Annotated in this window: 47 protein-coding genes and 2 riboswitches; of the genes, 20 read left to right on the plus strand and 27 right to left on the minus strand. The window is 70.7% G+C overall.

Going from position 1 to position 51,669, the window contains the following annotated elements; translation table 11 throughout:
* Positions 1 to 207: 207 nt before the first annotated feature.
* The 3 genes from thiE to GT354_RS30855 form a co-directional block, all read right to left on the minus strand.
* Positions 208 to 852: a thiamine phosphate synthase gene (gene thiE, locus GT354_RS30845; protein ID WP_161359663.1), complete on the minus strand. Its 645-nt coding sequence runs from the start codon at positions 850 to 852 to the stop codon at positions 208 to 210.
* 10 nt (positions 853 to 862) lie between these two features.
* Entirely contained in the window at positions 863 to 1,228 is a 366-nt protein-coding gene (locus tag GT354_RS30850; protein WP_161359664.1) for an Rv2175c family DNA-binding protein, read from the minus strand.
* 175 nt (positions 1,229 to 1,403) lie between these two features.
* Positions 1,404 to 2,588 carry an FAD-dependent oxidoreductase gene (locus GT354_RS30855; RefSeq protein ID WP_161359665.1) on the minus strand — a complete coding sequence of 395 codons (1,185 nt, stop codon included), beginning with the start codon at positions 2,586 to 2,588 and terminating at the stop codon, positions 1,404 to 1,406.
* Positions 2,589 to 2,693: 105 nt separating this feature from the next.
* Positions 2,694 to 2,805: riboswitch (TPP riboswitch) on the plus strand.
* Here GT354_RS30855 and thiO point away from each other — a divergent pair.
* The 4 genes from thiO (at position 2,801) to pknB (ending at position 7,128) form a co-directional block, all read left to right on the plus strand.
* A complete protein-coding gene (gene thiO, locus GT354_RS30860) occupies positions 2,801 to 3,967 on the plus strand; it encodes a glycine oxidase ThiO (RefSeq protein ID WP_161359666.1) in 1,167 nt (388 codons plus the stop codon). (Overlaps the previous riboswitch by 5 nt.)
* On the plus strand, positions 3,964 to 4,182 hold the full coding sequence (thiS, locus tag GT354_RS30865; RefSeq protein ID WP_161359667.1) for a sulfur carrier protein ThiS: 219 nt from the start codon (positions 3,964 to 3,966) through the stop codon (positions 4,180 to 4,182). The genes thiO and thiS overlap by 4 nt, the downstream gene beginning before the upstream one ends.
* Before the next feature lie 5 nt (positions 4,183 to 4,187).
* Positions 4,188 to 4,982, plus strand: a complete 795-nt coding sequence (locus tag GT354_RS30870) for a thiazole synthase (protein ID WP_161359668.1) — start codon at positions 4,188 to 4,190, stop codon at positions 4,980 to 4,982.
* 94 nt (positions 4,983 to 5,076) lie between these two features.
* A complete protein-coding gene (gene pknB / locus GT354_RS30875; RefSeq protein WP_161359669.1) occupies positions 5,077 to 7,128 on the plus strand; it encodes a Stk1 family PASTA domain-containing Ser/Thr kinase in 2,052 nt (683 codons plus the stop codon).
* Positions 7,129 to 7,333: 205 nt separating this feature from the next.
* On the opposite strand, the gene GT354_RS30880 is transcribed toward pknB, so the two are convergent.
* A complete protein-coding gene (locus tag GT354_RS30880) occupies positions 7,334 to 7,978 on the minus strand; it encodes a sulfite oxidase-like oxidoreductase (protein WP_161359670.1) in 645 nt (214 codons plus the stop codon).
* A 245-nt stretch (positions 7,979 to 8,223) separates the two neighbouring features.
* Between GT354_RS30880 and bfr the strand changes: the two genes are divergently transcribed.
* Positions 8,224 to 8,706 carry a bacterioferritin gene (gene bfr / locus GT354_RS30885; protein WP_161359671.1) on the plus strand — a complete coding sequence of 161 codons (483 nt, stop codon included), beginning with the start codon at positions 8,224 to 8,226 and terminating at the stop codon, positions 8,704 to 8,706.
* A 145-nt stretch (positions 8,707 to 8,851) separates the two neighbouring features.
* Positions 8,852 to 9,193 (plus strand): (2Fe-2S)-binding protein, encoded by a 342-nt coding sequence (locus tag GT354_RS30890; protein ID WP_161359672.1) that lies wholly within the window; start codon positions 8,852 to 8,854, stop codon positions 9,191 to 9,193.
* A gap of 27 nt (positions 9,194 to 9,220) precedes the next feature.
* Here the strand turns inward: GT354_RS30890 and GT354_RS30895 are convergent, their stop codons facing one another.
* Positions 9,221 to 10,231, minus strand: coding sequence for a GntG family PLP-dependent aldolase (locus GT354_RS30895; protein ID WP_272923919.1), 1,011 nt, complete (start codon positions 10,229 to 10,231; stop codon positions 9,221 to 9,223).
* 234 nt (positions 10,232 to 10,465) lie between these two features.
* Positions 10,466 to 11,800 (minus strand): 3-deoxy-7-phosphoheptulonate synthase class II, encoded by a 1,335-nt coding sequence (locus GT354_RS30900; protein WP_161359674.1) that lies wholly within the window; start codon positions 11,798 to 11,800, stop codon positions 10,466 to 10,468.
* A 297-nt stretch (positions 11,801 to 12,097) separates the two neighbouring features.
* On the opposite strand from GT354_RS30900, the gene GT354_RS30905 reads away from it, so the two are divergent.
* The 3 genes from GT354_RS30905 to GT354_RS30915 all read left to right on the plus strand — a co-directional run bounded on the left by GT354_RS30905 (position 12,098) and on the right by GT354_RS30915 (position 16,723).
* The gene (locus GT354_RS30905; RefSeq protein ID WP_161359675.1) at positions 12,098 to 13,987 is read left to right on the plus strand and encodes an anthranilate synthase family protein; all 1,890 of its coding nucleotides are present in this window, start codon (positions 12,098 to 12,100) and stop codon (positions 13,985 to 13,987) included.
* A 430-nt stretch (positions 13,988 to 14,417) separates the two neighbouring features.
* A complete protein-coding gene (locus GT354_RS30910) occupies positions 14,418 to 15,311 on the plus strand; it encodes a phosphotransferase (protein WP_161359676.1) in 894 nt (297 codons plus the stop codon).
* 8 nt (positions 15,312 to 15,319) lie between these two features.
* Positions 15,320 to 16,723, plus strand: coding sequence for a hypothetical protein (locus tag GT354_RS30915; protein ID WP_161359677.1), 1,404 nt, complete (start codon positions 15,320 to 15,322; stop codon positions 16,721 to 16,723).
* A gap of 12 nt (positions 16,724 to 16,735) precedes the next feature.
* Here GT354_RS30915 and GT354_RS30920 read toward each other — a convergent pair whose 3' ends face one another.
* The 4 genes from GT354_RS30920 to GT354_RS30935 all read right to left on the minus strand — a co-directional run bounded on the left by GT354_RS30920 (position 16,736) and on the right by GT354_RS30935 (position 20,686).
* Positions 16,736 to 17,761 carry a 6-phosphofructokinase gene (locus GT354_RS30920; RefSeq protein WP_161359678.1) on the minus strand — a complete coding sequence of 342 codons (1,026 nt, stop codon included), beginning with the start codon at positions 17,759 to 17,761 and terminating at the stop codon, positions 16,736 to 16,738.
* Between the two features lie 291 nt (positions 17,762 to 18,052).
* Positions 18,053 to 18,751: a response regulator transcription factor gene (locus GT354_RS30925; protein WP_161359679.1), complete on the minus strand. Its 699-nt coding sequence runs from the start codon at positions 18,749 to 18,751 to the stop codon at positions 18,053 to 18,055.
* A complete protein-coding gene (locus GT354_RS30930) occupies positions 18,748 to 19,896 on the minus strand; it encodes a DUF5931 domain-containing protein (RefSeq protein WP_161359680.1) in 1,149 nt (382 codons plus the stop codon). Before GT354_RS30930 ends, GT354_RS30925 begins: the two co-directional genes overlap by 4 nt.
* A gap of 31 nt (positions 19,897 to 19,927) precedes the next feature.
* The gene (locus GT354_RS30935; RefSeq protein ID WP_161359681.1) at positions 19,928 to 20,686 is read right to left on the minus strand and encodes a lysophospholipid acyltransferase family protein; all 759 of its coding nucleotides are present in this window, start codon (positions 20,684 to 20,686) and stop codon (positions 19,928 to 19,930) included.
* 415 nt (positions 20,687 to 21,101) lie between these two features.
* Between GT354_RS30935 and GT354_RS30940 the strand changes: the two genes are divergently transcribed.
* From GT354_RS30940 to GT354_RS30950, 3 genes are all read left to right on the plus strand, one after another.
* Positions 21,102 to 21,881 (plus strand): alpha/beta fold hydrolase, encoded by a 780-nt coding sequence (locus GT354_RS30940; protein WP_346012252.1) that lies wholly within the window; start codon positions 21,102 to 21,104, stop codon positions 21,879 to 21,881.
* Between the two features lie 7 nt (positions 21,882 to 21,888).
* On the plus strand, positions 21,889 to 22,878 hold the full coding sequence (locus GT354_RS30945; RefSeq protein ID WP_161359683.1) for a hypothetical protein: 990 nt from the start codon (positions 21,889 to 21,891) through the stop codon (positions 22,876 to 22,878).
* Between the two features lie 84 nt (positions 22,879 to 22,962).
* A complete protein-coding gene (locus GT354_RS30950) occupies positions 22,963 to 24,786 on the plus strand; it encodes a serine/threonine-protein kinase (RefSeq protein ID WP_161359684.1) in 1,824 nt (607 codons plus the stop codon).
* 16 nt (positions 24,787 to 24,802) lie between these two features.
* On the opposite strand, the gene GT354_RS30955 is transcribed toward GT354_RS30950, so the two are convergent.
* The 6 genes from GT354_RS30955 to GT354_RS30980 form a co-directional block, all read right to left on the minus strand.
* A complete protein-coding gene (locus tag GT354_RS30955) occupies positions 24,803 to 25,513 on the minus strand; it encodes an endonuclease/exonuclease/phosphatase family protein (protein WP_346012253.1) in 711 nt (236 codons plus the stop codon).
* A gap of 96 nt (positions 25,514 to 25,609) precedes the next feature.
* Positions 25,610 to 26,548, minus strand: coding sequence for an ROK family glucokinase (locus GT354_RS30960; RefSeq protein WP_161359701.1), 939 nt, complete (start codon positions 26,546 to 26,548; stop codon positions 25,610 to 25,612).
* Positions 26,549 to 26,698: 150 nt separating this feature from the next.
* The gene (locus GT354_RS30965) at positions 26,699 to 27,352 is read right to left on the minus strand and encodes a DUF5304 family protein (RefSeq protein ID WP_346012254.1); all 654 of its coding nucleotides are present in this window, start codon (positions 27,350 to 27,352) and stop codon (positions 26,699 to 26,701) included.
* Positions 27,353 to 27,745: 393 nt separating this feature from the next.
* A complete protein-coding gene (locus tag GT354_RS30970; RefSeq protein WP_346012255.1) occupies positions 27,746 to 29,011 on the minus strand; it encodes an ArsA-related P-loop ATPase in 1,266 nt (421 codons plus the stop codon).
* Positions 29,012 to 29,018: 7 nt separating this feature from the next.
* Positions 29,019 to 29,456 carry an SRPBCC family protein gene (locus tag GT354_RS30975; protein WP_161359686.1) on the minus strand — a complete coding sequence of 146 codons (438 nt, stop codon included), beginning with the start codon at positions 29,454 to 29,456 and terminating at the stop codon, positions 29,019 to 29,021.
* A 117-nt stretch (positions 29,457 to 29,573) separates the two neighbouring features.
* Positions 29,574 to 30,341, minus strand: coding sequence for a metallophosphoesterase (locus GT354_RS30980; RefSeq protein ID WP_161359687.1), 768 nt, complete (start codon positions 30,339 to 30,341; stop codon positions 29,574 to 29,576).
* 502 nt (positions 30,342 to 30,843) lie between these two features.
* Here GT354_RS30980 and GT354_RS30985 point away from each other — a divergent pair.
* On the plus strand, positions 30,844 to 32,649 hold the full coding sequence (locus tag GT354_RS30985; protein ID WP_161359688.1) for an AMP-dependent synthetase/ligase: 1,806 nt from the start codon (positions 30,844 to 30,846) through the stop codon (positions 32,647 to 32,649).
* Between the two features lie 88 nt (positions 32,650 to 32,737).
* On the opposite strand, the gene GT354_RS30990 is transcribed toward GT354_RS30985, so the two are convergent.
* The 6 genes from GT354_RS30990 to GT354_RS31010 all read right to left on the minus strand — a co-directional run bounded on the left by GT354_RS30990 (position 32,738) and on the right by GT354_RS31010 (position 39,412).
* Positions 32,738 to 33,886: a glycosyltransferase family 4 protein gene (locus tag GT354_RS30990; RefSeq protein ID WP_346012258.1), complete on the minus strand. Its 1,149-nt coding sequence runs from the start codon at positions 33,884 to 33,886 to the stop codon at positions 32,738 to 32,740.
* 282 nt (positions 33,887 to 34,168) lie between these two features.
* Positions 34,169 to 35,443 carry a M48 family metallopeptidase gene (locus GT354_RS30995; protein ID WP_161359689.1) on the minus strand — a complete coding sequence of 425 codons (1,275 nt, stop codon included), beginning with the start codon at positions 35,441 to 35,443 and terminating at the stop codon, positions 34,169 to 34,171.
* A gap of 16 nt (positions 35,444 to 35,459) precedes the next feature.
* On the minus strand, positions 35,460 to 36,848 hold the full coding sequence (locus tag GT354_RS31000) for a M1 family metallopeptidase (protein WP_161359690.1): 1,389 nt from the start codon (positions 36,846 to 36,848) through the stop codon (positions 35,460 to 35,462).
* Positions 36,849 to 37,125: 277 nt separating this feature from the next.
* Positions 37,126 to 37,257: a hypothetical protein gene (locus GT354_RS55960; protein WP_272923917.1), complete on the minus strand. Its 132-nt coding sequence runs from the start codon at positions 37,255 to 37,257 to the stop codon at positions 37,126 to 37,128.
* A gap of 208 nt (positions 37,258 to 37,465) precedes the next feature.
* Entirely contained in the window at positions 37,466 to 39,010 is a 1,545-nt protein-coding gene (locus GT354_RS31005; protein ID WP_346012256.1) for an NYN domain-containing protein, read from the minus strand.
* Positions 39,011 to 39,175: 165 nt separating this feature from the next.
* The gene (locus GT354_RS31010) at positions 39,176 to 39,412 is read right to left on the minus strand and encodes a hypothetical protein (RefSeq protein WP_161359691.1); all 237 of its coding nucleotides are present in this window, start codon (positions 39,410 to 39,412) and stop codon (positions 39,176 to 39,178) included.
* 132 nt (positions 39,413 to 39,544) lie between these two features.
* Between GT354_RS31010 and GT354_RS31015 the strand changes: the two genes are divergently transcribed.
* The 3 genes from GT354_RS31015 to GT354_RS31025 all read left to right on the plus strand — a co-directional run bounded on the left by GT354_RS31015 (position 39,545) and on the right by GT354_RS31025 (position 41,207).
* On the plus strand, positions 39,545 to 40,300 hold the full coding sequence (locus GT354_RS31015; RefSeq protein WP_237535638.1) for an exonuclease domain-containing protein: 756 nt from the start codon (positions 39,545 to 39,547) through the stop codon (positions 40,298 to 40,300).
* Positions 40,301 to 40,560: 260 nt separating this feature from the next.
* Positions 40,561 to 40,932: a rhomboid family intramembrane serine protease gene (locus GT354_RS54705; RefSeq protein ID WP_237535643.1), complete on the plus strand. Its 372-nt coding sequence runs from the start codon at positions 40,561 to 40,563 to the stop codon at positions 40,930 to 40,932.
* The gene (locus tag GT354_RS31025; protein ID WP_161359693.1) at positions 40,929 to 41,207 is read left to right on the plus strand and encodes an Lrp/AsnC ligand binding domain-containing protein; all 279 of its coding nucleotides are present in this window, start codon (positions 40,929 to 40,931) and stop codon (positions 41,205 to 41,207) included. The genes GT354_RS54705 and GT354_RS31025 overlap by 4 nt, the downstream gene beginning before the upstream one ends.
* A gap of 745 nt (positions 41,208 to 41,952) precedes the next feature.
* Here GT354_RS31025 and GT354_RS31030 read toward each other — a convergent pair.
* The 5 genes from GT354_RS31030 to GT354_RS31050 all read right to left on the minus strand — a co-directional run bounded on the left by GT354_RS31030 (position 41,953) and on the right by GT354_RS31050 (position 47,277).
* On the minus strand, positions 41,953 to 43,404 hold the full coding sequence (locus GT354_RS31030) for an aminotransferase class V-fold PLP-dependent enzyme (RefSeq protein ID WP_237535639.1): 1,452 nt from the start codon (positions 43,402 to 43,404) through the stop codon (positions 41,953 to 41,955).
* Between the two features lie 238 nt (positions 43,405 to 43,642).
* A riboswitch (SAM riboswitch) is annotated at positions 43,643 to 43,759 on the minus strand.
* Positions 43,760 to 43,911: 152 nt separating this feature from the next.
* On the minus strand, positions 43,912 to 44,994 hold the full coding sequence (gene trpD / locus GT354_RS31035; RefSeq protein WP_237535640.1) for an anthranilate phosphoribosyltransferase: 1,083 nt from the start codon (positions 44,992 to 44,994) through the stop codon (positions 43,912 to 43,914).
* 192 nt (positions 44,995 to 45,186) lie between these two features.
* Positions 45,187 to 45,600 carry a hypothetical protein gene (locus tag GT354_RS31040; protein ID WP_161359694.1) on the minus strand — a complete coding sequence of 138 codons (414 nt, stop codon included), beginning with the start codon at positions 45,598 to 45,600 and terminating at the stop codon, positions 45,187 to 45,189.
* Between the two features lie 117 nt (positions 45,601 to 45,717).
* Positions 45,718 to 46,128, minus strand: a complete 411-nt coding sequence (locus tag GT354_RS31045) for a hypothetical protein (protein ID WP_161359695.1) — start codon at positions 46,126 to 46,128, stop codon at positions 45,718 to 45,720.
* 9 nt (positions 46,129 to 46,137) lie between these two features.
* The gene (locus tag GT354_RS31050) at positions 46,138 to 47,277 is read right to left on the minus strand and encodes a cytochrome c oxidase assembly protein (protein WP_346012257.1); all 1,140 of its coding nucleotides are present in this window, start codon (positions 47,275 to 47,277) and stop codon (positions 46,138 to 46,140) included.
* 75 nt (positions 47,278 to 47,352) lie between these two features.
* Between GT354_RS31050 and GT354_RS31055 the strand changes: the two genes are divergently transcribed.
* Genes GT354_RS31055 through GT354_RS31070 form a run of 4 tightly spaced genes read left to right on the plus strand, consistent with a single transcriptional unit; the run spans position 47,353 to position 51,543 of the window.
* Entirely contained in the window at positions 47,353 to 47,970 is a 618-nt protein-coding gene (locus GT354_RS31055; protein ID WP_161359696.1) for a heme-copper oxidase subunit III, read from the plus strand.
* Positions 47,971 to 48,017: 47 nt separating this feature from the next.
* Positions 48,018 to 48,818, plus strand: a complete 801-nt coding sequence (locus GT354_RS31060) for a cytochrome c (RefSeq protein ID WP_161359697.1) — start codon at positions 48,018 to 48,020, stop codon at positions 48,816 to 48,818.
* Positions 48,815 to 49,900, plus strand: a complete 1,086-nt coding sequence (locus GT354_RS31065) for a Rieske 2Fe-2S domain-containing protein (protein ID WP_161359698.1) — start codon at positions 48,815 to 48,817, stop codon at positions 49,898 to 49,900. Before GT354_RS31060 ends, GT354_RS31065 begins: the two co-directional genes overlap by 4 nt.
* Positions 49,900 to 51,543: a ubiquinol-cytochrome c reductase cytochrome b subunit gene (locus GT354_RS31070; RefSeq protein WP_161359699.1), complete on the plus strand. Its 1,644-nt coding sequence runs from the start codon at positions 49,900 to 49,902 to the stop codon at positions 51,541 to 51,543. Before GT354_RS31065 ends, GT354_RS31070 begins: the two co-directional genes overlap by 1 nt.
* The last annotated feature ends 126 nt before the right edge of the window (positions 51,544 to 51,669 follow it).

The raw sequence follows: 51,669 nt of genomic DNA on the forward strand, positions 1-51,669 counted from the left end.
GGGGGCAGTCTGCGTGGGGGCTGCCGAGCGGGCCGGTTCGCCCCTGCCCGTGCCGCCGCCTGTGCCGCCGCCGTCGTCGGCGGCGCGGGTGAGCGCGAAGGCCAGTGCGAGGGCCGCGACGAGCGCGAGCAGCGTGACGACGACGAGGTTCCGTCGCTGGGCACCGGACATGTCCGCATGCTGTCACGCCGCGTCGCGCGCCCCGATTCAGCGCGTGGCGAGTCGCTTCACGAATTCCGCCGTCGCCGCGGCCGGGTCGTCGGCCTCGGTGATCGCGCGCACCACCACGACGCGGCGGGCGCCGGCGTCCAGCACCTCGTCGAGGTTGGTCAGGTCGATGCCGCCGATCGCGAACCACGGCCGGGTGGGCCGCAGCGCGGCCGTGTAGCGGACCAGGTCCAGGCCGGGGGCGTGCCGTCCCGGCTTGGTCGGGGTCGGCCAGACCGGCCCCGTACAGAAGTAGTCCACCCCCGGCTCGACGATCGCCGCGTCCACCTCGGCCTCGGCGTGCGTCGAGCGCCCGATCAGCACGTCGCCGCCGACGATCGCGCGCGCGGCGGGTACCGGCAGGTCGTCCTGGCCCAGGTGCAGCACGTCGGGCCCGGCCGCGTGCGCGACGTCGGCACGGTCGTTGACCGCGAGCAGCCTGCCGTGGCGCCGGCAGGCGTCGGCGAACACGTCGAGGTGTGCGAGTTCCTGCTTGGCCTCCAGGCCCTTGTCCCGCAACTGCACGATGTCCACGCCGGCGCCGAGCACCGCGTCCAGGAACTCGGGCAGGTCGCCTTGGCGCTCGCGCGCGTCGGTGCACAGGTACAGGCGCGCGTCGGCCAACCGTTGCTGACGGCTCGTCATCTGCCCGACCTCAGATCGCCAGCGCCTGGGCGCGGCGTCGCACCTCGGTCATCCGGTTCTCCTGGAGTGCCTGGACCGGCGTCCCCGGCAGCGAGTCGTCCGACGTGAACAGCCACTCCAGCGCCTCGATGTCGGTGAAGTTGGAGTCGGAGAGCAGGGTCAGCGTGCCGACCAGGCCCTTGACGATGTTGCCGTTCTGGAAGAAGTCGGCGGGCACCTGGAGGGCGCTGTGCTCACCACGTCGGAACGCGATGAACTTGCGCTCCTTCAACTGCTGTCGAACCTTGAGGATGTCCACGCCGAGAATCTCGGCGATGTCGGGAAGGGTCACCCACGCGGGGACCAGGGCTTCGATTTTGGCATCGATCTCGCTCACTCGGTCCATTTTAGGTTCCGCCCCGGCCCGCCCCCGCCACCGCGGTCACGACCCGCCCGCAGCACGGCCCCGACCCGGTCCGACCCCACCCGACGTGACGCCGACGCCGACGCCGACATCGACGCAGACGCAGACGCAGACGCCGACGCCGATGCCGATGCCGACATCGACGCCGTTACAAGCCGACGGACTTCAGCGCGTTCTCCGGATCCGCGAACCGCACCCGATCGACCGGTGTCCCCTGTTGGACGAGCTTGCGCCCCTGCGCCAGGTCGCGCGGTTTGGCCACCGCCAGCAGCGCGACGAGGCGGTCGCCGGCGAACCACCCCGCGGTCCACTTGCCGTCCTCGGCCGGACCGCGGAAGACCAGTTCGTCGGTCGCCGCGTGCCGGCCGACGTACTGGACCATGCGCCCGAACTGGTCGGACCAGAAGTAGGGGACCGGGTCGTACGCCTGCTCGCCGCCGAGCAGGTTGGTCACCATGACGCGCGGCGCCTGGAGCGCGTTGTCCCAGTGCTCGACGTTCATCCGCACGCCGTAGCGGGCCGACGGGAACTCGACGCAGTCGCCGACCGCGTACACCCCCGGCAGCGACGTGGCCAGGTGCTCGTCCACCTCGACGAAGCCGCGCGCGTTGCGGGCGATCCCGGAGTCGGCGAGCCAGTCGGTGGCCGGCCGCACGCCGATGCCCACCACGATCGCGTCGGCGCGCAGGCGGCGGCCGTCGGTCAGGTGTACGGCGCCGGGTTCGAGCCGGTCCACCCGCGCGTTGAGCAGCAGTTCGACCCCGGCCTCGGCGTACCACGGCACGAAGCGCTCGCCGATCGCGTCCGGGAACGGGCCCGCGAGCGGCGCGTGCAGCGCCTCGACGACGGTGGTCGGGCAGCCTGCGGCGGCCGCGGCGGTTGCCACCTCGGCGCCGATCCAGCCCGCCCCGACTATCACCACGTGGGCGCCGGGCACGAGCGCGGTGCGCAGCGCGCGAGCGTCGTCGATGGTGCGCAGCACGTGCACGCCGGGGACCTCGTCGGCGCCCGGCAGGTTGATCACGCGCGAGCCGGTCGCGAGGACGAGCCGGTCGTAGTCGACCGGTCCGGCGTCGGTGTCCACCACGCCCTCGCGCAGGCCCGTCGCCGTGCGACCGAACATCCGGTGCACGTCGAGCGCTTCCCAGTCCGCCTCGAAGGACGTGTCGTCGGTCTTGCCGGCGAGTACCTCCTTCGACAGCGGTGGGCGGTCGTACGGCGCGTGCGCCTCGGCCCCGAGCAGGGTGACGCGACCGGCGTACCCCTGGTCCCGCAGCGCCACCACGGTTTGCAGGCCGGCCATGCCGGCACCCACGACGAGCACGTTGTCCATGCAGGGCACCCTACGACGCGCCGTCCGGACCGCCGACACCAGGGCTTGACACAGTCAAGCAACTGCGCGGGCGGCCCCGGGAAGGCCATCGGTCATGTCGTACTGTGGAGAGGTCACGGGAGCCCGGTGAGACCGGGCTGAGAGGGGGGCTGCGAGCCCCCGACCGTCCGAACCTGATCCGGGTCATACCGGCGAAGGGAGTTGCACTCACCATGTCCACCCTCACGACTCGCGACGTCGTGGTCGTCGGCGCGGGCGTCGTCGGCCTGTCCGTCGCGTGGCGCGCGAGTACGCGGTACGGACTGGCCGTCACGGTCGTCGACCCGGCCCCCGGGCGCGGCGCCTCACACGCCGCCGCGGGCATGCTCACCCCGGTCTCCGAACTCCAGTACGGCGAGGAGAGCCTGCTGGAGCTCAACACCGAGTCGGCCCGGCGCTATCCCGCGTTCGCGGCCGAACTGGCCGACGCGTCGGGCCTGCCCTCGGGCTACCGCACGTGCGGCACACTCGCCGTCGCGCTCGACGCCGACGACCGCGCCGTGCTCAAGGACCTGCACGCCTACCAGGAACGCCTGGGCCTGAGTTCGTCCCGGCTCACCAGCCGCGAGTGCCGCCGGCTCGAACCGATGCTCTCCCCCGCGATCACCGGCGGCCTGCACGTCGACGACGACCACCAGATCGACAACCGCCGCCTGGTCGCGGCGCTGCTCGCGGCGTGCGAGCGCGCCGGCGTCACGTTCGTCCGCGAGCGCGTCGAGCGGATCCTGGTCACCGACGATCGCGCGCACGGCGTCCGGCTCGCGAACGGGCGCGACCTGTCCGCCGATCAGGTCCTGCTCGCGGCGGGGTGCCGCTCCGCGCTGATCCCGGGCCTGCCGCCCGAGGTGGTGCCGCCGGTGCGCCCGGTCAAGGGCGAGATCCTGCGCCTGCGCGTGCCGCCCGTCATGGCGCCGTTCCTGTCCCGCAACGTCCGCGGCGTGGTCAAGGGCGGCAGCATGTACCTCGTGCCGCGCGCGGACGGCGAGCTGGTGATCGGCGCGACCGAGTACGAACGGGGTCACGACACCGAGACGACCGCCGGAGGCGTGTACGAACTCCTGCGCGACGCACACGAGTTGGTGCCCGGCGTGACCGAGCTGCCGCTCGTCGAGACGCTCGCCGGGCTGCGCCCGGGCAGCCCGGACAACGCGCCGATCGTGGGTCGCTCGTCACTCGCCGGCCTGGTCGTGGCGACCGGTCACTACCGGCACGGCATCCTGCTCACCCCGATCACGGCCGACACCGTCGCCGAGGTGCTCGCGCTCGGCACGACGCCCGAGATCATCCGCCCCTTCGGGCCCGACCGCTTCGAGACAGTCGCCAGGGAGGTCATGGCATGAACGCCACGCAAGGCATCGAGGTCTCCGTCAACGGCGACCCGCGCACCATCGCGACCGGAACCACGGTCGCCGAACTGGTCACCACACTGACCAGCGCCGCCAAGGGGGTCGCCGTCGCGGTCGACGAGGCGGTCGTGCCGCGCGGGGTGTGGGCCGACACCGTGCTCGACGCGGGCAACCGCGTCGAGGTGCTGACCGCGGTACAGGGAGGGTGAACGCGATGGCCGACGACACACTGGTGATCGCCGACACGGCCTTCACGTCCCGACTGATCACCGGGACCGGCGGCGCGCCGAGCCTGGAGATCCTGGAGCAGGCGCTGATCGCGTCCGGCACCGAGATCACCACGGTCGCGATGCGCAGGGTCGACCCGGGCACCGCGGGCTCGGTGCTCGACGTGCTGCGCCGGCTGGGCATCCGGGTGCTGCCCAACACCGCCGGGTGCTTCACCTCGGGAGAGGCGGTATTGACCGCGCGACTCGCGCGCGAGGCGCTGGAAACCGACTGGGTCAAGCTCGAAGTGGTCGCCGACGAGCGCACGTTGCTCCCGGACGGGGTCGAACTCGTGGACGCCGCCGAGCGGCTGGTCGACGACGGCTTCAAGGTGCTCGCGTACACCAACGACGACCCGGTGCTCGCGCGCCGGCTCGAACAGGTGGGCTGTGTCGCGGTCATGCCGCTCGGTTCGCCGATCGGCTCCGGCCTGGGCATCCGCAACCCGCACAACATCCGGCTGATCACCGAGCACGCGAAGGTACCGGTCGTGCTCGACGCCGGTCTGGGCACGGCCTCGGACGCGGCGCTCGCGATGGAGTTGGGGTGCGACGCGGTGATGCTCGCGTCCGCCGTCACCCGCGCGCAGTCGCCGGTGTTGATGGCCGAGGCGATGCGGCACGCGGTGGACGGCGGACGGCTCGCGTATCGGGCCGGCCGCATCCCGATGCGGCACTACGCGCACGCTTCGTCGCCCACAGCCGGCATGCTGGAGACCAGCCCCGAACACCCCGCCTTCTGAGGCCGCGTCCGCAGCGTGGACGCCGGCCGCCGACGGGGGAACCGTGGGGAAGACCGTCGGCGTCCACGAAGCAGTGGACCCTACACTCCTGAACATGGACGCGACCTTGAATGATCCGCTCGTCGGGCGAGTGCTCGACGGTCGATACCGGGTCGATGCCCGAGTTGCCGCAGGTGGCATGGCCACGGTGTATCGGGCTCTCGACACCCGTCTCGACCGCACCGTCGCCCTCAAGGTGATGCATGTCGGGCTCGCCCAGGACCCCGAGTTCACTCGGCGTTTCATCCTGGAGGCGAAGGCCGCCGCGCGGCTGTCGCATCCGAACGTGGTCAACGTGTTCGACCAGGGCACCGACGGCGCGCTCGCGTACCTCACGATGGAGTTCGTCGAGGGCCGCACGCTGCGCGAACTGCTCACGGACCTGGGCAACATGACGCCCCGTGAGGCGTTCGGCGTCCTCGAACCGATGCTCGCCGCGCTCGCCGCGGCGCACCGCGCGGGCTTCGTGCACCGCGACGTCAAGCCCGAGAACGTCCTCATCTCGGACGACGGTGGAATCAAGCTCGGCGACTTCGGTCTGGCTCGGGCCACCACCACGACCGCGACCGCGGCGACCGGCAAGGTCATGGTCGGCACGGTGGCCTACCTGGCGCCGGAGCAGGTCGAGCGCGGCGAATCCACTCCCCGCTCGGACGTGTACGCGGCGGGCGTGGTCCTGTACGAAATGCTGACCGGTCGCCAGCCCCACCACGGCGCCACCGCGGTCGAGGTCATCTACAAACACGTCCACACCGACGTACCCCCGCCCTCACAGGCGGTGCCCGGTCTGTCGCACGCGCTCGACACACTCGTGCGCGCGGCCACGGTGCGCGATCCGGAACAAAGACCGATCGACGCCGAGGCGTTGTTGACCTTCGTCCGCCGGATCCGGCACGCGATGCCGGACGCGGAACTCGACTTCGGTGCGGCGCTGCGTCTGCCGCCGGCCCCCGAGCCGCTCAACGACAACGCCACGAGCGTCTTCCGCGTCAACGAGGTCCTGCTCCCGCCGCACCTGGCCCCGCTCGGGCTCAGCGTCGACTCGATGGAGGACGAGCAGGCCCGTTACGGCGGTACCTCCTACGGACAGCAGTACGCGGAAAACCACGAGTACGCCCCGGCCGGGGCCGACGCAGGCGCCGGAGCCACCGTCGCGGACGCGCCCGGCAGCGGCTACCCGCGGCAACCGGGAGTGCCCGGCGGCCGCCGACGCAAGCGTGGTCCCTCGCGCGGCGTGATCGTGCTCGCCGTGGTGCTGCTGATCGCGGCCGGTATCGGCGGCGGCGCGTGGTGGTACGGCTCGGGTCGCTACACCGACGTGCCGGGCGTACTGACCATGGCCAAGGGGCCGGCCGAGAGCAAGCTCAAGGCGGCCGACCTGAAGGTGGAGTACGAAAAGGACGGGGTGTTCAGCGAGACCGTCCCCAAGGACTCGGTCGTCTCCACCGACCCCGGCCCCGGCAAGAACCTCCTGCGCGGCTCGACGGTCAAGGTCAAGCTGTCCATGGGCCCCGAGCGCTATGTCGTGCCCCCGCTGGCGAACCTGAGCCTGGACGACGCCAAGAAGGCCCTCACGGAGAAACACCTCACGATGGGCAAGGAGACCCGGGTCCCCAACGCCAAGCCGCCGGGCATCGTGGTGAGCAGCAAGCCCAACGTCGGCGAGGTCCTCCAGCGCGACACCACCGTCGAACTGGTGGTCAGCCGCGGCCCGGACACCACGCTCCCGGACTTGACCAACCTGACCGTCGACGACGCCCGCTCGCGCTTCCAGCCCAACCAGAACCTGACCGTCGTCGAGGACCCGAACCAGCAGTTCTCCGACACGATCCCGGCCGGCCGGATCATCTCGGCCAACCCGGGCGCGAACACGACCGTGCCGTTCGGCACCAAGATCACGGTCGTCGTCTCCAAGGGCCCCGACCTGGTCCAGGTACCGCCGGTGACCGGGATGAACCCGGACGACGCCGCCAAGGCGCTGGCCGCGGTCGGCCTGCGGGTGAACAACCGGATGATCCCGCTCATCCCGGCCAACGTCGGCAGGCAGGACCCGGCGGCCGGTTCGATGGTCAAGCGCGACAGCGAGGTCTTCATCTCCAACTTCTAGGCCTGTCCGAATCCGCGACGTCGAGATTTCCGTCTTCGACTGGCGACTCCGCCCCGCCGGATCACATCCGGCGGGGCGGAGTGCTGCGCAGGGCGGGGCCGGTTGTGGCCCACCCGTCGACGGGCCCGGATGCGGGCGGGCTCCCCGGGTCGGCCCAGGACGCTCGACGAGCGTCGGGTGGGGCCTGGGACTCGCGGAGGCCGGCTCAGGTCAGGGTCGGGCCCTGGCCGGTTTCCTCCTGGTACGAGTAACGCTGCTCCTGCCACGGGTCACCGATGTTGTGGTAACCCCGCTCCTCCCAGAAGCCGCGCTTGTCGGCCACCATGTACTCGATCCCGCGCACCCACTTGGGGCCCTTCCACGCGTACAGGTGCGGCACGATCAGCCGGACGGGGAACCCGTGCTCGGCCGTCAGCGGCTCGCCGTTGTGGTGCGTGGCCAGGATGGTCTGGTCGTTCGCGAAGTCGAACATCCGCAGGTTGGAGCTGAAGCCGTACTCGGCCCACACCATCGCGTGGGTGACCTCGGGGGCCGGCGGCGCGATCTCCAGGAGCCGGGCGATGGTGAGCCCGCTCCACTCGTTGCCGAGCATGCTGAACTTCGTCACACAGTGGAAGTCGGCGACCACGCTCTCGTGCGGCAGCGCGGAGAATTCGTCGTAGTTCCAGCAGTGCTTGTCACCCGAGGCGGTCGCGCCGAAGACGCGGAAGTCCCATATCTCGGGCTTGAACCGAGGCACGGGACCGTAGTGCAGAACGGGCCAACCACGCTGGATGCGTTGCCCCGGTGGGAGTCGAGGATCGCGGTCCGGCGCCTCGGCTCCACCCTGTGCCGCTTCCGTATGCCCCATACCTTCATGGTCCCAGACGCCCCGGGTAGGTCTCGACCGCCCCCTTCCGGGCACAGTCCACGCATGTCGATTCCGGTGCCGGTTCGCGCCGGGCCGCGCCCGACCGGACATCCTCGACATTGCAAGGCAAGGCTGCCCTTCGTGGCGGAAGAGCTACCAAAAGTGACAGGATTCGAGGGAAAATCCATGCCCCATGAGCATTCGGGGCTCCCCTGTGTCCCATCAACACCGGAAGGTGCGTCGCGATGCACAGTGACCCGCAGATCATCGAGCTCCTGAACGAACAGCTCACCGCGGAGCTCACGGCGATCAACCAGTACTTCCTGCACGCCAAGATGCAGGAGCACCGGGGCTACATCAAGCTCGCGGCGTGGACGCGCCACGAGTCGATCGACGAGATGAAGCATGCGGAGCGGCTCACCGACCGCATCCTGATGCTGGAGGGTCTGCCGAACTATCAGCGGCTGAACGCGCTGCGGATCGGTCAGAACCTCGAGGAGATGTTCCGCGCCGACCTCGCGGTCGAGATGGAGGCCGTCGAGCGCCTGCGCCGCGGCATCCCGCTGATGCGCGAGAAGGGCGACGTCACGTCGGCCAACATCTTCGAGTCGATCCTGGCCGACGAGGAAGAGCACGTCGACTACCTGGAGACGCAGCTCGCGCTGCTCACCGAGATCGGCGAGAAGCTCTACATCGCGGGCTTGTTGAAGCAGCCGAACGAGAGCTGAGCGAGAGCCGGACAAAGACCCGAACGAGAGGCGATCACGGCGGCGCGCGAGCGGGTGGCGCGCGTCACCCGGCGCCCCGTATTCCCCCTGGCGGAGACTGAGGTTACCCTTACCTAAGTCACCTCGCCGCTGGGGGGAAATCTCCGTGTACGTCTGCATGTGTTTCGGTGTCACCGACAAACAGGTGAACGACCGGATAGCCGAGGGCGCCCGCACCATGCGTGAGATAGCCCAGTCCTGCGGCGGAGCCGGCACCGACTGTGGGCGATGCGTCAAGAGCATCACCGCGATGCTGCCGCGCGACGAGTCGCGGCGCCGCCGCACCCCGTGCCCGAGCGCCCCCGAGCCGGTGTCGCTGCCCATGCCGACCGTGCTTGTCGCCGCCGAGACATATGCCGCGGCCGAGCCGTACGCAGCGGTCGAGCCGCACGCCGCGCCCGAATTGCCCGACAACGTCGTCCCGCTGCGGCGGCGCGGCGCGGCGTAGACACGCCGGCCGCAACCGCCCGCCGGGCTAGCCCTTCGCAGCCCGGATCAGCGCCGTCGCGGCCCTCGCGCAGCCCGCCGCGTCCACGTCCAGGTGGGTCACCAGGCGGATCAGGCGCGGGCCGAACGCGGATACCAGTACCTGTTCCGCGTGGCACCGCGCGGCGACCTCCGCCGCGTCGGGGCCGGTCGCGTCCAACTCGACCAGCACGATGTTGGTCTCCGGCTCGATCACGTTCAGCCCGGCGTCGGTCAGCCGGGTGTACAGCTCGCGAGCGCGTTCGTGGTCCTCGGTCAGCCGCTCGATGTGGTGGTCGAGGGCGTACAGGCCGCCGGCCGCGAGGATGCCCGCCTGGCGCATCCCGCCGCCCATGCGATGCCGCATCCGCCGCGCGTCCGCCTCGCAGTCGGCCGGCAACAGCACGACCGAGCCGGCGGGCGCCCCCAGCCCCTTGGACAGACACACGCTGAGCGTGTCGAACAGTTCGCCGTAGGCCCGCAACGGCGTCCCCGTGGCCGCGTGCGCGTTCCAGATCCGCGCGCCGTCGCAGTGCAGCCGCAGACCGCTGCCGTGCACGACGTCGCGGATCGCGGCCAGTTGATCGAGCGGGTACACCGAGCCGCCGCCGCGATTGTGCGTCTGCTCGACGGCGACCATGTCGGTGCCGACCGTGTACGGGTTGTCGACCCGGATCAGCCGCGCGACGTCGGCGGGGTCGAGCAGGCCCCGCGGGCTCAACGTGGTCCGGGTCTGGATGCCGCCGTGCCACGACGCCGCGGCGTCCTCGTGCGCGACGATGTGCGCGTCCGCGTCCAGGACCAGCTCGCCACCGGGGTGGACCCCGAGCCGGATCGCGATCTGGTTGGCCATCACCCCGGTCGGCGCGAACAGCGCGAAGGAGTATCCGAACAGGTCGGCGACCCGCTCTTCCAGGGCGCGCACGGTCGGGTCCTCGCCGTATACGTCGTCACCCACCTCGGCGTTCGCCATCGCCGCGCGCATCGCCGGACCGGGCTTGGTGACGGTATCGCTGCGCAGGTCCGCACATGTCCGAGCCGAAGCAGTCGTCCCGGTCGAAGCAGTCGTCTGGGCCGAAGCAGTTGTCTGGGTCGAATCCGCCGTCCGGTTCATGGCCGCAGTATCGCAAATGCGCCGAAGGGCGGACCCGGTCGGGCCCGCCCTTCGGCATGGAACGGCTTACGAGGCTTACGTCGGCTCATGGCCGCTCGCGTCGGCTTGCGTCGACTCGCGTCGGGTCGCGGCGACGCTCGGTCAGCTCTTGCGGTACATCTCCGCGACCAGGAACGCGAGGTCGAGCGACTGGCTGCGGTTGAGCCGCGGGTCGCACGCCGTCTCGTAGCGCTGGTGGAGGTCGTCGACGAAGATCTCGTCGCCGCCGCCCACGCACTCGGTGACGTCGTCACCGGTGAGCTCGACGTGGATGCCGCCGGGGTGCGTGCCGAGCTCGCGGTGCACCTCGAAGAAGCCCTTGACCTCGTCGAGCACGTCGTCGAAGCGGCGGGTCTTGTGCCCGCTGGACGCCTCGAACGTGTTGCCGTGCATCGGGTCGGACACCCACACGGGCTGCGCGCCGGCCGCCGAGACCTTCTCGACCAGGGCCGGGAGGTTGTCCCGCACCTTGCCCGCGCCCATCCGGACGATGAAGGTGAGCCGGCCGGGCTCGCGGTTCGGGTCGAGCTTGTCGATCAGCGCGAGCGCGTCCTCGGGGGACGTGGTCGGGCCGAGCTTGACGCCGATCGGGTTGCGGATGCGCGACGCGAACTCGACGTGCGCGCCGTCGAGCTGACGGGTGCGCTCGCCGATCCACACCATGTGGCCCGAGACGTCGTACAGGTCGCCGGTCCGCGAGTCCACGCGGGTGAGCGCGTCCTCGTAGTCCAGGATCAGCGCCTCGTGGCTTGCGTAGAACTCCACGGTGCGGAATTCCTCGGGGTCGATCCCGCACGCGTGCATGAAGCGCATCGCACCGTCGATCTCGGCGGCGAGCCGCTCGTAGCGCTCGCCCGAGGGCGAGAGCGCGACGAAGTCGCGGTTCCAGGCGTGCACCTGGCGCAGGTCGGCGTAGCCACCGGTGGTGAACGCACGGACCAGGTTGAGCGTCGCCGAGGACGAGTGGTACATCCGCTTCAGGCGCTCGGGGTCGGGCGTACGGGCGGCCTCGGTGAAGGCCAGCTCGTTGACCGCGTCGCCCCGGTAGGACGGCAGGGTCACCCCGTCGCGGGTCTCCATGCCGCTGGAGCGCGGCTTGGAGTACTGCCCTGCCATGCGGCCGACCTTGACCACCGGCACGGAGGCCGCGTAGGTCAACACGATCGCCATCTGCAGGAGCGTCTTGAGCTTGTTCTTGATGGCATCGGCGGTGTTGCCGGTGAAGGTTTCGGCGCAGTCGCCGCCCTGGAGCAGGAACGCTTCGCCCTTGGCCACCGACGCGAGTCGACCGCGGAGCTGGTCGCACTCGCCGGCAAACACCAGCGGCGGATAGGAGCGGAGGTCCGCGAGGGCGGTGCCCAGGGCCTCGTTGTCCGGCCACTCGGGCTGTTGCGCTGCCGGGAGGGTTCGCCAGGATTTGATGTCGTTCACGGTCACAACGCCAAGACTAAGCGGAGTGGCAAGGTGTTTGAGCCCACCGCCCGGAGAACGAGACGAGGAACCCGGTCGAACGCTACAGTGACCGGGTGATCACGATCGTTCTCCGACGGCGTTCCTGGTGGCCCGTCCCTGCGGCGGCCCACTGATTTCGCGATCACCACAACGATCCGACGGCCGCCCGGCAGGGCGGCCCTTTGTTTTGTCCGACCGCGGTGAGTACCCCGCCCGGGATCGGACGGAGCCGACGGCGGATCGCCCGGTCGGGAGGGCGTCTCTTCCCACCGAGGAGCACCCATGCGCACCGCCGCCGCCCTTGCCCCGCTGTTCGCCGCCGACCCACCGCCGTTCGCGCTGATCCACCGCGAGGGCTCGACCGTGGTCGAGCTGCTGACCGGCGACATAGTGGACGTGCCCACGCTCGACGACCTGCCGCTGCCGGCCGCGAACGCCGCCGCCGACCGCGGTCGCCCCGCCCCGGAACTGCTCGCGCTGGTGCCGTACGCGCAGATCCGCGAGCGCGGGTTCGCGTGCCACGAGGACGGCACCCCGCTGCGCTGCCTGAAGGTGACCGATCACGCCGAGCTGCCGGTGGACGACGTGCTCGCGGCGCTGCCGGACGGGCCGGTGGTACTGCGCGGCGGCGGCTTCGACGTGGACGACGAGACATACGCCACGATCGTCAAGCAGGTCATCGAGGACGAGATCGGTCGCGGCGAGGGCGCCAATTTCGTGATCCGCCGCGACTACCACGACCACATCGAGGCGTACACGCCGGCGACCGCCGGGACGTTGCTGCGCCGGCTGCTGACCCGCGAGAGCGGTGCGTACTGGACCTACCTGATCCACACCGGCGACCTGACCCTCGTCGGCGCGAGCCCGGAGCGGCACGTCAGTTCGGTGGGCGGCGAGGTGGTGATGAACCCGATCAGCGGGACGTATCGGCATCCGGCCGAGGGCCCGTCGCTGGAGGGTCTGCTCGCGTTCCTGCGCGATCCCAAGGAGATCGACGAGCTGTTCATGGTCGTCGACGAGGAACTCAAGATGATGAGCGAGGTGTGCGACCTCGGCGGCGCGATCGAGGGACCCTTCCTCAAGCCGATGGGTCACCTCACGCACACCGAGTATCTGCTGCGCGGGGTCACCTCACAGGACGTCGGCGCCGTCCTGCGCGGGACGATGTTCGCCCCGACCGTGACCGGGAGCCCGCTGGAGAACGCGTGCCGGGTGATCCGACGGCACGAGCCGACCGGCCGGGGCTACTACTCGGGCCTGGTCGCGCTGATCGGGCGGGACGGCGAGGGTCGGCGCACGCTGGACGCGCCGATCCTGATCCGCACGGCGTACCTCACGCCCGACGGCGGGCTTCGGGTACCGGCGGGTGCGACGCTGGTACGGCACTCCACACCCGAGGACGAGGTCGCGGAGACGCACGCGAAGGCGGCCGGGGTGCTGGCCGCGCTCGGGGTGGTGCCCGCGTCGGCGCGGGCGGCGGGCGCGCCGCTCGGGGACGATCCGCAGGTACGCGAGTTGTTGGCTTCGCGCAATGCCGCTCTGGCGCCGTTTTGGCTGCGACCGCGCGACGAGAGCGCGCTGCTCGCGCCGGAGTTGGTCGGCGCTCGGGTGCTGATGGTGGACGGCGAGGACACCTTCACCGGGATGCTCGCGCACGTGCTGCGCACGCTCGGGCTCGTCGTCGACGTGCGGTCGTACGACGACGTGACGTCGCGGCGGGTGCGCTCGGCCGAGTTGGTGGTGATGGGTCCGGGGCCGGGTGATCCGCGTGACGTGGAGCACCGCAAGATTCGACTGCTCGGCGCGCTGGTGCGCACCCGACTCGACGCGGGCACTCCGCTTTTGGCGGTGTGCCTGGGCCACCAGTTGCTCGCTCGCGAGTTGGGCCTGGAGCTGATCCGCAAACCGCGGCCGTATCAGGGCAAGCAGGTGGCGATCGACTTGTTCGGCCGGCCCGAACGGGTGGGTTTCTACAACGCGTTCGCGGCGGTACGACCGGCGCGCGGGATCGCCAATGTCGAGTTCGCGGCGGATCCCGTGACGCACGAGGTGCACGCGATGCGCTCGTCGCGGCTGCGGTTCGCCGGGACGCAGTTCCACCCGGAGTCGGTGTTGACCACGAACGGCATCGGCGTCGTCGGCGAGTTGCTCGGCGACCTGGTCGGCCGCTGAGGCGGCGGGAGTGACGCGGCGGGCGGGGTGACCCGTCCGCCGGTCGGTCCGATCGGGGTGGTGCATCGGGGTGGTGCGCATCGGGGTGTGGCCGATCGGGTGTGGCGGCGCGGTCGGTCGCGCCGGGCGCGGAGTCCGCACCCGAAGCCGCCGCCGACCCAACCGCCCAACCGACCGGACGGGGCGGTCACCGAGCCTGTCGGCGGCGTGGCGTAGACATGACGGGCGAGGGTCGCCCTCGTGAGCGCTTCGGTTACCGTTCTGGGGTCACCGGGCGCAATGTCCCATGGTCGGCCGGCGGAGGAGGATCCCGTGTCATCACCCTGTCCGCCGCACGACCCCGTCGACTGGAGCGGTCGCAAACGGTGCCGCAAATGCGGCGTCACCTTCGGCGGCCCGCGCCCGCTGCCACCGTCCCCACCGGACGTCGATGGCTGAGCTCCCGCCTCCGCCCGCGAACTTCCATACGGCGCCGCGTACGTGTTGGGCCGAGTTACCCACCGACACACGCGCCGCGGTCGAGCGGTGTGCGGGGCGGGTGTTGGCGGTCGCGACGGTGTGGGCCGGGTTCAATTGCGACTTCGCGGCGACGGTGACGACCGAGCGGGCTCGATATTTCGTCAAGGGCGTCCCGCGCGACCACCCGGCGGTGCCGCAGCAGCGGGTGGAGGCGCGGGTGGCGCCGCACGTGCGGGCGGTGGCACCGCGCCTGCGGTGGGAGGTGCGGCTCGACGGCTGGGTACTCCTGGGGTTCGACCACATCGTCGGCAGGCACGCGGATTTTGCGCCCGGTACGGCCGATCTGCCGCTCGTGGCGGACGCGTTACGGCGGCTCGGTCGGGTACCGATCCGAGATCTGCCGCTGCCGCGCGTCGAGGAGCGTTGGCGCTCGCTGTTGACCGATCGTCAGCTTCGACTCCTGCGCGGCGAGAGCCTGTTGCACACCGACCTGCACCCGCACAACGTGCTGATCGGCGAGGCCGGGGCGCGCGCCTACCTGGTCGACTGGGCGCAGCCGGCGCTCGGGCCCGCGTGGATCGAAGTCGCGCTGGTGGCCAGTCGGTTGATGGACGAGGGGCACACCGCCAAACAGGCGGCGGCGTGGGCGGAGCGGTTCGGTTGCTGGCGCTCGGTGTCCCGAGAGGCGGTGGAGACCTTCGTGTTCGCGGCCACACACCAGTGTTCGCGCGGCATCGGCGACGCGGACGCGGCCCCCTGGAACGCCCGGTTGATGGCGCTGGCCGAGGCCAGAACCGCCCGCGCACACCGACGCGCGTATTCGCCTCGGTCACGAACCGCCCTGTCCCGCTCGACACTAGAGTGATACCGGTCGTGTCCGCCGCCTCCGACGACGGGTCATTGCCCATGCGCCTGCGCCGCTTTCTCGCCTTGTCGGCCCTGTTCGTGCTGCTCGGGTCGCCGATCGCGTACGCGGATCCCGTACCGGAGCCCGAGGACCCGCCGATCACCACCCGACAGGTCGAGGTGTCCGGTATCCCCGAGCAGGTGCGTCCGGGGGCGCCCGCCACCGAGTTCACCGTGACGTTTCGCAACGTGGGGCACGAGACGTTGTTCCTGGAGCCGGAGGTGCGGTTCCTCGGGGATCGGAACCTGACCGCGGATCGGGTGCGCCTGGAGGTGTTCGATCCGGCCACGAACTTCTGGAGCGAGACACCGCTCGACGCGGACGGCGCCGCCGTGCTGCCGTTTCGGGGAGCGGAGCGGCTGACCGCGACGGCCGGTCGACTGCCGACGGGGGCCGATGTCGGGTATCTGCTCCGGTTCCGGGTCTCGGCCGGTACCACCGAGCAGTTCGTGAACGTGGCGATCGGCAGCCGGTACGGGCCACCGAGACCCGACGGCGAGCCGAGGTTCGACACGGCGACCCACGTCGAGACCGCGATCCTCGCGGCGGACGGCACCATGCCCGCCCACCGACCGAGACCCGGCGCTCCCGAGCCGCCGTCCGAGCCGGACGCGGGCCCCGCGAACTCGGGCGCGACCGCGAAGACCGTCCCGCAGTCCCGCTCGACCGCGGTCCCGGCGATGTCCCTGGTCGACGTGCCGGGGTGGGTCCGGGCCGGTGGCGGAGCGATCGAGTTCCGGTTCACCATCACCAACGACACCGGCCGGTCCTTCGACGAGATGAACCCGCAACTCGTGTTCACCGCAGGCGAGATCGCTCTCGTGCCCGATTCCCTCAGGGTCGAGACGCGGGACATGTCGGGGTCGCGGTGGAGCGCCGTCCCGTTCTCGGTCGTCGTGAATCCGGCGAACGGTGGCAGCACACACCTGCTCGGGTCCCTGACCCAGACCTCGTGGGACGACCACCACCGGTTGGAGGTCAACGAGATCGCCAGGATCAGTGTGCGAGTGTCCGTCCCGGCGGGCTCGGCGGCCGTCGGACACGACATCGCGGTGTCGGGCGCCATCGGGTATCCCAGCGGGACCGGGCAACGCCCGGTGTCCCACAGCGACTTCCGGGTGTTCACGGTGACCGCGTCCGGATCGCCCGCCAAGGCACCGACCCTGATACCGGAGCCACCCGGGTTCGGGCCCGCGGCGGCCGGACGCGACCCGGCCGGCGCGCGGCGGCCGGACCGGGCGAGCGACCCGTTCACCTGGGCGACGATCGCGATCTGGGCCGCCCTCGCGGGCGTGGTCGGCCTCGTCGCCTGGTTCGCCGTCAAGAACCGCCGGGAGGACGTCGGGGCCCGATCCGGCCCCGACGCCTGACCCGCCGTCGGCTCAGCCGAACAGCACCTTGGCCTCGTCGTACAGCGCCGGCGGCACGGTCTTGAGCTCGCGCGTCGCGGCCTCCAGCGGCACCGTCACCACGTCCACGCCGCGCAGCGCGACCATCTTGCCCCAGTCGCCCGCCTTGACCGCGTCGATCGCGTGGAAGCCGAACCGGGTGGCCAGCCACCGGTCGAACGCGGTGGGCGTGCCGCCGCGTTGCACGTGGCCCAGCACGGTGGTGCGGGCCTCGTGGCCGGTGCGCTTCTCGATCTCCGCGGCCAGCCAGTCACCGATGCCGGAGAGCTTGACGTGGCCGAACGCGTCGAGCGTCTGATCCTTGGTCACCATCTGTCCGGCCAGCGGGATCGCGCCCTCGGCGACCACGATGATCGGCGCGTAGTTGGTCCGGAAGCGGCTGTCCACCCACGCACAGACCTGCTCGACGTCGAAGTTCTGCTCGGGGATCAGGATGACGTTCGCGCCGCCGGCCATGCCGGAGTGGATCGCGATCCAGCCCGCGTGCCGGCCCATCACCTCGACGATCAGCACCCGGCGGTGCGACTCGGCGGTGGTGTGCAGGCGGTCGATCGCCTCGGTGGCGATGTTGACGGCGGTGTCGAAGCCGAACGTGTAGTCGGTCGCGTTGAGGTCGTTGTCGATGGTCTTGGGGACGCCGATCACCTTGACGTCGTGCTCGTGCAGTCTGGTCGCCACGCCGAGGGTGTCCTCGCCGCCGATCGCCACGAGCGCGTCGACTTCGAGCTTCTTCAGGTTCTCCTGGATCCGCTCGATGCCACGATCGATCTTGATCGGGTTGGTTCGTGAGGAGCCCAGGATGGTGCCGCCTCGGGGCAGGATCCCTCGCACGGCCTTGATGTCGAGAGGCATGGTGTCGCCTTCGAGGGGCCCGCGCCAGCCGTCCCGAAAGCCGATGAAGTCGTACCCGTAGTCCTGGACGCCCTTGCGCACGACGGCCCTGATCACCGCGTTGAGGCCGGGGCAGTCGCCGCCGCCGGTCAGTACTCCGACACGCATCGAAATCTCCGATTTCTTCCGTCCGGCACGATTCGCGGCCAACGCTACCGGCGCTCGTGGCCACCCCTAGCCTTCCCATCACCCGATCGGGGTACCCGACTTGATCCTCTTCGAATGGGGTGGCTTTCGAGGCCGAAAACGGGCGCGAGACAGCGGCCGACCGGGCGCCGACCGCGGTGCTGCTCGACTGCGCGGCGTGGCGCAGCGGGACGGGACGGGCGGGGCGCGGCGGGGCGGGTGCGAGGCGGGACGGGCGGGACGGGGCACGCGGGCGAAGGGTCGCCGCGCGAGTCAGTCGTCCAGGCCCTTTTCGATCGCGTAGCGGACGAGTTCCACCCGGTTGTGCAACTGGAGCTTGTTGAGCGTGTTCTGGACGTGGTTCTGCACCGTACGGTGGGACAGGAACAGCCGCTCGGCGATCTGCTTGTAGGACAGGCCCTTGGCGACCATCCGCAGGACCTCGGTCTCACGGTCCGTCAGGCGCGGTGCGGCCGGGCCGCTTTCGGCGTTCCTGGCGGGCGGATCGGTGGCCATCCGGCGGAACTCGCCGAGGACCAGGCCGGCCAGGCCGGGGGTGAACACCGGGTCGCCGACGGCGGTGCGGCCGACCGCGTCGACGAGTTCCTCGCGGCTCGCGGACTTGACCAGGTAGCCGGTCGCGCCCGCCTTGACCGCCTCCAGGACGTCCTCCTGCTCGCCGCTGGCGGAGAGCACCAGGATGCGCACGGACCGGTCGTTGCGCACGAGTTCGCGGGCCACTTCGACGCCGGGGAGCTTGGGCAGGTGCAGGTCCAGGATCACCACGTTCGGCGACGTGGCCCGCGCACGGCGGACCGCCTCGGGGCCGTCGCCGGCGGTGGCGACCACGTCGTAGCCGGCCGCCGCGAGGTCGCGGGCCACCGCCTCACGCCACATCGGGTGGTCGTCCACGACCAGGACCTTCAAGGGCGCGGTCGCCGGTGTCGCCGTCGGTGCCGTCGTGTCGCTCATCTGCTCCCCTGCCTGGGTACCCGGAACTCCAGTTCGGTGCCTTCTCCGGTCACGGACGACCACACCACACTGCCGCCGAGGTCGCGCACCCGGCCCTCGATCGACTGGGCCACCCCCAACCGGCCCTGGGCGCGGGCCGCTTCGAGCCGGCCCGGGGCCATCCCCGGGCCGTCGTCGCGGACGCTGACCACGATCTCGTCCGCCTCGTCCTCCAACAGGATCCACGCGTTGGCGGCCTCGCCGGCGTGGCGCCGGACGTTGTCCAGGGCCGCGGACACCGCGGCCGACACCTCGCGCGCCGCCGGCGTCGGCAGCAGTACCGGTGTCCCCGGCGAGGACACCGTGACCCGCGCTCCGGCGAACGTGCCGAGCAGCACGCGCAGGTCCAGCCGGGCGGGCGCGCCGTCCTCGCCCGATCCCGGCAGGTCCTCGGACTCGACCCTGGCGGGCGTCGCGGAGATCAACTGGCGCAGCGCCACTTCCTGTTCGCCCGCGAGCTTGCCGAGTCCGCCGGCCTCGCCGCCCAGTTCCGCGCCGCGGCGTTGGACCAGGGCCAGGACCTGAAGCACGCTGTCGTGGATGTCGCGGGCGAGGCGTTCGCGTTCGCGGGTCGCCGCCTCCAGTTGCAGCGCGCGGGCCAAGGCCCGTTCGCTGACCCGGGCCAGTTCGACCACGTAGCCCACGGCGCCGCCGGCGAGCAACAGCAGGACGATGTTGTGCTGGTTGTCGGCGGTGATCGCGCCGCGCTCGGCGATGTTGGAGGCGCCGATCGCCAGCGCCGCCACCGAGCCGGTCTTCCAGCCGCCCTTGATCGCGCAGGCCAGTACGGGCGCCGACGACCATACGGTGGGCAGCGTCAGCATGCCGTCGCGTACGCGTTCGGGATCGTCCAGCCAGCGGGTGGCGAGCACACAGCTCACCGCGACGCCCACGTCGATCACCAGGAGCGCGGTCCGGCGGAAGGTGGGGCTGCGGAAGCCGTACGCGGTCGCGGCCGTCCACACGGTGAGCAGCACCATGATGGCCCAGCCGCCGACGGGGTAGCGGTAGTACTCGTAGACCTGCGCGTACCGCACGATCGCGTACGCGAGCGCCAGCACCCGGAAGACGGCGAGCGACCGCCACAGCGACTGCTCGACTCCCATGTGCCTCCCCCGATGCCCCTTCGACCGATCGTCAGCCGTTCGGCCGGTCGCCTTCCGCGTCGCCGTCCTTCTTCGCCGCGTCGTCCGCCTTGTCCGCGCCGGCCTGCTTGCGGGCGTCGTCGATCAGCTTCTTGGCGTCGGCCGCGTAGACGTCGACGTACTCCTGACCGGACAGCTCCATGAGCGCGTACATGATCTCGTCGGTGACCGCGCGCAGGATGAAGCGGTCGTCCTCCATGCCCTCGTAGCGCGAGAAGTCCAGCGGCTCGCCGATCTTGATGCCCACGCGCATGACCTTGGGCACGACCTTGCCGGGCGGCTGGATCTTCTCGGTGTCGATCATCGCCACCGGGATCACCGGCGCACCGGATTCGAGCGCGAGCCGAGCGATGCCGGTCTTGCCCCGGTACAACCGAGCATCGGGCGAGCGGGTGCCCTCGGGGTAGATGCCGAACAACCGGCCCTCGTGCAACACCTTGATCCCGGCCCGAAGCGCGGCCTCGCCGGCCCCGCCACCGCTGCGGTCCACGGGAAGCTGGCCGACGCCCTTGAAGAACGCGGCGGTGAGCCGACCCTTGAGCCCGCGCCCGTTGAAGTAGTCCGACTTCGCGATGAAGGTGATGCGTCGGGAGATCACGGTGGGCAGGAAGAAGGAGTCCGAGAACGAGAGATGGTTGCTCGCCAGAATCGCCGGGCCCCGGTCCGGGATGTGCTCCTGACCTTCCACCCACGGGCGAAAGAAGAGCCTCAAGACGGGGCCGATGATCATCTTCATCAGCCGATAGAACAACCCTGACCTCCTGCTCGGGACAGGACGAACCTTAGAGCATCCCTTCACCCCCCAACCCCGAAAGACCACAGGCCGCGAGGCCGTGACCCCGGCCCCCGGGTCGCAGTGGAACCGCACCCTCCGAACCAAACACAACGGGCGATGCGGGTGGGAACCCCTCCCCACGCAACCGAACACCCGACCGCAGCCCACGAAGCCACCCGCGAGGCCCCCAGGGCCATGCGGCCACGACCACCCCCACCCCGTCCTGCTGTACGCATCGAGCGCGGCCGTGGGACGATTCCCGAGCGTTGGGGTGTTGGGGAAAGTGGGGGCCGGAACCACTCGCCTCCCGACCCCGTTATGGACCTGTACCGCCTAGTCGTCCACCGGCCGCCGAGCAGCGTGCCCGCCCGTCACCCGAAGGAGCCCGTTGGTGTCGATCCTGCCCGGTGCCGAGCCCCACCACCACGACGGTGGCCCCGTGGGTGTCCTGTTGTGCCACGGCTTCACGGGCACGCCGCAGTCGATGCGCCCGTGGGCCGATCACCTCGCGGCGGCCGGACTGACCGTGTCGCTGCCGCTGCTGCCCGGCCACGGCACGAGCTGGCAGGACATGCAGCTGACCACGTGGCAGGACTGGTACGCCACGGTGGACCGCGCCCTCGCTCGGCTGCGGGATCGCTGCGACACGGTGTTCGTGATGGGCCTGTCGATGGGCGGCGGCCTCGCGCTGCGCCTGGCCGAACAGCACGGCGACGACGTGGCCGGTCTCGTCCTGGTCAACCCCTCGGTACAGGCGGACGACCCGCGCCTGAAACTGCTGCCGGTGCTGCGCCACGTCATACCGTCCGTGCCCGGCATCGCGTCCGACATCCGCAAGGAAGGGTCCGTCGAGCTGGCCTACCCCCGCACACCGGTCAAGGCGGCCTACTCCCTGGCCAAGTTCTGGCGCGTGGTGTCCGCGGACCTGCCCCAGGTCACCCAGCCGGTGCTGCTCATGCACAGCCCGCACGACCACGTGGTCTCGCCGGCCAACTCCGAGACGGTGCTGGCCCGGATCTCCTCGACCGACGTCACCGACGTCCTGCTCAACGACAGCTATCACGTGGCGACGCTCGACCACGACGCGGAACGGATCTTCGCATCCAGCCTGGAGTTCGTACACCGGCTCACGCCGGACGCGCGAACCCGGGAGACGGCCGAGAGGGACTGAGGAAACGGTGCGTGGACGTGGCAACGGACTGGATGCGGAGTCCTTCAAGCCTTTGACCGACCTCGATCCGGAGGCGGCCGACGTGATGCTGGCCGCCCTGCGGGAGGTGGGGGTCGCGGCGTATGTCTCGACGTTGGAACCCCGCGAGCCCGACGAGGAACCCGAGGAGATCGAACGGCTGTGGGTGGACGCGGCGGCGACGTCGCGGGCTCGGGCGATCCTGCGCTCGCTGACCGAGCCGTCCTCGCCCAGGGCGCGCGCCCTGGAGGCCGCGGCCGGGCCGACCGACGTCCCCAAGGGGGAACCGAAGCGGTCCGAGCCGAAGGAGCCGCCCGCGGAGCCCACTTCGGCTTCCGCGAACCCTGCGGCGACGGACGACCCCGAACGATCCGACCGCTCGAAGCAGCGACCGGATCACTCGGACCGCTCGGGCTCCGACCCGGGCGCGCGGACCGAACCGGCCGACTCCGCCGGGCGTCCCGACGACGACGAGGTCTGGGCGCAGATCGTGGCGTCCTTCGACAACGAGGTCACCGATGCCGTGCCGCGCTGGCCGGTGGCCGAGGACCTCGACGGCGAGCGGGGCGAACGCGGCGACGGCGAACGCGGTGACCGGCCCGGCGGATCGAGCGACGGCTCCTACAAGGTGGGCATCAACACCACCCCCGGGCCGCGCGACTACTCGCTCGCCCCGCCCAAGACCCCGGACACTCCCAAGACACCGGAGATCGACGAGCTGGAGGAGGACCCGGACGAGCACTTCGTACCGGCTCCGCCGCCTCCCCTGCCCAAGACCGACGCGGCCACCAAGATCGCGTGGATCGCCTTGGTCGGCGGTCCGCTGTACCTGCTCGTCTCGGTGTTGCTCGGGCGTCCGGTGGGTCCGTGGACCTCGTTCGCGGCGTTCGCGGCCTTCACCGGCGGATTCGTCGCGTTGGTGGCACGGATGCGTCGAGATCGGGACGATGACGACCCCGACGACGGTGCCGTGGTCTGACCAGGCGTCACTTGGCTGGATCAGGTGGGCTTCTGACGGGACGTCATGCCGCATCGAGAGTCCGCGGGCGGGTACCTTCCTTGCGTGGATGCGGACAACGAGGGACGTCTGATCGGCGGGCGCTATCTGCTCGCGGACCGGCTGGGACGTGGCGGCATGGGTGCGGTCTGGCGAGCCCGGGACCAAGTCCTGGGCCGCGAGGTCGCGGTCAAGGAAATGCTGCCCCAGCCCGGCGCGGACGACGCCGAGCGGGCCAGGCTGCGCGAGCGCGCGGCACGTGAGGCGCGAGCGGCCGCGCGGCTGAGCCATCCCTCGGTCGTGCGCGTCTACGACGTGGTCGAGGAGGACGACCGGCCGTGGATCGTCATGGAGTTGGTGAAGTCGCGCTCGCTCGCGGAGGTGATTCGCGCGGACGGCCCGATGGCCGCCGACCGGGTCGCCGAGATCGGCATCGCGATGGTCGACGCGCTGCGCACCGCGCACGCCGCCGGCATCCTGCACCGTGACGTCAAGCCCGGCAACGTCCTGATCATGGACAACGGGCGGGCCGTACTCAGCGACTTCGGCATCGCCGTCGTCGAGGGCGACTCGTCGGTGACCCAGTCCGGCGTCGTGCTCGGCGCGCCGGCGTACATACCGCCCGAGCGTGCCCGCGGTCTGGTCCCGACGGCCGCGTCCGACCTGTGGTCGCTGGGCGCGACGCTGTACGCGGCGGTCGACGGCAAGGCGCCCTTCGAACGCTCGACACCGGTCGCGACCCTGACCGCGATCGTCAGCGAGGACCCCGCACCGGCCAAGCACGCGGGCGCGCTCGACCCGGTCCTGCGCGCACTCCTCGACCGTGAGCCGGACCGACGACCGGACACCGCCGAGGCCGAGGCGATGCTGCGGGAGGCGTTGCGCGAGATCCGGATCGAGAACACCGCGACGCGGGCGATACCGCTGCCGGCACCCGTGCCCACACCCGTACCGACGGACATACCCGCGTCCTCGCCCGCGGCACACGGGTCGGACGCGCAGGAGGTGTCACGGGGCGACGCGGAGATCGCGTTGCCGCCGGTCGCTCCCCCGATATCGCCCAAGCCGGCGCGCGAGCCCCGCTCGCTCCCCCGATTGCCGTTGCCGGCGCTGCTCGCGGCGCTGCTCGTGTTCGGCGTCGCGGTGGGACTGATCCTGTTCCTGGTGCTCCCGGGAGACCACGACAAGAAATCGTCGGCAGGCGGTGACACGGCGTCGGACTCCACGCCGACTCCCTCGCCCCCGAAGCAGGACGCACAGAACCCGCCCGCGTCGCTCACACCCCCGCCGGCGACCGTGCCGCCCGCCGCGGGCGCACCGGCCCCCGAAAGCGTCCCGGCGACGACCCCGCCGCCGTCCGCCCCGCCGACGACGACGCCGGAAACCGCACCGGCCACGGCGACCACACCGGCCGACAACCCCGCGCCACCGGCGACGGGCGAACTGCCGGCCGGGTGGACCGCGTACCGGGGCACCACGACCGGCTACACGATCGGCCTGCCGCCGGGGTGGCATCAGGCCAAGGTCGACGGGACCCAGGAGTTCTTCCAGAGCGCCGACGGGTCCATGCGGTTCAACGTGGACACGGCGGAGGGACCGCAGAAGGATCCGGTCGCCGACTGGCAGAACCAGGAGGGGCCGAGCCGCGGCAACTTCCCCGGCTACGCGCGGGTGGTCATCGAGAAGGCCGACTATCGCGACTTCGACGCCGCGGTATGGGAGTTCACGTACGGCAGCAGCGGCAAGCCCAAGCACCACGTGCTGAACCTCGGCTTCACGGCCAGTGCGAATCGCGGCTACGCGTTGTACATGGACACGCTCGACTCGGTCTGGGCCGATCCCGCGACTCAGGAACTCCTGGCGAATTTCAAGGCGTCGTTCCGGCCCTGACGGCCCCTGCCGGCCGTCACGCGGCGGGTATGCGCAGGGTCGCGAGCACGGGGCGGTGGTCGGAGGCTGCGGTGTAGTCGGCGTCGGTGACGTCGTCGGGCACGCCGCACTCCACCACCTCGACGCCGGCCGACGCGAACACGCCGTCGAGGCGCCGGCCGGGGTCGCGGCGCGGTGACGTGTACTCCGAGCCCCACGGCGCGACCGCGTAGCCGTCCTGCAACTCGCCCGCCAGCCGGTCCCACGCGGGACGGCCCGCCGACTCGTTGAAGTCCCCCGCGAGGACCCGGTGTTCGGCGCCCAGGGAGGCCAGTCGGCCGAGGACGAGGTCGGCCTGCGTGCGGCGCTCGGCGGCGTCCGGGCTCAAGTGCGTGCCGCCGACGGCGAATCGCGCGCCGGCGACCTCGACGACCGCGGCAGCCATGCCTCGTTGGTGCAGACCCGCAGTGCGCGGCAGCAGTACGTCGATCGCCTGACGCACCGTCACCCGGAGGCTGCCGAGCACCCACAGCCCCGAGGCCGTGTCGCCACCGGCGATCACCACGAGTCCGCACTCACGCGCGAGCCGCGCCGCGGCCTGCCGTCGGCGCACGAACCGCGGCGCCTCCTGTACGCACAGCACGTCGGGCGCGCACTGCCGCACGATCCGCACCAGGGCGTCGCGGTCGTCGCGCAGCGACCGCACGTTGTACGACATGACGCGAATCCCGCCGCCGTCGACAGTCACCAGAGTCCCCTTTTTGCCCGAGCCGCCCGTTGTCGACGTCGGCGATTTGCCGCGACTGTCACTACTGCCGTTGTTGCTGGTGCGTCGTCCTGGGGTTCAGCGACGGGCGAGGTCGGCCGCGCCGACCAGTCCCGCGTCGCTGCCCAGCGTCGCGACGAAGACCTCCGCGCCGGGCCGGTGCCCGCGGCGCAGCACGCTGCGGTACGCCTCCAAGGCCGGGACGAGCAGCAGATCGCCCGCGTCGGACACGCCGCCGCCGATCACGAACGCGGCGGGATCGAGGACCGCCGACAGGTCGGCGAGCCCTTGGCCGAGCCACATGCCGACCTCACGGAAGGCCGCGATCGACGCGGAATCGCCCAGCAGCGCCGCCTGGGTGACGTGTGGTCCCCGGACGCCGGCGGGCGTGCCGTCGCCGAGGGCGAGGAGCTTCTCGGCCGATTCGGGCAGGCCCGCGGCGCGGTCGCGCGCGTATCGGGTCAGCGCGTTGCCGCTCGCGTACTGCTCCCAGCAGCCGTAGTTGCCGCACGGGCACGCGATGCCGTTCGGCACCACCCGCATGTGTCCGGGCTCACCGGCTATCCCGCCGCCGCCCCGGTACAACTCGCCGCCGAACACGATCGCGCCGCCGATACCGGTGCCCACGGTCACGCACATCACGTTGTCGTGGCCGGCCGCCGCGCCGAACCTGACCTCGGCCCACGCCGCGGCGTTGGCGTCGTTCTCGACGACGACGGGAAGCCCGATCAAGCGCTCCATGCGGTCCCGCAACGGCTCACCGACCCACGCGCTCACGTTGGCGGAGAACAGCACGGTCGACCGGTCGGCCCCGATGAACCCGGCGGCTCCCAGACCCACCGCGTCCACCACGTGCTTCACCCGCAACGCCGCCACCGTCTCACCGATGACCCGCGCGGTCTCCTCCGCGTCCTTGGGCGTCGCGACCTTGAGCCGATCGAGAATCACCCCGTCGGCATCGACCACGCCCGCGAGGATTTTGGTGCCACCGATATCGACACCGATCGTCAGTCCCATGTCGTCCCAAGCTCGTTCCGCGTGCAGTCCCCGCAACGGATCGTACTGTCCCACCACCCCGACTCTCCCCACCCGTCCACCGAACCACCCACCAAACGCGACGCAAACCGGGCCACGCCACGCAACCGGCCCGCGGAGCGAGCGGCGGCCCTACTCCTCGTCGTCGAGCCGAATCCGTTCCTTCGCCGCCGGCCGAGCAGCCCACCGACGCTCCCGATCCCCCACGAACGCCCGATACGCCGAGGCCAACTCGGCCCCCGCGGCCGCGAGATGCGCCGCCACGTCGGGGTGCCGCCGCACAACCTGCTCACGCACCGACTCCGCCTGCCCGACCAACGACTCGGCCAGCCTCCGGGCCTCCTCCGCCAACCGGGCACCCGACGGCGAACCGCTCCCGTCCCCCGCCTGCCCGGTCAACGACTCGGCCAGCCGCCGAGCCTCCTCACCGAGCCGAGCCCAAGCATCACCCCGTCCGTCCCCGACACCGGAAGCCCCGGCCGCATCGGCATCGGCATCCGCGTCCGCGTCCGCAGCCGCATCACCAACGCCCGAAGCCCCGGCAGCACCCCCAGCGCCCGACTCGCCGCCGGAAGCCCGCCCGTCACCCGGCCCGACACCGCCGTCAGGCACGCCGCGGTCACCAGGCACGCCGCCGCCGTCACCAGCCGCCCCTACCGCTCCCGGCACCGCGTCCGTGACATCGGCCCAGGCGTCGCCGCCCGCCTCCGCTCCGGAACCCGCATCCGCGCCCACGCCGGCCTCACCCTTGCCCGTATCCCGCTCGTCTGGGTCCATCCGACGCATTGTGCGCGGTACACCCACTCGAACGCGAGCACAACGATCCGCAAACACCACAAACCCGCCCCGGATGCCCGACGGAGAACGCCACCCCCGCCGACCGGATCACCCCACAGCCCACGAGAGACAGCGCCCCGAACCCGGCCCCCCGAGGCCACTCCAAACCCCGACCGGTCGACCGGCCGGCCGCCCGTGTCGAGCCCCGGGCCCGCCGCGTCCCGCCTCCGCATCGCCCGCCGCCACCCGGCGGCTCCCCACGGCAACCCGACGCACCACGACACCGACCCCGACCGCCACCACCCCCGGCCACCCACCGCCCACGGCACGTCCGGGCCCCGCACCGCCCGAACGCCAAGGCAACGACACCGGTGTCAGCGCCGACACCCGCCACACCCACGCCTACGGCGAAGACCGCATCCAAACCGCCGGATCCGGCACGAACCGCACCCGCAGCATCCCGTCCCGCAACCCCGCGCCCTCGATCGTGCACCGCCGCAGCGCCGAAGGCAGCCTGAGCAGCCGCCGATACGGCCCCACCGTCACGACCAGTTCGTCGCCCCGCCGCAGCAGGTCCAGGTCGTCGCGGTCGGTTCCCGGCAGCGCCAGGGAGAGGATCAGCCGCTCGCCGTCCCGTTCGACCGCCGACCCGTCCGCGACGATCCCCGCCGCGCCGACCGGACCGAAGTGGCCCGCGACGTCGCCCAGTTCGGCCGTACCCAACGGCTCGGCCGCAAGCAACGGAATCTGCGCCAACGGCACCCGCGGGAACAACGCGCACAGCGCGTCCACCGTCTCGCGCGCGACCTCGCTGCGCGCCACCACGGCGGGGTCCGCCGAATCGGCCGGGCTCACCCCGTTGAGAATCACGTCCTCGACCCGATGGCCGTACAGCGCGAGCGCCGACGCGGCCCGCCGCGCACCCGCCAGCGCGACCACGCCGGGCCGCAGCACCAGCCGTACCGTCGTCGTCGGCGCGTCCACGATCGCCCGCAGCGCGTCCAGTTCGTCGTTGACCCGCCGCGCCGTGTCGTACACCCAGTCCTCGGGCATCGGCACACCCACCACGGCCGCCAACACCGGCCGCAGCGCCCGCGCCGCCTGCCGCTCGACCGGCAGCAACCGGTCGAGGTAGCGCATCAGGCCCTCGGGCAACGCCAGCGTCGGCACCGCCCGTTCCACCGCCGGCAGGTCGACCACGATCAGGTCGTACGCGCCCTCGCGAACCGCCCGCGCGAGCACCCGCAACGCGAGCACGTCGCCCGCGCCCGGGACCACGGTGATCTCCTCGGGGTCGAGCGGTTCCACCCCGACCACCGAGAGGGCGGCGCCCAACCGACCCTGCACCGACAGGAACTCGCGCTCGAACTCGGCCCGCCCGGCAACCCGCCGCACATCGAGCCCGGGCGCGACCTCCACCGCTCCACCACCCGCCGAGGACGCCGAGTCACCCGAGGAAGACCCCGAGCCACCCGACGCCGCCGCACCATCCGGCCCCGACCCCGGCCCGCCCGACGAGACACCCAGGACCGTGTCCACGTCCCGCGTACCGTCCGTGGCCAACAACAACGTCCGTCGTCCGGCCCGCGCCGCGGCCACCGCGGTCGCGGCCGCGACCGTGGTGCGGCCCGCTCCCGGGAGGCCCGTGACCAGCAGGACCCGCGTCACCGCCGGGTCAGCTCTCGACGCGCTTCTTGAGCCCCGTCAGGGCGCGGTCGATGATGACCTTCTCGGCCTTGCGCTTGATCATGCCCAGCATCGGGATCTTGACGTCGACGGTCAGTTCGTAGGTGACCTCGGTGCCGCCGCCCCCGTTCGCGCTCAGCGCGTAGCACCCGTCGAGCGCCTTGAGCATCTGGCTCGTCACGAGCGTCCAGCGCACCTCACGGTCGCCGTCCCACGTGTAGCCCAAGACGTGCTCGTCGCGAATCGTGCCCGCGTCGAGCCGGAACCGCACCCGCACCGCGCGCCCGGTCTTGTCGTCGACCTCCAGGACCTCGGTCTCCTTGACCTCGCCGGTCCACTCGGGGTAGCCCTCGAACCCCGCGATGACGGCCATGACCTCGGCCGGTGCGGCGTCGATCGTGATGGTCGAGCTGGTCCGTTCCGCCATCGTGGGGTGTCCTCCGGAAGCTCGCGTGGCTACCACGAATCAACATCGCGGAATGCCTGAATACAACTGATCCGATCGAAGGCTACCGTGCCCGACCTGCGTGTACGCCGCACCGGCTCACCACGTCAGGACGTACGGTTTGCCCGTGGCCTGGAAATGCCCCACGTTGATGCATTCGGTACGCCCGATCCGCATCCGCGCGCGCAGCGGTTGATGCACGTGACCGAAGAGCACCAGGGAGGGTTCGGTCTCGTGGATGGCCCGCAGAACCGCCTCGCTGCCGCGCTCGAACCGGCGCGCGACCACGTCGTACGTCAGGTCCGGGACCGCGGGCGGGATGTGACAGCACAGCACGTCGACCTTGCCGACCGCGGCGACCTTGGCCGCGTATTCGTCGTCGGAGATCTCGTACGGCGTGTGCATCGGGGTGCGCAGCCCGCCGCCGACGAAGCCGAACGTACGGCCGCCGATCTCGACGACCTGGCCGTCGAGCACGGTCACCCCCTCACGGGCGTAGTCCGGCCACAGCTCGGGCACGTCGACGTTGCCGTAGGTGATGTAGGTCGGGTTCGGGAAGGCCGCGAACAGCGCGGCGTACTGCCGGCGCACCGCGTCCTCGATCGCGGCCCGCGCGCCGCCCGGCACACCCGCCCACAGCGATCCCGAGAAGGCCCGGGCCTCGGTGAACCGACGGGCGTTGCGCAGCGCGAGCAACGTACGGGTGTTGTCCACGCCGAACAGATCGGTGAAGATGCCGCGGTCGACATCGTGGTAGTCGAGGAAGAGCACGAGATCGCCCAGGCACACGAGCGCGTCGGCTCCCTCGCCCGCGTGGGCGAGTGCCTCGGCAGCGCCGTGGACGTCGCTCACCACGTGGACCCGCATGCCTGCACTTTACTGACGGGCCCGAACCGAATCCGACGCTCGACGTGGGTTGCCTCCGTCACACACACCCGTACGACGAATCGATACTCTCGACATGCGCGGCCGAATCGGGACGGATGCACATCCCCGCCTGACCCCATCCGAGTCGAGACGGGCGCGGCCTCGTCCGAAGCGTGAGACGGGGCACAGGATCCGCACGACCCCTGTCACCCGGACCTACTTGCCAGTAACGTCTGGCCCCGTCAGTCGAACAGCGGCACTGTCGTCCGAACATCGTCGCTGTCGTATAACAGCGTCACCGCCATACGGCGGCGTCACTCTCGTACGGCGGCGTCACTCTGATACGCAGTGTCACTGCGGTACGACAGCGTCACCGTCGTCGGTAGCGTCATCCGTCGTACCCGAACGTCATCGAAGACCGACACGGCCCGACCCGGCCCGACACGGCAACGGCAAACGGCAGCGCCGAAGTCCGGCGCCGAGACCGCAACGAGGAGCATCAGTGCGCGAGTGCAGCGTCCCGGCCCTGGCCGAGGTTCCCGCCGAGGGCAACCTGACCGACCTCATCAAGCGCAACGCCGAGGAGGCGCCCGACGCGGCGGTACTGGCCCGCAAGGTGGGCGGACGCTGGACCGACGTGACGTCGGCGCGTTTCCTGGCCGAGGTGTACGAGGTCGCCAAGGGCTTGATCGCGGCCGGGATCGAGCCGGGCGACCGGATCGCCCTGATGTCGCGAACGCGCTACGAGTGGACCCTGGTCGACTTCGCCATCTGGTGCGCGGGCGCGATCTCGGTGCCGGTGTACGAGACCTCGTCGGCCGAGCAGATCGAGTGGATCCTGACCGACTCGGGCGCGCGTGCGGTGATCGTGGAGAACACGGCGCACGAGGGCGCGATCGCGCGGGCGCGCGAGCGGCTGCCCGAGTTGGAGCACGTGTGGCGCATCGACGAGGGCGAGACCGAGGGCGCGGTGGCCGCGCTCACCGCCGCCGGCCGCGACGTGGACGACGAGGTCGTCGAGGAGCGCCGCTCGACGCTTCGGGCCGATTCGATCGCGACGATCATCTACACGTCGGGAACCACCGGGCGCCCCAAGGGCTGCATCCTCACGCACGGCAATTTCCACGCCGAGTTGGCCAACGTGGTCGCGCTCCTGGACACGCTGTTCGTGCCGGAGAAGTCGAGCTGTCTGCTGTTCCTGCCGCTCGCGCACGTACTGGGCCGGATCCTGGAGATCGGCTGCATCATGGCCCGCGTGCGCATCGGGCACTGTCCGGACGTCAAGGACCTCACGTCCGAACTCCGGACCTTCCAGCCGACGTTCGTGCTGGCCGTGCCGCGCGTGTTCGAGAAGGTCTACAACTCGGCCTCGGCCAAGGCGCAGGCCGACGGCAAGGGCAAGATCTTCGACCTGGCCGTCGACACGGCGATCAAGTACAGCGAGGGCCGGGACGCCGCGAGCATCAGCCTGGGCCTCAAGCTCAAGCACAAGGTGTTCGACAAGCTCGTCTACGGCAAACTGCGCGCCGCGCTCGGCGGACAGGCGACCCACGCGATCTCGGGCGGCGCGCCCCTGGGCACCCGGCTGGGCCACTTCTTCCGCGGTGTGGGCTTCACCGTTTTGGAAGGCTACGGCCTGACCGAGACGTGCGCCGCGCACACGGTCAACCCCGCCGAGGGGATCCGCATCGGCACGGTCGGTCGGCCGGTACCCGGTTCGGCGGTCCGCATCGCCGAGGACGGCGAAATCCTGGCCAAGGGCCCCAACGTGTTCACCGGCTACTGGAAGAACGACGCGGCCACCGCCGAGGCGTTCGAGGACGGCTGGTTCCGTACCGGCGACATCGGCGTCCTGGACGACGAGGGCTTCCTGACGGTGACCGGTCGCAAGAAGGAGATCCTGGTCACCGCGGGCGGCAAGAACATCGCGCCGGCCGTCATCGAGGACCGGATCCGCGCCCACCCGCTGATCAGCGAGTGCATGGTCGTCGGCGACCGCCGCCCGTTCGTGGGCGCGCTGATCACGATCGACCCGGAGGCCTTCCCGACCTGGAAGGAACAGAACGGCAAGCCCGCGACGGCCACGGTCGCCGACCTGACCGACGACCCGGACCTGATCGCCGCCGTGCAGGACGCGATCGACGAGGGCAACAAGGCCGTCTCCCGGGCCGAGGGCGTCCGCAAGTTCCGCATCCTCAGCATCAACTTCACCGAGGAGAGCGGGCACGTGACGCCGTCCCTCAAGCTCAAGCGCAACCTGGTCCTGAAGGACTTCGAGGCCGACATCAACGAGATCTACGAGGGCTGACCACCCCGGCGCGCACACCGTCTCGGAGCCGAGGGGCCGAAGGCACCTCGGATCAGCCCCTCGACCCCTCGACTCCCCGACTTCGAGATCAGGCCCGGGTGTTCGGGTCCAACAGGGCGCGGAGTCGGTTCGACAACAGATCCCAGCGCCACTCCTTCTCCACCCAGCGGCGGCCGGCCGCGCCCATGCGGGCGGCCTCCGTCGGGTCGGCGAGCAACCGGGCCACCCGGTCGGCGACGGCGGCCGGGGAGCGGCCGTCGACCACGTAGCCCGTCTCGCCCTCCAGGACCGCGTCCGGGGCGCCGCCCGAGTCGCCCGCGACCACCGGACGCCCCACCGCCGACGCCTCCAGGTAGACGATGCCCAGGCCCTCCACGTCCAGGCCCTTGCGGCGGGTGCGGCACGGCATCGCGAACACGTCGCCCGCCTCGTGGTGCGCCGGCAGTTCCTCCCACGGAACCGCGCCGGTGAACACCACCGAGTCGCGCACGCCGACCCGGTCGACCGTGGCCTCCAGTTCGGCCCGATACGGACCGCCGCCCACGATCAACAGCGCGGCGTCCGGCACCCGGCGCCGAATCCTCGGCAGCGCGTGGATCAGTACGTCCTGCCCTTTGCGCGGCACGAGCCGCGACACGCACACCACCACCGGGCGGTCGCTCAGCCCGAGCCGAGCCCGCACGTGGGCCCCGCCGACGTCGGGCCGGAAGACGTTCTCGTCGACACCGGGCGGCAGTTGAACCATCCGGGCAGCAGCCGACGGGGTGAGCGCCGGCGCGATCTTGGACCGGGTGTACTCGCCGAGGTAGGTGACGGTGTCCACCCCCTCCCCGATCCGCCGCAGCAGTTGCCGCGCACCCGGCAGCACGGCCCACCCCGCCTCGTGTCCGTGCGTCGTGGCCACCAGCCGCTCCACGCCCACCGCGCGCAACCGCGGTGCCATCAGGCCCAGCGGCGCCGCCGCGCCGAACCACACCGTGTCGCAGCCCTCCCCCCCGGCGATCTCACGCGCCCTGCGCACCGCACCCGGGGTCGGCACGAGCATCGGCGTGCGATCACGCACCACCGGAAAGGGCTGCGCGGCGTCGAAGGCGGCCATCTCCGCCTTGTCCTTCCACGACGACGTGTAGACCACGACGCCGTCGGCGGGCAGGCGCAGGGACATCGCGTGCACGAAGGACTGGATGCCGCCGGGACGCGGCGGAAAGTCGTTGGTGACGATCAAGGTCTTCATCACGACCGAGGATCCCAGATCCACGGCGCGCGCCTCGGCACGATCTGCCGTGCTTCTCGCCCTGCGGTTCGCTTCGTGACGGCCGGCCGGGTGATCGCTCCGCAGTACCCGGTGTGGCTGATCGCTCCGGCGGCCCTGTGCGTACCGGGCCGAGACACCACGCTGCGCCCGCGGGCCCACCTATACTGCCGATCCTGCTCGCGATGCTGCTCACCCTGCTCGAATTCCCGGTGTGGTTCGGCGAGTTGGCTGTCCGTACGGGGGTTGTGGCGGGCGATTCGGGTGCTACCCCTTCCCGTTCCCGTGCAGGCGCTCCCAGTCCCGCGCGAGCGCGATGCGCTCGGGGGCCGAGGGGTGTGAGCCGAAGAGCACCTGGAGCACCGGATTGGGCGTGACGTTGGAGCGGTTGACGATCGCGAGCCGGTGTTGCATGCGGATGAAGGCGTCCGGGTCGCGGGTCAGGTCGAGTGCGTGCACGTCGGCGCGGGCCTCCAGGCGCCGGCTGATCAGCATCTGCCCGGGGCCGGAGACCGCGCCGAGCACCGCGACCACCGCGAGGAGCAGCGCGAGCGAGCGCGGATCGCCCGCCGCGTCCGCCCCCGCGCGGCGCAGCAGCGGCGACCACGACATCAACAGGCCGACCGCACACACTCCGACCGCGAGCGCCAACGCGCCGACCAACGTGCCGTGCAGCACGTCGTCGCGCTTGGCGTGCCCCAACTCGTGCGCGGCGATCAGTTCGACCTCGCGCGGATCCGCGTCGCGCACGGTGGTGTCGTAGACCACGATCCGCCGGGTCGACCCGAACCCCGACACGTACGCGTTGAGCGACGTGGTCCGCCGCGACGCGTCCGCGACCAGCACGTCCTCGACGGGGACCCCGTCGCGCTCGGCGAGTTGCATGAGCGAGCTGCGCAGCGGTCCGTCGGGCATCGAGTGGAACTTGTTGAACGCGGGCTCGACGACCAGCGGATACAGGAAGGAGATCGCCACGACGAGCAGCGCCCCGCCCCCCGCCGCGAGCAGCCAGCCGGCCCGCGGCAGCGCCCGGATCAGCGCGTACAGCACCAGAACCACCACGAGCAGCAGTCCGGTGGACATCGCGAAACCCTTGACCACGTCGACCCACCAGCCGCCCCACGACTGCACGGACAGCCCGTATCGCCGCCGGACCACCTCCAGGCGGGCCGCGAACGGCAGCGTCGCGAGCCGGCCGACGAGCATCAGCACGAGCCCCCCGAGCAGGATCCGCCACACCCAACCGCCGCCGAGCGGTCGCGCGACGACCTCGACGATCCGGGCCCCGGCGGGGGTCAGCCCGAGCACCAGGGAGACCACGAGCGACAGCGCCATGGACAGGTAGGCGGGCGGTCGCGAAGCCCGCGCGAGGGCTCGGCCACGGGCGATCTCGGCCGCGGTGAAGTCACGCGCCGCGTCGGGATGCGCGAAACCGCCGGGCGGCTCGGCCAACGGCCGCCACGGTGTGGTCACCGCGACCGCCACGAGCAGGACGCCCCCCGCGCAGATTAGGCAGATCAGCAACAACCTCTGGACCGACATGCCCGCCCCGCCCCGTTCATTCGGCCTGCGTGCGCAGGTAGTCGATCCAGGTTTTGGTGAAGCCGTCGGGGCTGGTGCCCAGGACGGACACCGTCGCCGACGCGAGCGCCGAGGTCGCGTCGGGTGCCGCGACGCCGGGCGGCGGTTCGGTACCGACGGCGCGGTACAACTCGACCAGCTTGTCCCGGCCCCATCGTTCCGCGATCAGTCTGCACGCGAGCCAGCCCATCTCGTACGCCTGGGGCAGTTCCTCCTGCGTGGTCTCGAAGCGCACGTCGGCCGGCAGCTCGGTGGGGATCCGGCCCGCCTTGACGTCGCGGCGCAGCTCGGGGGCGGCGGTGCGCATCGTCTGGCCGGAGTCGAGGTAGCCGACGTAGTCGGCGAAGCCCTCGGACAGCCACGTCGGCGTCCAGGCCCTGGTGAACGCGCGGCTCGCGACGTGGGTGATCTCGTGCACCATCACGACGTGGCGTTCCAGGTCGCCGAGTTGGCGGAACGCGTCCGGGTTGACGATCACCCGGTCGGCCGGCGCGGCATCGGCCGAGGCACCGCGCTCGCCGGTGGTGACGGCGGCGATCTTGGCGTACTTGCTCGGTTCGGCGCCCAACAGGCGGGCCATCTGCTCCTGGGTGGCGGGCACCATGATCACCGCGCGCCCGGGCCACTCGCCGCCCCACACGGCGCTCACCGCGGGGACGGCCTTGTCGGCGTCCTGCGCGAACGCGCGCAGTTCGTCGCGGTTTCCGACGCCGAGCACGGTGCTGTGCGTGCCCTGTACCACGTTGACCGCGCCGAGGTCCCACATCTGGACCGGGGTGCGCAGGCTCGCGACCGCGCCGTCGGTGTCGGACGCGAGGAACCACGCGCCCGAACGCAGCACGAAGGTCAGGTACTGCGGGACCCGCACGGACACGGTGTCGTGTCCGGTGATCCGGTACAGCAGATCCACGTGCGCGGTGAAGGTCGGCGCGGCCAGCACGGTCCGGCGTGCCTCGGCGAGTTCGAACGCGTCGGGCGTGACGATCTCGTACTCCCACGCGGCGAACGGGACCTCGGCGAGGTTGTCGAAGACACCGACCTGGGTCTGTCGAAACGCGGCCGCCTGCGGGTCGAGCGTGCTCGCGAACGCCTCGCGGTCGCGGGACAGGAAGGCCGCGGAGCGTCGCTCCAGGAGCGCCGAGACGGCGGTCCGACGCGCGTTCGCGTGTTGTTCGGCGGGACTGTCCGACCGTTGCCCCGGCAGCTGCGGCGCACCGCTGTGCGAGCGGTTCGACGAGGTGGACGAGGAGTCCGCGACGAGTTCGGTGACCCCGAGCACAAGCCCGAGCTGAGCCAGCGCGCACACCACGATCAGGACCGGCAGCAGGCTGCGGATCCGGCGCGCGGCCCGATTCGGGTCATCCACGTCGTCGATCGTAACGTGGTGAGCCGCAGGCCCGATCGCGAACGGGATCGGGGCCGCCGCAATCGCCCGCTGCCCGCGAACGCGGCCCGGATCGAAAGACACGGCGGATCTCGGCGATCGTCACGCGTCGGCGGCGCACGACGCGCACCGGCGCCGGCTCGGGCGTGGGTGCGGGCGTTGGCGCCGGCGTGGGGGACCTTCTGCCCGCCGTCGACGCGACCGCCCACGTGGGGCCGGGACGCCGTTCACGATCGACCGATTGCCGTCCGCTCGCGGATCACCGGTTGTCGCGGATGTACGCTCCCGCTGCCGCGAGCATGTCCTCGGCCGCGAAGAGCCTTATCGCGACGAGCGTCTCCTCGTCCAACTCGGCGTATCCCGCGTACTCCGCGTCTCCCCCTCGGTCCACGCGCTCTGCCGAACACGGGAGACCGGGAAACAAATCCTGTTCGATCGATCGGGCGCTGATCAGCGCCGGCCCGATCGAACTCGGGATGACGCAACCGTCACGGCCTCGGGTGCGGTGCGTACGACAGGCGATGCGCATGGTGCTCCCCTTCGTCGACTTTCCGCGTCAACGGTAGGGACGGACACCGACACCGGTGTCGACCGTGGTCTCAGCCCCGGGTCAACCGCCGCAGCAGCATCGTGGACGGCACCGGGCGCGCGCCGGCCTTGCGGATACCCTCGGCGACCTCGCGGTCCGTCGAGACGACCACGACCGGGCGACCGGGCGGCTCGGCCCGGACGAGGCGGCGGATCAATTCATCCGCGGTCTCGCCGGGGTTGCTGAACTTCACCCGCACCCCGCGGGCGGGGGCCGTGAGCACCGGCGCGTCCAACTGCGCGCCGTCGAAGACGCACGTCACCTCGCACCCGGTCTGCGCCGCGAGGCTCACCAGGCCGCCCAGCAGCCGATCCCGTTGCTTGTTCAGCGCCAGCGTGGGATAGCCGGTCTTGGTGACGTTGTAGCCGTCGATCACCAGGTGCGCCTGCGGCAACGCGAGCAACTGGTCCAGCAGGGCCGGGTCGTCGCCTTCGAGGGCGCGTTGCGCGATGTCCTTTATGCCGGACGCGCCGGGGGCGACGGCGTCCACGGTGTCCGCGGGGCGCATCCCCACCGGCGGCAGCGCGAGTTCACGACGCAGGCCCTGGGCGGCCTCCAGGACGGTGTCGAGGAGCAGCCGTACGCGCGTGTCCTCCATGCTGCGGCCCTCGCGGGCGGCCCGACGGCTCGCCTCCAGGGCCGACTCGACCTCGGACACCCGGCCGCGCAGCCGGCGCGTCTCCTTCTCGGCGGCGGCGACCGCGGCCTGGGCCTCGGAGCGCACGGTGTCGAGTTCGGAGCGGGCCCGGCGGGCCTCCTTCTCCTCGTGCTTGGCGCTTCCTTGCAGGCCGCGCACCTGACGGCGCAGGTGGTCGGCCTCCTTGCGGGCCGCCTCCAGTTCCGCGCGCAGCCTTTCGTGTTCGGTCTTGGAGGCCGCGCGCAGGATGCCGACCTCGTGTTCCAGGCGGGACAACGCCTCGGCGGCCTCGGCCTCGGCGCGATCGGCCGCGGCCTCCTTGGCCGCGTCGCCGGCGGTCTCGATCAGGCGCACCCAGCCGCGCGGGCGCAGCAGGTAGGCGGCGGCGGCCACGTCCAGCGGGTCGGCGGCGGCGGGCACGGTGCCGGCTTCGAGGGCCTCGGAGATCTCCGGCAGACCCTTGCGGAAGCGCTCAGCTATGCGTTGCCGAAAGACGGGGTCGTTCTCCAGCGCGGTCGCCAGCGGCGTCGCGGCGAACTTGGCCCGGCGCTGGTGGGTGAACCGGGCGAAGCGCCGCAACGGGCCCGGGACCTCGTCCGCCGTCATCGTGCCGAGCGCGTCGGCGGCCACGGAGATCACCCGCACCCGGACGGCCTCGGGCAACGGGCCGGACAGGGCCTCGGGCTCGGCGGGCGCTTCGGGAGCGGGCTCGGGAGCGGGTGCTTCGGGGGGAACGGCCTCGGGCGGAACAACCTCAGGCCCAACGGCGTCGACCGCCGCTTCGGGACCGGGCTCGCCCTCGGAGTCGGCCGTCCCGTCGAGCTCCGGTTCGTCGAGCCCGGGCCCGTCGGCCCGAACCACGTCGTCGGCAGCGTGCGCAGGCGTGACCGCGTCCGCGCGGGTATCCGGTCCGCTCACTGCTCCTCCGGTCCTTCCCGTTCCCTAAGGCCCCTCCCCGCGTCACCGTTTCACCGGGACGCCGACGCCCTGATCATGACGCGTCCCGGATCGGGGACGGCCCCGACGGGCCGGCCCGATGCCGAAACGATGCACAGTCACATTGTCGCTGTTCGACGCCGCGCGTCAGCTCGCGTCGGGCCGCGCCACCAGTTCGACGGAGTCGGTGGCATTGCACCAGCGGCAGCGCACGGACTCGATCTCGTCGGAAACCACCTCTCGCTCCTCGACCCGGGCCACGCCGGCAAGGTCGAGGTGGGTGAACTCCACGGCCTTGGTGGTCCGCGTCACGTCGAACCGGGTCAGGTTGCCGCAGAGCGAGCAACGCCACCGGGTGTCCTCGGTGGGGGCCTGGATCGACATGCGTGTTCCCTTCCTGTTCTGCGACCGCGAGCCTTTTCCGGATCGCGAACCGCCGGTGATACACCAATGATGCCGGGCTGCGAGGGGTACCTGGGCGCGGCCGTGTCGGGCCGGAAACGTACCGTCCGGTACATGAGCAGCACCGCGCACCGGGATTGCCGGTCACGAGGTTCGGCGGAACAGGGCTTGCCGACGGCCGACCCGTCGCGCCGTCCCCGCCCGCCGGACAGTATCGCTCCGGGCCACGAGTTGCGAACCATGTCCCCGTGGGGCACGGCCCGTGAAGAGGTCGAACGCCAGGTGTTCACGGTCGTCGACCTCGAGACGACGGGCCTGGATCCGTCGGAGGCGCGGATCACCGAGATCGCGGCCGTACGGCTGCGCGGAACCGATCGGCTCGGCGAGTTCGCGACGCTGGTCGCGCCCGGCGTCCCGATACCGGAGTTCATCACCGAACTGACCGGGATATCCGACGATCTCGTGGCCGGCGCCCCACCGCTGCGGCTGGTACTGCCGGCCCTCTCGCAGTTCGCCGACGGCGCGATCCTGGTCGCCCACAACGCCCCCTTCGACGTGGGCTTTCTGCGGGCGGCGAGTCTGGCCTGCGCGCACCCGTGGCCCGACTTCCCGGTCGTGGACACGCTCGCGCTCGCCCGCGCGCTGCTGCCGCCGGGGACCGTACCGAACATGCGCCTGGGCACCCTCGCGCGATTCTTCGACGCGCCCGTCGACCCAACCCACCGGGCGCTCGCCGACGCACGGGCAACCGCGCACGTTCTGCGGGCGTGCATCGGCCGGATGCACGACAGCGGCCGGCACGAACTGTCCGACCTGCTGTCTCTGGGTCGCCCCCGAGTACTGCCGCGGCAAACCGCTCCGAACGGGTGAGCCTCGGGCGTGTCGATCGCCCATTCGCCCGCCCCGCCCGGGCACGCGTCGGGACCGGGGTGACGATCGGGGCATGGCGATTCCGGTCCGCGGTCAGGCCGCGCCGCCGGGTACACCGGTGGTGACCTGCGCGCTGATCGCGATCAACGTCGTGGTCCTCCGAGACGCGCTACTTCTACCGGCACGGCGCGAAGGCCCCGGCGCTGTCCGTTCTCCAAGCCCTCTTCGTGCACGGCGGCCGGCTGCACCCGATCGGCGACATGCTCTTCCTGTACGTCTTCGGCAAGCACGTCGAGGAGCGCCTCGGCCGCTTCCGGTTCGCGTTGTCCCACGTGCTCACCACGCCGGACTCGGTCCAGCCGCTCGTCGGAGCGTCCGGCGCGGTGGCGGCTGTTCTTCCTGCCGCTGCGGTTGCCGGCGTGGGTCGTGCTCGGCTGCTACTTCGTCATGCAGGGCCTCCACCTGCACGGCATCGGTGTACAAGGAGAAGCCGAGTACGCGTACGCGGCCCATCCGGTCGGCTTCGCGGTCGGATTCGGCTGCACGTGCCTGTGCTACCGACGCCGCTGGGCCCACGCCCGACGGATAAGCTCGGGGACCTTGTCGTCGAGAGCCGGAGGACTGCCCCGTGATCACCGCGATCGTGCAGGTCAAGACGCGCGTGGACCAGACCCCGGAGATCGCGGAGGCGATTGCCGCGATCGAGGGCGTGAGCGAGGTCTACTCGGTGACCGGTGAATTCGACCTGATCGCCATGGTGCGCGTCCGCGCCCACGACGACCTGGCCGACGTCATCCCGGGCCGCCTCAACAAGGTCCCGGGCGTCGAACAGACCACCACCCACATCGCCTTCAGGACCTACTCCCAACACGACCTGGAAGCAGCCTTCGCCATCGGCCTCGAATAACCCAAACCCGGGCGAGCCCAAACCCCGCCCGCCCCTCCACAACACCCCCCGGCCGGCCACCCACCCCGCCCGGCCCTCGACCACACCCCAAACCCAGCCAACCAAATCCAGCCCGTCCGACACTTGAGGACACCCGAAAGCCCCGGCAAGGCAACCCGGCCCGTCCGACGCTTGAGCACAATCACCCGCCCTCAGGGAACCACCTTGCCCGACCGAACCGATTCAGCCCGTCCGGCGTTTGAGGACACCCGAAAACCCCGGCGAGGCAACCCGGCCCGTCCGGCGCATGAGGACCCGCAGCGTAACCACCCCGACGGGCCGACCAAATCCAGCCCGTCCGGCGCTTGAGGACACCCGAAAACCCACCCGAGGCACCCGGCCCGTCCGGCGCATGAGGACCCGCAGCGTAACCACCCCGACGGGCCGACCAAATCCAGCCCGTCCGGCGTTTGAGGACACCCGAAAACCCACCCGAGGCACCCCGGCCCGTCCGGCACACGAGAACCCACAGCGAACCACCCCGACGGGCCGACCACACCCGGCCCGTCCGGCGCATGAGGACAATCACCAAACCCCGACGAACCGATTCAGCCCGTCCGGCGCATGAGGACCCCCACCAAGGCCGAACGAACCACCCCGGCCCGCCCGACGCATGAGGACCCCCACCAAGGCCGAACGAACCACCCCAGCCCGTCCGGCGCTTGAGGACACCCGAGAAACGTCCCACCCCCGCCGCCCGAACAACTTACGCACCCACAGGCAAAACCCGCTCGCCCCGAGGATCCGCGTCCGGCACACACCGACCCCCGTCGACGGTGTAACTCCACCGCGCCCCCCGCCGCACAAGTTCCCCGACCGCCGCCGCGAACCGGTCCAGATGCTCCACCGGCGTCCCCAGCCCGAAGCTGACCCGGATCGCGTTGAGGTTCTGCTCACCCTCCGGCCCGTCCGGGGAGCCACACTCGGTCGGCTGGTCGTCCCGCCCGCCCAACAGATGCCGCACCAGCGGATGCGCACAGAACAACCCGTCCCGCACCCCGATCCCGTACTCGGCCGACAACACCGCCGAGAACCGCGAGCTGTTCCACCCCTCGACCACGAACGACAGCACCCCCACCCGCGCCGACTCGGGACCGAACAGCTCCAGCGTCCGCACCTCGGGAATCTGCGCCAACCGCGCCCGAAGCCGCGCGAGCAGCGCCTCCTCGCGCGCGACCAGCGCGTCCGGCCCGGCCTCGGTGATGGCCCGACACGCCGCCGCCAGCGCGTACGCCCCGATCACGTTCGGCGACCCCGCCTCGTGTCGAGCCGCACCCGCGTGCCACTCGACGTGATCGCGCGACACGGTCTTGCTCGCCCCGCCGCCCGCGAGGTACGGCTCCGCCGCGTCCAGCCAGTCGGACCGTCCCGCCAACACCCCGGAGCCGAACGGCGCGTACAGCTTGTGCGCGGACAGCGCGATCCAGTCCACGTCCAACTCCTCGACCGACACCGGGTGGTGCGGCGCGAGCTGCGCGGCGTCCAGCACGATCCGCGCACCGTGGCGGTGCGCGACCTCGGCCAACTCGGCCACCGGGAAGATCTCCCCGGTCACGTTCGAGGCCCCCGTCACGCACACCAGACGCGGCCCGTCCCCGGACCCCGCGAGCGCGGTCTCCAAGGCGGCGACCGCCGCCGCCGGCGACGAGGGCGCGGCCAGCTGCGTCACCCCGGCGTGCCGCCGCCACGGCAACAGTGCGGCGTGGTGCTCGGTCTCGAACACGAACACGCGCGTGCCACGCGGCAACACCGACGCCAGCAGGTTGAGCGAGTCGGTGGTGCCCCGCGTGAACAGGAGCGTGTCGTCGCCGCGCAGCCCCAGGAACTCGGCCACCGTCGCCCGGCTCTGCTCGTACAGATCCGTCGACAACTGCGACAGATACCCCGCGCCGCGGTGCACGCTGCCGTAGTACGGCAGGTAGGCGGCCACGTCGTCCCACACGCGCTGCAGACAGGGTGCGCTCGCGCCGTAGTCGAGCGCCGCGTATTCGACCTCGCCCCCGGTGACCAGCGGAACGAGCACGTCCCGCCCGACGACCGGCAGCGGCGCGGCGATCGCCACATCACAGTCGAGAGCGCCGGCACCGGCGGCAACCGACGAAGCGACATCGGGCGAAGGGGCGGCGGGCGAAACGGCGGCGGAAGCGGTGGTGCTCATGGTGCGACTCCTCGGCAGGCCCGAGCAGCGGCGCGGATATCGATTCGACGACATCAAAACGCAGCCGGCTGTCCGGTGGTGAACGTGGTTTTCAGAGAAACGACGCGCAATTAATCAGCGCGTACAAAATAGGAACTTTGTCCGTTTCGAGAAAGAAATGTCACGCCATCACGTGCTCCCCAGGTACAGGACCCCCGGGTCACACCGCGCAGCACACGAGGTCTGCCACCATGCGAGGGGTCCGCGCTTGCCAGGGCGCCTTACGACGCCTGACCGTGTCATCACCCGGGGCACCCCACCGCGGAGCGAGGGTTGCCGGACAGCGAGCCGGGGCTTATCACTGTCACTCGTGACCTGGGCAGAATTATTACCAGACGGATTGCTTCGCGCAATGACAAAGCGCCCTGGTCCACATGCTGGACACACGCACCGACCCCAAAACGGACGGCCCCGCGTCGAAAACGCGGAGCCGTCCGAAGCCCTGCCACACCATCGCCCAGCCGGCGGTCACGCCCCCGCGAACGACCGCGTCATGCTCACCCATCGGTCGAGCGCCGCCTGCGCCGCGCCCGAGTCGATCGCCTCCGCGGCCCGGTCGATCCCGGCCGCCAGCTGCTGCGTCAGCGAACCCCGGCCGGCGCCGAGCGCCGCGAGCGCCGCCGCCGAGTTGAGCAGCACCGCATCGCGAACCGCCCCCTTCTCACCGGCGAGCAACCGACGCGCGACCTCCGCGTTGAACGCCGCGTCGCCACCGCGCAACGTCTCGATCCCGTTCAGCGGGAGACCGAGATCACGCGGGTCCACCCGATCCTCGCGGACGTCGCCGTCGCGCACGATCCACACCTGCGACGTCGTGGTGACGGTCAACTCGTCGAGCCCGTCGTCGCCGCGGAACACCAAGGCCGAGGCGCCGCGGTCCGCGAGCACGCCCGCGACGATCGGCGCCATCCGCAGATCGGCCACCCCGATCGCGTGGAACCGCACCCGCGCCGGATTGGTCAACGGGCCCAGGAAGTTGAACGTCGTCGGCACCCCCAGCTCGCGCCGCGCCTGGGCCGCGTGCCGCAGCGAGGGGTGGAAACGCTGCGCGAAGCACAGCGTGATCCCCGCCTCGGTCGCGGTCGCAGCCACCTGATCCGGCGTCAGATCCAGTACCACGCCGAGCGCTTCGAGCACATCGGCCGCGCCACTGGACGAGGACGCGGCCCGGTTGCCGTGCTTGACCACCGTCTCGCCGGTGCCCGCGACCACGATCGCGGACATCGTCGAGATGTTGACGGTCCGCGCCAGGTCGCCGCCGGTGCCGACGATGTCCACGGTGCGGCCGGGGACTTCGATCGTCGAGGCGTGTTCGTACATCGCGTGCACGAGCCCGGACACCTCGTCCACGGTCTCGCCCTTGGCCCGCAACGCGACCACGAACCCGGCCACCTGCACGGGAGTCGCCTCGCCCGTCATGATCCGGTCCATCGCCCACGCGGTCGCGTCGGCCGGCAGGTCGTCGCCCCGCATCAGCGCCGCCAGGATGTCCCGCCAGGAACGGGCCGCCGGGTTGCCGCCGCTTTTCATCGCCGTGGCCGAGGCGCCCATGTCCGCTCCCGCAGTGTCATCGGATAAGTCCGCGACAGCGTACCGACCAAGCCCTCACCACCGATGTCGCGTCCGCGAACACGCCTCACGAACACGCCCCACGAGCACGCCCCGCGAAACGACCTCCTCGAACACGCGCCGCGAACACGACCTCCGCAGGCCCGACCTCCACGGCCCGAAGAACCCCGCGCGTCAAGCCGTCTGACGACCCGCCACACGGGCCCGCAGCAACCCCGCCGCCGCGTCCGCGAGCGTGCGCGGGTCCAACGGGTGCGCGACCACCGCGTCCGCGCGGCACCACGTCGCCAGCCAAGCGTCCTGCGGACGCCCGACCAGGGTCAGTACCGGCGGGCAGTTGTAGATCTCGTCCTTGAGCTGGCGGCACACCCCCATGCCGCCGGCCGGCGCGGTCTCGCCGTCCAGGATCGCGAGGTCGATGCCGCCCTTGTCCATCGCCGCGATCACGGCGGGCTCGGTGGCGCATTCCACATACTCGACGAACGGCACGTCCGCGGCGGGCCTGCGCCCGAGCGCGAGGGTGACCTTCCGTCGGGTGTTGCGGTCGTCGCTGTACACGAGGACGGTCATGGTCTCGCCGCGCGTCATGTCCACTGCCTCCGAGCCGGTACGGGACAACACTCGATTCCGATCCCGGATGCTAGCGCCTTTCCCGCGCGAAATGTGTGCCGCGTCACGCGGCCTCGGCCGGCACGTCCGCCCGGGTCAGGGCCGGGCGAGCACCTCGTAGCCCGACGCGTCGCCGCCGAGCCGCTGCGCCAGGCCCGCCATCCGGGTGCGCTCGCGCGCCGGTTCGAGGCCGGTGATCGTCTGCTGCCGCGCGACGCGCACCCGCAGCGGCGTCTCCCCCGCGCCCACGACCTCCACCGCCCAGCCGTCCGGACCCAGGATCCGCCGCGCCTCGGCCACCGCGGCCTCGTCCGGCAGCGTCATCACGTGCCGCATGACGAACGGCCCGGTCTCCACGTCCACTCCGGCCGCACTCATCTGCGCGATCACCGCCGAGTCGGCGCGCGCCGGATCGAAGCAGGATCCGACCACGACGAGCGTCCCGTCGTCCACGAGCGGGGGTGCGGGCTCGGGACGCCGACGGCGCAAAAACCGTTCGAGGATCATCCCGCGACGCTACTCGGGCGCTTCCGCGAGCCGCGGTTCGACCCCGCGCGCCACTCGTACGGCCGAGTCGGCGTCCTCCGTTCGGGCAGAGTCACCCGAAGGAGTGCTCTTCGGCACGGATTTCGCGGCCGGTCGCGGGTGTGTCTCCGCGCCGTTCGCGGGCTCGGCGGCGCCCTCCTCGGCCCCCGCCGCGGCCTCGCGCGCCAGCCGTTCGTCACGGGCCTTGCGTCCGGCCTCGATCAACTCCAGCCGATCGAGCCGACGATCCTCGCGGACCGCTTCCCGCTCCGAGGCCTTCGCCCACTGCACGAACAGCACGAGGAAGACCAGCAACCCGATGATGTCGCCGCTGCCCCACAGGATTCCGCCGGCCGTGCCCTGGTCGGACAGCGGACTCGCGCCCCAGTCCCGGCCCAGGTCGTTGTACCAGTCACCGGCCAGCACGTTCGAGGAACTCATGATCGCGATGCCCAGCCACGCGTGGAACGGAAGCGTCGCAAAGACCGCGAGCAGCCGCATCGGATAGGTGGTCCGAGGCATCGGGTCCAGACCCAACAACGGCCAGAACCACATGCATCCGATGATCACGAAGTGCACGTGATTCATGTCGTGGAAGAACGTGTTCCGCAGCGTCAGTTCGTACCAGGGCGTGAAGTACAGGGCGAACGGGTTGAGCACGAAGACGAATCCGGCGAACGCCGGGAAGGTCACGATCTTCGAGAACTTGCTGTGCAGAAGGGCGTTGAGCCGATTACGCCACTTGGTCGGCAGGGTCCGCAGCGCGAGCGTGATCGGCGCACCGAGCGCCAGGAAGATCGGGGTGACCATCGCCAGCACCATGTGCTGAACCATGTGCACGCTGATCAACACGGTGTCGTAGGCGGCCAACGCGGACTCGGTCGCGATCAGAAAAGTGCCCAGGCCCAGACCCAGGAACGACACGCTTCGCCACCGTGACCACGTGTCCCCACGGGCTCGTAGCTTGTGCACGCCGTACAGATAGAGGCCGCCGAAGAGCACCGCGACGAGGATCGGGATGGGCTCGAACACCCACCCGGTCAGCAGCCGAACGGGGGTCAGTTCCGGCGGTACGTTCCCGGGGGTCGCGTGTGCCAGAAACATCCCGGCATCGCCTGTAGAGCCACTCACGGAACCAGAGCCTAACCCCGACACGTTCTACAAGGGTTACCCCCCGAAGTGTGGGCAGATCCGGCGAGCGCAATAATGGCCGCCGTGGCGACAGCAACTTCACTAGAAACCGGGCCCTCACACGGGACACTCAACCGTCCCAACTTGGTCAGCATCGGCACGATCGTCTGGTTGGCGTCGGAGCTGATGTTTTTCGCGGCCCTGTTCGCGATGTATTTCACGATCCGGTCGGTCACCGGCGCGGACGCATGGCGTGAGCACGCCAGTGAGCTGAACATCCCGTTCTCGACGGGCAACACGACGATCCTCGTGCTGTCCTCGCTCACTTGCCAGCTCGGCGTCTTTGCGGCCGAACGCGGTGACGTCAAGAAGCTCCGAATGTGGTTCATCATCACCTTCATCATGGGCGCCGTCTTTGTCGGCGGACAGGTGATGGAGTACACGGAGCTGGTCAAGGAGGGTACGACTCTTTCGTCGTCGGCTTACGGTTCGGTCTTCTACCTGACCACCGGCTTCCACGGCATGCACGTGACAGGCGGCCTCATCGCCTTCCTGCTGATCCTCGGACGCACCTACGCGGCCCGCAGGTTCACGCACGAGCAGGCCACGGCCGCAATCGTCGTCTCGTACTACTGGCACTTCGTTGACGTGGTCTGGATCGGCCTGTTCTTCACGATCTACGTCATCAGGTAGACGGCACCGACCACTCACTACGCAGACGACTTGGACCGGGGTTTTTCGTGAAAAAGCTCTCCGCGCGACGACGCCACCCTCTGGCGGCGATCGTCGCCCTCATTTTCGCGCTCGCGGCCACGGGGGGGCTGTACGCCGCGTTCGCGCCCGCCAAGAAGGCGGAGGCCGACGACTCTGCCTCCATCGCGGTCGAAGCGGGCAAGAAGCTCTACCTCAGCGGCTGTTCGACGTGCCACGGGTTGGATGCCCAGGGTTCGTCGGACGGTCCGTCCCTGATCGGCGTCGGCGCCGCCGCCGTCGATTTCCAGGTCTCGACCGGCCGGATGCCCCTTCAGCAGCCCGGCGCCCAGGCGCCCGGCAAGCCGAAGGTCTACACGGCCGCGCAGACCGAACAGCTCGCGGCGTACATCGCCTCCCTCGGCGTCGGCCCCAAGGTCCCGACATCGAACATGTACGCGCCCGACGGCGACATCGTCAACGGCGCCGAGTTGTTCCGCACGAACTGCTCGCAGTGCCACAACTTCTCCGGTGAGGGCGGCGCCCTGACCGAGGGCAAGTTCGCACCGCCGTTGACGGACGTGGACCCGAAGCACATCTACGAGGCCATGCTCAGTGGCCCGCAGAACATGCCCGCGTTCCCGGACAGCACGATGCCCGAGCAGCAGAAGAAGGACATCGTCACGTACGTCCACGAGACGACCAAGAAGGAGCCGAACCCCGGCGGTCTGGGTCTGGGCCGCCTCGGCCCGGTCTCCGAGGGCCTCTTCGGGTGGGTCATCGCTCTCGGTCTGCTCATCGGATGTGCGATCTGGGTTGCCGCTCGGACCCCCAAGGCCAGGACCAAATGAGTAGCCAGGACAAGCCTGAAGTGCCTGAAGAGCACCTGCCCGAGGTCCATGCCTCGGCACACGTTCCGGCGGAGAGCGACCCGTTCGCCGACCCCGGCCTGCCGGCTCACGAGCCGCGTGTCACCGACATCGACGAGAAGGCCGCGAACCGCGCCGAGCGCCAGGTCGCGTTTCTCTTCGTGATCTCGATGCTGTCGACGATCGGCTTCATCGCGGCGTACGTCGGCATAGACAAGTACCGCATCATCGACATCTTCTTCTTCGGGAAGATCGGTGCGCAGAACCTCGCGCTGGGCGGCACGCTCGGCCTCGCGTTGTTCTGCATCGGCGCCGGCGCGGTCCACTGGGCCCGCACGCTGATGACGGACGAAGAGGTCGTGCAGGAACGGCACGACCTCGCGTCGGACGCCGAGACTCGCGAGTACGCGATCCGTGAGTTCGCTCAGGGTGCCGCGGACTCCGCGATCGGGCGCCGCCCGCTGATCCGTCGCACGATGATCGGCGCGATGGCACTCGTGCCGCTGTCCGGCGTCGTGCTCCTTCGCGACCTCGGTCCGATGCCCGGCACCAAGCTTCGGCACACGCAGTGGAAGCCGGGCAAGGAGCTCATCAACGAGGCGACCGGCAAGCCGATCAAGCCGAACGACATCGTCAAGGGTTCGCTGACCATGGCGCTCCCCGACGGACTGGTCGAGAAGTACGGCCCCGCCGGGCAGAAGGAAGAGCTCGAACACGGGTGGCTGGAGGCGGCGGGCAAGGCCGCGGTCCTGCTCATCCGACTGGAGCCCAAGGACATCAAGTCCAAGAAGGAAACGGACTGGGGCCACGAGGGCATCGTGGCGTACTCGAAGATCTGCACCCACGTGGGTTGCCCGATCGGCCTGTACGAGCAGCAGACGCACCACCTGCTCTGCCCGTGCCACCAGTCCACCTTCGACCTCGCCGACGACGGCAAGGTCGTGTTCGGACCCGCCGCGCGCTCCCTGCCGCAGCTGAAGATCCACGTGAACGAGGCGGGTAACCTCGCCGCTTCGCAGGACTTCGCCGAACCGGTCGGCCCGAGCTTCTGGGAGCGTGGCTGATGTCGAGCGAACAGACCAAGGGCGGGGCGAACAAGAGCGCCCCGATTCCCGACAACGCGGCCGTCCGGGCCGCCGACGCCATAGACAGTCGGCTGGGCATCTATGGCGCCGCGAAGAAGAACCTTCGCAAGGTCTTTCCGGACCACTGGTCCTTCATGCTCGGTGAAGTGGCGCTCTACAGCTTCATCATCCTGTTGCTCACGGGTGTCTTCCTGACCCTGTTCTTCAAGCCGAGCATGCAGGAAGTCGTCTACGACGGCTCCTACGTACCGCTGCAGGGCATTCACATGTCCCAGGCGTACGCGTCGACGCTGGACATCAGCTTCGACATCCGCGGTGGTCTGGCGATGCGTCAGATCCACCACTGGGCCGCGCTGATCTTCGTGTCGTCGCTGTTCGTGCACATGTTCCGGATCTTCTTCACCGGGGCGTTCCGCAAGCCGCGCGAAATCAACTGGCTCTTCGGCTTCATCCTGCTGGTGTTGGCCATGGTCAACGGCTTCACCGGCTACTCGCTCCCGGACGACCTGCTCTCCGGTACGGGTCTGCGCATCGCCGAGGGCGTCGTGCTCTCGATCCCGATCGTCGGCACCTACCTGCAGTTCTTCCTGTTCGGTGGGGAGTTCCCCGGCGAGGACATCGTTCCGCGCCTGTTCACGATCCACGTGCTGCTGGTTCCCGCGATCATGGTCGGCCTGCTGACCGTCCACCTGATCCTGGTCTTCTACCACAAGCACACGCAGTTCCCGGGCGCTGGCAAGACCGAGAAGAACGTCGTGGGCCTGCCGCTCATGCCGGTCTACATGGCCAAGGCCGGTGGCTTCTTCTTCATCGTGTTCGGCATCACCGCCGCCCTGGGCGGCATGGTGCAGATCAACCCGATCTGGGCCTACGGTCCATACAACCCGGGACAGATCACCGCGGGCTCCCAACCGGACTGGTACATCGGGTTCCTCGAAGGATCCCTGCGCATCATGCCGAACTGGGAGTGGAACATCTGGGGTCACACCCTCAGCTTCAACGTGATGATCCCGTCGTTGATCGTGCCCGGTGTCCTGTTCACGTTCATGGCGCTGTACCCGTGGATCGAAGGCTGGATCACCGGCGACAAGCGCGAACACCACCTGCTGGACCGGCCGCGCAACATGCCGGTCCGCACCGGCCTGGGCGTCGCGTGGATCACGTGCTACGGCGTGCTGTGGGTGGCGGGCGGCAACGACGTCATCGCGACCCACTTCCATCTGTCGATCAACACGATCACGTGGGTGGCCCGCTTCCTGTTCTTCATCGCCCCCGTGTTGGCCTACATGGCCACGGTGCGGATCTGCAAGGGTCTGCAACGGCGGGACCGGGACAAGGTCCTGCACGGTCGCGAGACCGGCGTCATCAAGAAGCTCCCGCACGGCGAGTTCATCGAGATCCACGAACCGCTGGACGCCGAGATGATGCACACCCTCACCGCGCACGAGCAGCCCAAGCCGTACGAGCTCGACGCGGCCGAGGACGAGAACGGTGTGGCCCGCAAGGCCAAGCCTTCGCAGAAGCTTCGCGCCAAGATGTCCCGCTGGTACTTCAGCGAGCCCATCGAGAAGCCGACCGCCGAGGAGTACAAGGAACTGACGAGCGGACACGGTCACCACTGACCGCGCCCGGCTGCTGACGCCACAGCGGCACGCCCCTCCAGGCACGCCAGGAACGCCGAAGGGCCCCACCCGGATGTATCCGCTTAGGTTCTAGTGGTCGTCGCAACACCCCAGTTCAGGGGGTGC

This window comes from Streptomyces sp. SID3343 (assembly GCF_009865215.1).
GTDB lineage: Bacteria > Actinomycetota > Actinomycetes > Streptomycetales > Streptomycetaceae > Embleya.

Excerpts from the sequence above, each read along its gene's own strand:
- thiE (WP_161359663.1), bottom strand. The coding sequence starts at position 852 with ATGACGAGCCGTCAGCAACGGTTGGCCGACGCGCGCCTGTACCTGTGC.
- GT354_RS30855 (WP_161359665.1), bottom strand. The coding sequence starts at position 2,588 with ATGGACAACGTGCTCGTCGTGGGTGCCGGCATGGCCGGCCTGCAAACC.
- thiO (WP_161359666.1), top strand. The coding sequence starts at position 2,801 with ATGTCCACCCTCACGACTCGCGACGTCGTGGTCGTCGGCGCGGGCGTC.
- thiS (WP_161359667.1), top strand. The coding sequence starts at position 3,964 with ATGAACGCCACGCAAGGCATCGAGGTCTCCGTCAACGGCGACCCGCGC.
- GT354_RS30870 (WP_161359668.1), top strand. The coding sequence starts at position 4,188 with ATGGCCGACGACACACTGGTGATCGCCGACACGGCCTTCACGTCCCGA.
- pknB (WP_161359669.1), top strand. The coding sequence starts at position 5,077 with ATGGACGCGACCTTGAATGATCCGCTCGTCGGGCGAGTGCTCGACGGT.
- GT354_RS30880 (WP_161359670.1), bottom strand. The coding sequence starts at position 7,978 with ATGGGGCATACGGAAGCGGCACAGGGTGGAGCCGAGGCGCCGGACCGC.
- bfr (WP_161359671.1), top strand. The coding sequence starts at position 8,224 with ATGCACAGTGACCCGCAGATCATCGAGCTCCTGAACGAACAGCTCACC.
- GT354_RS30905 (WP_161359675.1), top strand. The coding sequence starts at position 12,098 with ATGCGCACCGCCGCCGCCCTTGCCCCGCTGTTCGCCGCCGACCCACCG.
- GT354_RS30910 (WP_161359676.1), top strand. The coding sequence starts at position 14,418 with ATGGCTGAGCTCCCGCCTCCGCCCGCGAACTTCCATACGGCGCCGCGT.
- GT354_RS30920 (WP_161359678.1), bottom strand. The coding sequence starts at position 17,761 with ATGCGTGTCGGAGTACTGACCGGCGGCGGCGACTGCCCCGGCCTCAAC.
- GT354_RS30925 (WP_161359679.1), bottom strand. The coding sequence starts at position 18,751 with ATGAGCGACACGACGGCACCGACGGCGACACCGGCGACCGCGCCCTTG.
- GT354_RS30930 (WP_161359680.1), bottom strand. The coding sequence starts at position 19,896 with ATGGGAGTCGAGCAGTCGCTGTGGCGGTCGCTCGCCGTCTTCCGGGTG.
- GT354_RS30960 (WP_161359701.1), bottom strand. The coding sequence starts at position 26,548 with ATGGGACTGACGATCGGTGTCGATATCGGTGGCACCAAAATCCTCGCG.
- GT354_RS30965 (WP_346012254.1), bottom strand. The coding sequence starts at position 27,352 with ATGCGTCGGATGGACCCAGACGAGCGGGATACGGGCAAGGGTGAGGCC.
- GT354_RS30975 (WP_161359686.1), bottom strand. The coding sequence starts at position 29,456 with ATGGCGGAACGGACCAGCTCGACCATCACGATCGACGCCGCACCGGCC.
- GT354_RS30980 (WP_161359687.1), bottom strand. The coding sequence starts at position 30,341 with ATGCGGGTCCACGTGGTGAGCGACGTCCACGGCGCTGCCGAGGCACTC.
- GT354_RS30995 (WP_161359689.1), bottom strand. The coding sequence starts at position 35,443 with ATGTCGGTCCAGAGGTTGTTGCTGATCTGCCTAATCTGCGCGGGGGGC.
- GT354_RS31010 (WP_161359691.1), bottom strand. The coding sequence starts at position 39,412 with ATGTCGATCCAGGCCCCCACCGAGGACACCCGGTGGCGTTGCTCGCTC.
- GT354_RS31015 (WP_237535638.1), top strand. The coding sequence starts at position 39,545 with ATGAGCAGCACCGCGCACCGGGATTGCCGGTCACGAGGTTCGGCGGAA.
- GT354_RS54705 (WP_237535643.1), top strand. The coding sequence starts at position 40,561 with ATGCTCTTCCTGTACGTCTTCGGCAAGCACGTCGAGGAGCGCCTCGGC.
- GT354_RS31030 (WP_237535639.1), bottom strand. The coding sequence starts at position 43,404 with ATGAGCACCACCGCTTCCGCCGCCGTTTCGCCCGCCGCCCCTTCGCCC.
- trpD (WP_237535640.1), bottom strand. The coding sequence starts at position 44,994 with ATGGGCGCCTCGGCCACGGCGATGAAAAGCGGCGGCAACCCGGCGGCC.
- GT354_RS31040 (WP_161359694.1), bottom strand. The coding sequence starts at position 45,600 with ATGACGCGCGGCGAGACCATGACCGTCCTCGTGTACAGCGACGACCGC.
- GT354_RS31045 (WP_161359695.1), bottom strand. The coding sequence starts at position 46,128 with ATGATCCTCGAACGGTTTTTGCGCCGTCGGCGTCCCGAGCCCGCACCC.
- GT354_RS31055 (WP_161359696.1), top strand. The coding sequence starts at position 47,353 with ATGGCCGCCGTGGCGACAGCAACTTCACTAGAAACCGGGCCCTCACAC.
- GT354_RS31065 (WP_161359698.1), top strand. The coding sequence starts at position 48,815 with ATGAGTAGCCAGGACAAGCCTGAAGTGCCTGAAGAGCACCTGCCCGAG.
- GT354_RS31070 (WP_161359699.1), top strand. The coding sequence starts at position 49,900 with ATGTCGAGCGAACAGACCAAGGGCGGGGCGAACAAGAGCGCCCCGATT.